General features: G+C 69.3%; 36 protein-coding genes, 5 pseudogenes and 1 riboswitch. Of the genes and pseudogenes, 12 read left to right on the top strand and 29 right to left on the bottom strand.

Features of this window, described 5'->3' with window-relative positions:
• The 3 genes from O3W51_RS37435 to O3W51_RS37425 form a co-directional block, all read right to left on the bottom strand.
• Nucleotides 1-847 (bottom strand): ABC transporter permease (locus tag O3W51_RS37435; protein ID WP_269288528.1); only part of this gene is annotated, 847 nt, incomplete at its 3' end.
• On the bottom strand, nucleotides 847-1,941 hold the full coding sequence (locus O3W51_RS37430; protein ID WP_269288527.1) for a quaternary amine ABC transporter ATP-binding protein: 1,095 nt from the start codon (nucleotides 1,939-1,941) through the stop codon (nucleotides 847-849). The genes O3W51_RS37430 and O3W51_RS37435, both read right to left, overlap by 1 nt.
• A gap of 66 nt (nucleotides 1,942-2,007) precedes the next feature.
• Complete coding sequence (locus O3W51_RS37425) at nucleotides 2,008-3,489, bottom strand: aldehyde dehydrogenase family protein (protein WP_269288526.1); 1,482 nt, start codon at nucleotides 3,487-3,489, stop codon at nucleotides 2,008-2,010.
• A gap of 196 nt (nucleotides 3,490-3,685) precedes the next feature.
• Between O3W51_RS37425 and purU the strand changes: the two genes are divergently transcribed.
• Nucleotides 3,686-4,558, top strand: a complete 873-nt coding sequence (purU, locus tag O3W51_RS37420; protein ID WP_138351832.1) for a formyltetrahydrofolate deformylase — start codon at nucleotides 3,686-3,688, stop codon at nucleotides 4,556-4,558.
• 52 nt (nucleotides 4,559-4,610) lie between these two features.
• On the opposite strand, the gene O3W51_RS37415 is transcribed toward purU, so the two are convergent.
• Together O3W51_RS37415 and betA are read right to left on the bottom strand one after the other, a co-directional pair.
• Nucleotides 4,611-5,432: a methylenetetrahydrofolate reductase gene (locus O3W51_RS37415; RefSeq protein ID WP_138351833.1), complete on the bottom strand. Its 822-nt coding sequence runs from the start codon at nucleotides 5,430-5,432 to the stop codon at nucleotides 4,611-4,613.
• Nucleotides 5,429-7,087 (bottom strand): choline dehydrogenase, encoded by a 1,659-nt coding sequence (gene betA, locus O3W51_RS37410; RefSeq protein WP_138351834.1) that lies wholly within the window; start codon nucleotides 7,085-7,087, stop codon nucleotides 5,429-5,431. The genes O3W51_RS37415 and betA overlap by 4 nt, the downstream gene beginning before the upstream one ends.
• A 151-nt stretch (nucleotides 7,088-7,238) precedes the next feature.
• Between betA and O3W51_RS37405 the strand changes: the two genes are divergently transcribed.
• Nucleotides 7,239-8,036, top strand: a complete 798-nt coding sequence (locus tag O3W51_RS37405; protein WP_138351835.1) for an IclR family transcriptional regulator — start codon at nucleotides 7,239-7,241, stop codon at nucleotides 8,034-8,036.
• On the opposite strand, the gene O3W51_RS37400 is transcribed toward O3W51_RS37405, so the two are convergent.
• From O3W51_RS37400 to O3W51_RS37375, 6 genes are all read right to left on the bottom strand, one after another.
• Entirely contained in the window at nucleotides 8,024-9,160 is a 1,137-nt protein-coding gene (locus O3W51_RS37400) for an aromatic ring-hydroxylating oxygenase subunit alpha (protein ID WP_138351836.1), read from the bottom strand. The two genes, O3W51_RS37405 and O3W51_RS37400, sit on opposite strands and share 13 nt — an antisense overlap.
• 91 nt (nucleotides 9,161-9,251) lie before the next feature.
• The gene (locus O3W51_RS37395) at nucleotides 9,252-10,463 is read right to left on the bottom strand and encodes an NAD(P)/FAD-dependent oxidoreductase (protein ID WP_138351837.1); all 1,212 of its coding nucleotides are present in this window, start codon (nucleotides 10,461-10,463) and stop codon (nucleotides 9,252-9,254) included.
• Nucleotides 10,460-10,822 carry a bifunctional 3-phenylpropionate/cinnamic acid dioxygenase ferredoxin subunit gene (locus O3W51_RS37390; protein ID WP_138351838.1) on the bottom strand — a complete coding sequence of 121 codons (363 nt, stop codon included), beginning with the start codon at nucleotides 10,820-10,822 and terminating at the stop codon, nucleotides 10,460-10,462. Before O3W51_RS37390 ends, O3W51_RS37395 begins: the two co-directional genes overlap by 4 nt.
• Nucleotides 10,823-10,961: 139 nt before the next feature.
• Nucleotides 10,962-11,603 (bottom strand): MBL fold metallo-hydrolase, encoded by a 642-nt coding sequence (locus O3W51_RS37385; protein ID WP_138351839.1) that lies wholly within the window; start codon nucleotides 11,601-11,603, stop codon nucleotides 10,962-10,964.
• Nucleotides 11,603-12,688, bottom strand: a complete 1,086-nt coding sequence (locus O3W51_RS37380) for an S-(hydroxymethyl)mycothiol dehydrogenase (RefSeq protein WP_269288525.1) — start codon at nucleotides 12,686-12,688, stop codon at nucleotides 11,603-11,605. The genes O3W51_RS37385 and O3W51_RS37380 overlap by 1 nt, the downstream gene beginning before the upstream one ends.
• Nucleotides 12,689-12,790: 102 nt before the next feature.
• Nucleotides 12,791-13,639: a helix-turn-helix transcriptional regulator gene (locus O3W51_RS37375; RefSeq protein ID WP_269288524.1), complete on the bottom strand. Its 849-nt coding sequence runs from the start codon at nucleotides 13,637-13,639 to the stop codon at nucleotides 12,791-12,793.
• A 149-nt stretch (nucleotides 13,640-13,788) separates the two neighbouring features.
• Here O3W51_RS37375 and O3W51_RS37370 point away from each other — a divergent pair, with 149 nt between their 5' ends.
• Nucleotides 13,789-14,568: an NAD(P)H-dependent oxidoreductase gene (locus tag O3W51_RS37370; RefSeq protein WP_138351842.1), complete on the top strand. Its 780-nt coding sequence runs from the start codon at nucleotides 13,789-13,791 to the stop codon at nucleotides 14,566-14,568.
• Between the two features lie 418 nt (nucleotides 14,569-14,986).
• Here the strand turns inward: O3W51_RS37370 and thpR are convergent, their stop codons facing one another.
• Nucleotides 14,987-15,652, bottom strand: coding sequence for an RNA 2',3'-cyclic phosphodiesterase (thpR, locus tag O3W51_RS37365; protein ID WP_269288523.1), 666 nt, complete (start codon nucleotides 15,650-15,652; stop codon nucleotides 14,987-14,989).
• Nucleotides 15,653-15,853: 201 nt separating this feature from the next.
• On the opposite strand from thpR, the gene O3W51_RS37360 reads away from it, so the two are divergent.
• Complete coding sequence (locus O3W51_RS37360; RefSeq protein WP_187144701.1) at nucleotides 15,854-16,288, top strand: VOC family protein; 435 nt, start codon at nucleotides 15,854-15,856, stop codon at nucleotides 16,286-16,288.
• 54 nt (nucleotides 16,289-16,342) lie between these two features.
• Here the strand turns inward: O3W51_RS37360 and O3W51_RS37355 are convergent, their stop codons facing one another.
• A complete protein-coding gene (locus tag O3W51_RS37355; protein WP_138351844.1) occupies nucleotides 16,343-16,963 on the bottom strand; it encodes a TetR/AcrR family transcriptional regulator in 621 nt (206 codons plus the stop codon).
• A gap of 71 nt (nucleotides 16,964-17,034) precedes the next feature.
• Here O3W51_RS37355 and O3W51_RS37350 point away from each other — a divergent pair, with 71 nt between their 5' ends.
• Nucleotides 17,035-18,639 (top strand): FAD-binding oxidoreductase, encoded by a 1,605-nt coding sequence (locus tag O3W51_RS37350; RefSeq protein ID WP_138351845.1) that lies wholly within the window; start codon nucleotides 17,035-17,037, stop codon nucleotides 18,637-18,639.
• A gap of 39 nt (nucleotides 18,640-18,678) precedes the next feature.
• Here O3W51_RS37350 and O3W51_RS37345 read toward each other — a convergent pair whose 3' ends face one another.
• From O3W51_RS37345 to O3W51_RS37335, 3 genes are all read right to left on the bottom strand, one after another.
• The gene (locus O3W51_RS37345; protein ID WP_138351846.1) at nucleotides 18,679-20,415 is read right to left on the bottom strand and encodes an FAD-dependent monooxygenase; all 1,737 of its coding nucleotides are present in this window, start codon (nucleotides 20,413-20,415) and stop codon (nucleotides 18,679-18,681) included.
• Nucleotides 20,416-20,609: 194 nt separating this feature from the next.
• Complete coding sequence (locus O3W51_RS37340; protein WP_138351847.1) at nucleotides 20,610-21,158, bottom strand: DUF1062 domain-containing protein; 549 nt, start codon at nucleotides 21,156-21,158, stop codon at nucleotides 20,610-20,612.
• A 217-nt stretch (nucleotides 21,159-21,375) separates the two neighbouring features.
• The gene (locus O3W51_RS37335; protein ID WP_138351848.1) at nucleotides 21,376-22,593 is read right to left on the bottom strand and encodes an erythromycin esterase family protein; all 1,218 of its coding nucleotides are present in this window, start codon (nucleotides 22,591-22,593) and stop codon (nucleotides 21,376-21,378) included.
• A gap of 58 nt (nucleotides 22,594-22,651) precedes the next feature.
• On the opposite strand from O3W51_RS37335, the gene O3W51_RS37330 reads away from it, so the two are divergent.
• The 3 genes and pseudogenes from O3W51_RS37330 to O3W51_RS37320 all read left to right on the top strand — a co-directional run.
• Nucleotides 22,652-23,434, top strand: coding sequence for a TioE family transcriptional regulator (locus O3W51_RS37330; RefSeq protein WP_269288522.1), 783 nt, complete (start codon nucleotides 22,652-22,654; stop codon nucleotides 23,432-23,434).
• 262 nt (nucleotides 23,435-23,696) lie between these two features.
• Nucleotides 23,697-23,924, top strand: a pseudogene (locus O3W51_RS37325) (PLP-dependent transferase); the annotation flags it as partial.
• A pseudogene (locus O3W51_RS37320) lies at nucleotides 23,909-24,124 on the top strand (homoserine O-acetyltransferase); the annotation flags it as partial. The pseudogenes O3W51_RS37325 and O3W51_RS37320, both read left to right, overlap by 16 nt.
• Before the next feature lie 24 nt (nucleotides 24,125-24,148).
• On the opposite strand, the gene O3W51_RS37315 reads toward O3W51_RS37320, so the two are convergent.
• From O3W51_RS37315 to O3W51_RS37285, 8 genes and pseudogenes are all read right to left on the bottom strand, one after another.
• A complete protein-coding gene (locus O3W51_RS37315) occupies nucleotides 24,149-24,619 on the bottom strand; it encodes a Clp protease N-terminal domain-containing protein (RefSeq protein ID WP_138351850.1) in 471 nt (156 codons plus the stop codon).
• Between the two features lie 7 nt (nucleotides 24,620-24,626).
• Nucleotides 24,627-24,830, bottom strand: a complete 204-nt coding sequence (locus O3W51_RS37310) for a helix-turn-helix domain-containing protein (RefSeq protein WP_138351851.1) — start codon at nucleotides 24,828-24,830, stop codon at nucleotides 24,627-24,629.
• A 119-nt stretch (nucleotides 24,831-24,949) separates the two neighbouring features.
• The gene (locus tag O3W51_RS37305; RefSeq protein WP_138351852.1) at nucleotides 24,950-26,095 is read right to left on the bottom strand and encodes an LLM class flavin-dependent oxidoreductase; all 1,146 of its coding nucleotides are present in this window, start codon (nucleotides 26,093-26,095) and stop codon (nucleotides 24,950-24,952) included.
• 14 nt (nucleotides 26,096-26,109) lie between these two features.
• Nucleotides 26,110-27,187: pseudogene (locus O3W51_RS37300) on the bottom strand (LLM class flavin-dependent oxidoreductase).
• Nucleotides 27,184-28,566, bottom strand: coding sequence for an NtaA/DmoA family FMN-dependent monooxygenase (locus O3W51_RS37295; protein WP_269288521.1), 1,383 nt, complete (start codon nucleotides 28,564-28,566; stop codon nucleotides 27,184-27,186). The pseudogene O3W51_RS37300 and the gene O3W51_RS37295 overlap by 4 nt, the downstream one beginning before the upstream one ends.
• A gap of 20 nt (nucleotides 28,567-28,586) precedes the next feature.
• A pseudogene (locus O3W51_RS37290) lies at nucleotides 28,587-29,797 on the bottom strand (LLM class flavin-dependent oxidoreductase).
• A 70-nt stretch (nucleotides 29,798-29,867) separates the two neighbouring features.
• Nucleotides 29,868-29,987: a putative leader peptide gene (locus tag O3W51_RS48585; protein WP_331284126.1), complete on the bottom strand. Its 120-nt coding sequence runs from the start codon at nucleotides 29,985-29,987 to the stop codon at nucleotides 29,868-29,870.
• Between the two features lie 137 nt (nucleotides 29,988-30,124).
• Nucleotides 30,125-30,640: pseudogene (locus O3W51_RS37285) on the bottom strand (ATP-binding cassette domain-containing protein); the annotation flags it as partial.
• Between the two features lie 99 nt (nucleotides 30,641-30,739).
• Nucleotides 30,740-30,853, top strand: a riboswitch (SAM riboswitch).
• 299 nt (nucleotides 30,854-31,152) lie between these two features.
• Here O3W51_RS37285 and O3W51_RS37280 point away from each other — a divergent pair.
• Nucleotides 31,153-32,085 (top strand): glutathione S-transferase C-terminal domain-containing protein, encoded by a 933-nt coding sequence (locus O3W51_RS37280; protein WP_138351855.1) that lies wholly within the window; start codon nucleotides 31,153-31,155, stop codon nucleotides 32,083-32,085.
• A 23-nt stretch (nucleotides 32,086-32,108) separates the two neighbouring features.
• On the opposite strand, the gene O3W51_RS37275 is transcribed toward O3W51_RS37280, so the two are convergent.
• From O3W51_RS37275 to O3W51_RS37255, 5 genes are all read right to left on the bottom strand, one after another.
• Nucleotides 32,109-32,741 carry a DUF6875 domain-containing protein gene (locus tag O3W51_RS37275; protein WP_331284125.1) on the bottom strand — a complete coding sequence of 211 codons (633 nt, stop codon included), beginning with the start codon at nucleotides 32,739-32,741 and terminating at the stop codon, nucleotides 32,109-32,111.
• On the bottom strand, nucleotides 32,738-33,301 hold the full coding sequence (locus O3W51_RS37270; protein WP_138351857.1) for a hypothetical protein: 564 nt from the start codon (nucleotides 33,299-33,301) through the stop codon (nucleotides 32,738-32,740). Before O3W51_RS37270 ends, O3W51_RS37275 begins: the two co-directional genes overlap by 4 nt.
• 9 nt (nucleotides 33,302-33,310) lie before the next feature.
• On the bottom strand, nucleotides 33,311-33,511 hold the full coding sequence (locus O3W51_RS37265) for an MbtH family protein (RefSeq protein ID WP_138351858.1): 201 nt from the start codon (nucleotides 33,509-33,511) through the stop codon (nucleotides 33,311-33,313).
• An 84-nt stretch (nucleotides 33,512-33,595) separates the two neighbouring features.
• A complete protein-coding gene (locus tag O3W51_RS37260; protein WP_138351859.1) occupies nucleotides 33,596-33,832 on the bottom strand; it encodes a hypothetical protein in 237 nt (78 codons plus the stop codon).
• On the bottom strand, nucleotides 33,829-35,436 hold the full coding sequence (locus O3W51_RS37255; protein ID WP_269288519.1) for a class I adenylate-forming enzyme family protein: 1,608 nt from the start codon (nucleotides 35,434-35,436) through the stop codon (nucleotides 33,829-33,831). Before O3W51_RS37255 ends, O3W51_RS37260 begins: the two co-directional genes overlap by 4 nt.
• A 372-nt stretch (nucleotides 35,437-35,808) precedes the next feature.
• Here O3W51_RS37255 and O3W51_RS37250 point away from each other — a divergent pair, with 372 nt between their 5' ends.
• From O3W51_RS37250 to O3W51_RS37240, 3 genes are all read left to right on the top strand, one after another.
• Nucleotides 35,809-42,312, top strand: coding sequence for a non-ribosomal peptide synthetase (locus tag O3W51_RS37250; protein WP_269288518.1), 6,504 nt, complete (start codon nucleotides 35,809-35,811; stop codon nucleotides 42,310-42,312).
• Nucleotides 42,287-43,657, top strand: coding sequence for a condensation domain-containing protein (locus O3W51_RS37245; protein WP_269288517.1), 1,371 nt, complete (start codon nucleotides 42,287-42,289; stop codon nucleotides 43,655-43,657). Before O3W51_RS37250 ends, O3W51_RS37245 begins: the two co-directional genes overlap by 26 nt.
• Nucleotides 43,654-45,163 (top strand): condensation domain-containing protein (locus O3W51_RS37240; RefSeq protein WP_138359569.1); only part of this gene is annotated, 1,510 nt, incomplete at its 3' end. The genes O3W51_RS37245 and O3W51_RS37240, both read left to right, overlap by 4 nt.

Raw genomic sequence — 45,163 nt, 5'->3', positions numbered from 1 at the left:
CCATGGCCAGGGCGGCCATGATGGTCTGGTTGATGCCCATCACCACGGTCCGCTTGGACATCGGCAGGAGCACCTTGGTGAGCGTCTGGCGCCGCGTCGAGCCCAGCGAATAGGCCGCCTCGACCGTCGTCGCCGGCACGGACCGAATGGCGTGCGCGGTGATACGGATCGCGGGAGGCGCCGCGTAGATCAGCGTGGCGATCGTGGCGGAGGCCGGCCCGATGAGGAAGAACAGCGTGAGCGGGGCGAGATAGACGAAGGTCGGCATCGTCTGCATGAAGTCCAGGAACGGCGTCATGATCCGGTTGGCCCGGTCGGACATCCCGGCCCACACGCCGAGCGGGATGCCGATGAGGAGCGAGACGAAGACCGCCGAGAGCGTCAGGGCCAGGGTGTCCATGCTCTCCTGCCACAGGCCTTGCAGCCCGAAGAAGGTGAAGCAGGCCATGGCGAGCAGCGCGACCCGCACGTTGCCCAGGGCCCAGGAGAGGTAGCCGACGATGCCGACGACACCGAGCCACCCGATCTGCGGGACTCCGCGGCCGCTCGAGGGCTGGGAGATCAGCGACTGGATGAAGGTCACCAGGTTGTCGATGACCAGCCGGATCTCGTTGAAGAAGTAGAGGAAGAGCGGATTGCTGTTGCGGTCGGCGCCGATCGAGTCGTTGACGTCGTTGAACCAGCGGTGCAGACCGGTCAGGTCGGCCGCCGCCAGCGCGAGCGTCTGGTGGCCGCGGAACACGGCGAAGATCAGCAGCCAGAGGGCCAGTATCCCGGCGACGACGAACCGGCGCGGGATGGCGCGGATCGCCCCCAGTCGCGTGGGCACCTGGGCGACGACGGCCATCACGCGCCGCCTTCCACGCCCGCGATCACCGCGAGGATCTCCTCGTCGCCGACGACACCCAGCAGCTTGCCGTTCTCGACGACCTTGACCGGCTTCACCGCCTCGAACACCGCCCTGGTGGCGTCCCGCACCACCACGTCCGGGCCGAACTCGGGTCCGCCGAGATCGTCGTCCGGCCCCGCCGGGCGCATGATCCAGCGCAGCGTCAGGACATCGGCACGCGGCACGTCCTTCACGAAGTCGCGGACGTAGTCGTCGGCGGGAGCGCCGACCAGTTCGTCGCCCGTACCGCACTGGACCGTCTTGCCGTCGCGCATGATCAGGATGCGGTCGCCCAGCTTGAGCGCCTCGGACAGGTCGTGGGTGACGAAGACCATGGTCTTGCCGACCTCGTGGTGCAGCCGGATGACCTCGTTCTGCATGTCCCGCCGGATCATCGGGTCCAGCGCCGAGAACGGCTCGTCGAAGAGCAGCACATCCGGATCGCCGGCCAGCGCCCGCGCGAGGCCGACGCGCTGCTGCATACCGCCGGAGAGCTGGTCGGGGTAGGAGTTCTCGTAGCCGGACAGGCCCACCAGCTCGACGACCTCCAGCGCGCGCTTGGTGCGCTGCGCCTTGCCCATGCCGCGGATCTCCAGGCCGTACGCGACGTTGTCCACCACGCACCGGTGCGGCAGCAGCCCGAAGTGCTGGAAGACCATGGAGAACTTGTGCCGGCGAAGCTCCCGCAGGCGCTTGGGGTCGGCGTCGCGGATGTCCTCGCCCTCGAAGACGACCTGGCCGGCGGTCGGTTCGATCAGCCGGGTCAGACATCGCACCAAGGTGGACTTGCCCGAGCCGGAGAGGCCCATGACCACGAAGACCTCGCCGGGCGACACGTCGAAGCTCACGTCCCGCACCGCCGCCGTGCATCCCGCACGGTCCATGAGCTCACGGCGCGACAGGCCGCACAACTCCTCGGACCGCGGCACCTTTTCGGCCTTCGGCCCGAACACCTTCCACAGCCCGCGCACGGAGATGACCGGGGTCCGGTCCTGATCCGGGTCCTGGGACCTGTCGCGCCGCCGCGACACCTCGGTCTGTGCTGGGATCACTGTCGACCTCTCTCCATGCTTCAGGTGTTCGGCCTTCCGGGCTTCAGGTCTCCGGCCCGGTGCGCTTCAGCTGCGGAACCAGCGCTGCGGCCGCGGTTGGATGTTCTGCCAGATGTGCTTGGGCTCGCGGTACTCGTCCAGGCCGGCAGGTCCCAGCTCCCGGCCCACGCCCGACTGCCCGAACCCACCCCACTCCGCCTGCGGCACATAGGGGTGGTAATCGTTGATCCATACGGTGCCGTGGCGCAGCCGGCGGGCGACTCGCTGCGCCTTGCCCGCGTCCTGTGTCCAGACGGCACCGGCCAGTCCGAAATCCGTGTCGTTGGCGATGCGTACGGCTTCGTCCTCGGCGTTCTCGCCGCCGCTGAAGCGTTCGACGGTCAGCACCGGGCCGAAGGACTCCTCGTGCACCACGCGCATGTCCTGGGTGCACTCGTCGAGAACGGTCGGCGGGTAGTAGAAGCCGTCCGCGAGCGCGGGGTCGTCCGGGCAGGCGCCGCCGCAGCGCAGGACGGCGCCTTCGGCGATGCCGGCGGCAACATAGGCCTCGACCTTGTCGCGGTGGGCGGCGGAGATCAGCGCGCCGGTCTCGGCCGCGGCGTCGAAGGGTCCGCCGAGGCGGATCTGCCGCGCGCGGCGTACGACCTCGTCGACGAAGGCGTCGTGCAGCGAGTCCTCGACGATCAGCCGGGCGCCGGCCGAGCAGACCTGGCCCGAATGCAGGAAGACGGCCGTGAGCGCGAAGTCCACGGCCGTCTCGAAGTCGGCATCGGCGAAGATGACGTTGGGGTTCTTGCCGCCCAGCTCCAGCGCGACCTTCTTCACCGTCGCGGCGGCCGTGGCCATGATCCGCTTTCCGGTCTCCAGCCCGCCGGTGAAGGACACCATGTCCACATCCGGGTGCTCGGACAGCGGCGCCCCCACCTCCGGCCCGGTGCCCAGGACGAGGTTGGCGGCCCCCGCGGGGAGCCCGGCCTCCTCCAGCGCCCGCATGAGCAGGATCGAGGTGGACGGGGTCAGCTCACTGGGCTTCAGGACAAAGGTGTTGCCCGCGGCGAGGGCCGGCGCGACCTTCCAGGAGGCCTGAAGAAGAGGGTAGTTCCAGGGGGTGATCAGGCCGCAGACACCGATCGGCTCGTGGACGACCCGGCTGATGGCGTCGTCGCGGCCCGTGTCGATGACCCGGCCCGCGCTGGTGCCCGCGACCCCGCCGTAGTAACGGAAACAGGAGACGACATCCGCGATGTCGTACTCGCTCTCCACCAGCCGCTTGCCCGTGTCGAGCGATTCGGCCCTGGCGAATTCCTTCGCGTCCCGTTCCAGGATGTCCGCCACGCGAAGGAGCAGCGCCCCGCGCTCGCGCTCCGGCGTGCCCGGCCACGGTCCCGAGTCGAAGGCACGGCGTGCTGCGAGGATCGCGGCCTCGGTGTCGGCCCGCATCCCCTCGCCCACGCTCGCGACGAGCGTGCCGTCGGCTGGGCAGCGAATCTCCCGGCGGCCGCCCGCAACCGGGTCGCGCCACTCACCGTCCAGATACAGGTCCGCCACGCGATGAGCCCTTCAGACGAATCCGTTGCGCATAGCGCATCGAATTGCTTGTGGTGGAACACCCTGGCCGAACGGGTGGCGCGCGTCAAGGGGTTGATACCTGCGGGCTTCACCTCTTGACCGCAGGCCTTACGGGACTGGACCATGTTGCGTATCACTCACTCTGTTGCTCATTACGCACCAGTGGAGGTCGCATATGTCCCCTCGCCCACAACCCGGCCACGAGTACGTCCTCACCCTCGCGTGCCCGGACCGGGCCGGCATCGTCCACGCGGTGAGCGGCTTCCTCGTACGCAACTCCGGCAACATCCTGCAGAGCCAGCAGTTCGACGAGCGGCTCAAGGGCCGGTACTTCATGAGGGTCCACTTCGACATCTCCGATCCGGACACAGGTCTGGAAACTCTGCGTTCCCGATTCGGCCCGGTCGCCGAGGCGTACGGGATCACGTGGACGCTGCGGGACGCGGCCACCCCGACGCGCACGCTGATCATGGTGTCCAAGTTCGGGCACTGCCTCAACGACCTGCTCTTCCGGCAGCGGACCGGCGCGCTCAACATCGAGATCCCGGCGATCGTCTCCAATCACCGGGAGTTCGAAGCACTCGCGGACACCTACGGCGTGCCGTTCCTGCACGTGCCGGTGACGCGGGAGACCAAGGCCGAGGCGGAGGCGCGGCTGCTGGAGCTGGTGCGTGAGCTGGACATCGAGCTGGTGGTGCTGGCCCGCTACATGCAGGTCCTCTCCGATGATCTGTGCAAGCAGCTGGAGGGGCGGGCGATCAACATCCACCACTCCTTCCTGCCGAGCTTCAAGGGCGCACGTCCCTACAACCAGGCGTACGACCGCGGGGTCAAGCTGGTCGGGGCGACCGCGCACTACGTCACCCCGGAGCTGGACGAAGGGCAGATCATCGAGCAGGACGTGGTCCGGGTCGACCACTCGCTCGACCCGGAGGAGCTGGTGACCGTGGGCCGCGATGTCGAGGCGCAGGTACTCGCGCACGCGGTGAAATGGCACAGCGAGAACCGCGTCATGATCGATGGAAACCGCACGGTGGTCTTCCGCTGACGCCACGTCGTGCGAGCGCGCCGGCACCCTCGCAGGGGTGGTGCGGAACGCATCAGTTGTCGGCGCGCTCGAGCATCGCGCGGCGCCAGCGCTCGGTCTCGGCGATCTGGTTGAACGTGAAGACGTGCAGCCCCGCCACCACCGCCGAGGGCGCCGTCAGCGCGGGCGCGGTGCGCGTGAGGAACCGCTCCGGCGAATAGCCGCCGGGCGCGGAGAGGCGGACGAACCACGAGGCGTGCCGGGTCAGGAAGCGCGTCGACTCACCGACGCCGATCTTGGTGGCCATGGCGAGCAGCTTCGTCCGCTCCACGGGCCCCGCCACCCCCACATGCACGGGCAGGGCCACGCCGCGGCGCCGGATGCGCCCGACCCACTCCCCCAGGACCTGCGGGTCGAAGCACAGGTTGCTGACGATGTACGTGGCGTGGACGCGCTTCTCCCACATGGCCTGAATGGTGATGTCGTCGTCGATCAGGGGATGCCGCTCGGGATAGCCGGTGATGCCGACATGGCGGAAGGGGCTGCCCAGCTCGCTCAACTGCCGCAGCACGGGCAAGGCCCCTTCGTACGCACCCGCCGAGGGGTTCGCGTCGCCGGCCGGCACGAAGACGTCCTCGACGCCGGAGGCCCGGAGCCGGTCGGCGATCTCCGCGACGTGCGCACCGTCGCGCAGGAGGCGCGCGGGCACATGCGGGACGACGCGGTAGCCATGGCCCGCGAGCCGGACGGTGAGGTCCAGGGTGGGGTCGAGGCCCTTGACCGGCGACGCGGTGACGGTGATCACCACGTCGCGCGGGACATGGGCGAGGACCTGGTCCTCGGTGGGGCCGGCCGGCAGGACCTCGTAGCGGACCCGCTGCAGAAGCGTCCTCACCGCGGGTCGCGGTGGCGGTAGTACGCCGACTTGGAGGGCGGCAGGGGGTCCTTGCCGAGGATGAGGTCGGCGGCCCGTTCGGCGATCATCATCGTGGGGGCGTAGATGTTGCCGTTGGTGACGTAGGGCATGACGGACGCGTCCACGACGCGCAGGCCCTGCACGCCGTGCACCCGCAGGCTGTCCGGGTCCACGACCGCCATCGCATCGGTCCCCATCTTGCAGGTGCAGGACGGATGCAGGGCCGTCTCGCCCTCCTTGGCGACCCAGTCCAGGATCTCCTCGTCCGTCGCGACCGACGGCCCGGGCGAGACCTCCCCGGCGTTGTACGGCTCCATGGCGGGCTGGTTGAGCAGCTTGCGGGCCACCCGGATCGCCTCGACCCACTCCCGCCGGTCCTGCTCGGTCGACAGGTAGTTGAAGCGGAGCGCCGGATGCTCGCGCGGATCCCTGCTCTTGATCTTCACCGAGCCGATGGCGTCGGAGTACATGGGCCCGACGTGCACCTGGTAGCCGTGCCCGCCCGCAGGCGAGGAACCGTCGTACCGGACCGCGATCGGCAGGAAGTGGAACATCAGGTTGGGGTAGTCGACGTCCTCGTTGCTGCGGGCGAAGCCTCCGGCCTCGAAGTGGTTGGTGGCGGCCGGACCCTTGCGGAACAGCCACTGCAGGCCGATGAAGGGATAGCGCCACTTCTTCATGTACGGCTGCATGGAGACCGGCTGCTTGCAGGCGTACTGCACGTAGACCTCAAGGTGGTCCTGCATGTTCTCGCCGACGCCCGGCAGATCGTGGACGACCTCGATGCCCAGATCCTGCAGCTCCTCCGCCTTGCCGACACCGGAGAGCTGCAGCAGCTGGGGTGAGTTGATGGCACCGCCACAGAGGATGACCTCGCCGGCCCGTACCCGCTGCGGCTTGCCGCGACCGCGCTGGTACTCCACGCCGACCGCGCGCTTGCCCTCGAAGAGGACGCGGGTGACGAGCGCCCGGGTCCTGACGGTGAGATTGGGCCGCTTCATGACGGGGTGCAGATAGGCCTTGGAGGCCGACAGCCGACGCCCGCGGTGGACGTTGCGGTCGAAGGCGGCGAAGCCCTCCTGGCGGTAGCCGTTGACGTCGTCCGTGAGCGGGTAGCCGGCTTCCTGGACGGACGCGAGGAACGCGGGAAAGAGCGGGCTGGACGCGGGTCCGCGTTCGAGGACGAGCGGGCCGTCGTGGCCACGGAACTCATCGTCCTGGTCGGCGGCAAGGCAGTTCTCCATGCGCTGGAAGTAGGGCAGGCAGTGGGAGTAGTCCCACTTCTCCATCCCCGGGTCCGCGGCCCAGCGCTCGTAGTCCAGCGGATTGCCGCGCTGGAAGATCATGCCGTTGATGCTGCTGGAGCCGCCGAGGACCTTGCCGCGTGCGTGGTAGACGCGGCGGCCGCCCATGTGGGGCTCGGGCTCGGACTCGTACTTCCAGTCGTAGAAGCGGCTGCCGATGGGGAACGTGAGGGCGGCGGGCATCTGGATGAAGATGTCCCACGGGTAGTCGGAGCGGCCGGCTTCGAGCACCAGCACGCGGTTGGCCGGTTCGGCGGAGAGCCGGTTGGCCAGCGCGCTGCCGGCCGAGCCGCCGCCGACGATGACGAAGTCGTACTGCAAGGGAGCCATGGCTGTCTCGTCTCGCTCGCGCCGTCGATACGCGAGGCATGCTAGTACGAGTAGCGCCATACGCACCAGGTTGCGTGCCACGCAACTTGGAGAGCCATCGCCTCCCTTTCACTTCCCCCGGCCTGTTGTTTACCGCGCGTATAGTTCCGCTATGAGCAACTTCAGCGCAGATAACGAAACTGCCGGGTCGCAGACCGGCGGCGTCCAGTCCGTCGACCGCGCGATCAGCGTCCTGGAGATCCTGGCTCAGCGCGGCGAGGCCGGGGTGAGCGAAGTGGCCACGGAGATCGACGTGCACAAGTCGACCGCTTTCCGGCTGCTGGGCGCCCTGGAAGCGCGCGGTTTGGTGGAGCAGGCCGCCGAGCGCGGCAAGTACCGGCTCGGCTTCGGGATCGTCCGGCTGGCCGGCGCCGTCACCGGACGGATCGACATCACCCAGCAGGGACGCCCGGTCTGCGAACGGCTGGCCGAGGAGCTCGAGGAGACCGTCAACATCGCGGTCATGGAGAAGCAGTTCGCGATCAACCTCTTCCAGGTGCGCGGCCCGGCCGCCGTCAGCGCGCACAACTGGGTCGGCCAGCTGACCCCGCTGCACGCCACGTCCAGCGGCAAGATCCTGCTGGCCCACCTGCCCGCCAGGGAGCGCGCCGAGCTGATCATGGACGCGGGCCTGGAGAAGCTCACCCCGCACACCCTGACCTCGAAGACGAAGCTGGAGAAGAACCTCGCCGAGGCCAGGGAGCGCGGTTACGCCTGGACCCTGGAGGAGCTGGAGGTCGGCCTGCACGCCATGGCCGCGCCCGTCCGCTCCCGCGACGGCGAGGTCATCGCGGCGGTCACCGTGTCCGGGCCGTCCTACCGCTTCACCGAGGAGCGGATGCACGAGCTGGCACCGACACTGATCAGGGGAGCGGCGGAGATCAGCCACCGGATGGGCTACCTCGGCTGAGGAGCCGTCCCCAGCCGCTCCTGGACCCACTCGTGGAAGGCGCCGATGTGGTGCTCGCTGGGGACCAGGACGCCACCCTTGGCGTACAGGCGGGAGCTCATGGCGGGCTGGCAGCGCTCGCAGGCGTCGAAGTCCTGCCGGTTGACGCGGTCGAAGAGCTCGACGGAGCGGCTGACGTCCCTGCCGCTGTCCACGACGTCCTTGAGGTAGAGCCAGTCGCACTCGACGATCGTGCGGTCGGCGGCGACCGGGTACATCCGGTGGAAGATGACATGGTCCGGCACGAGGTTGATGAAGACCTGCGGCTGGACGGTGATCGCGTAGTAGCGGCGGTCCTGGTCGGGGGACACACCGGGTATCCGGTCCAGGCCCTCGGTGCCGTCGACCGTGAAACCCTGGATGTCCGAACCGAACTCGGCGCCGTGGCCGACGTAGTACTGGGCGGCGTAGCCGTCGGCGAACTCCGGTAGCACCTCGGTGAGTTCGGGATGGATCGTCGCGCAGTGGTAGCACTCCATGAAGTTCTCGATGATGAGCTTCCAGTTCGCCTTGACGTCGTAGACGATCCGCTTGCCGACCGCGAGGTTGTCGATGTCGTAGTGCTCGATCGGCTCCACATCGCCCAGCCGCTCCACGACCGCGCCGATGACCTGCTCCTCGAAGCTGGGCGGCTCCTCGGCCAGGCAGACCCACACATAGCCGAGCCATTCGCGTACGTGCACACCCACCAGGCCGTACTCGGTACGGCCGACGTCCGGCATCTTGGTGAGGTTGGGAGCGGCGATCAGCTTGCCGGTGAGGTCGTACGTCCAGGCGTGGTAGGGACACTGGAAGGCCCGGCTGACCTCGCCGGACTCCTCGGTGCGGAGCTTGGCACCGCGGTGCCGGCAGACGTTGAAGAAGGCGCGGATCGCGTTGTCGCGGGAGCGGGCGACGAGGATGCTCTCGCGGCCCACCTCGACCGTCCGGAAGGCGCCGGGCCTGGCGAGTTCCGAGGCGCGCGCGACGCAGAACCACATCGTCTCGAAGATCCGTTCCTGCTCCTGGGCGAAGACCTCCGGATCGGTGTAGCAGGAGCCGGGGAGGGTGGCGATCAGGCTGTCCGGCAGGCTGGTCGATGTCACGTGGGCACTCCCCGGGGACGTTGTGTGATGTGCAACCTGACGTGGATGGCGCAACTTCTTGCGGGCAGAATGTGGCGCGCGGCCCCCGCTGTCAAGCCCCGGCGGCAGCCAGTTGCTTGCGCCAGCGGGTGAACAGCCGAGGCTGGTCCATCCCGAGCACCGCGACCGGAGCCCCGGCACGGCGGTAGACCGCGAGGAAGCTGCGGTCGTCCGCCGCTCCTTCCTCGACCGTGACACTGTCCGCCGCGGCCGCATGGCCCGTGAACTGGATCCGTACGCCGTACTGGTCCGACCAGAAGTACGGCGGCCTGACGGGTCCCGGCTCCCCGGCGCCACCGGACAGCAGGGTGGTGACGGCGACGGCGGGGCGTTCCTTGGCGCCGGTCCAGTGCTCGACGCGGCGGTGGATTCCGGCGGCGGGGTCGTACCAGTTGGCGCAGTCGCCGACCGCGACGACGGCGGTGAGGTTGGTGCGGCCGTCCGCACCGCACTTGACGCCGTTCTCCAGCTCGATGCCGGAGCTCTCCAGCCATTCCACATTCGGCCGGGCGCCCACCCCGACGACGACGATGTCGGCGGGCAGCCGGCGGCCGTCCTCCAGGAGGACCGCTGTCACCCTCCCCCGGCCGTCGGCCGTCGGGACTCCCGCCTCTCCTCGCTCGCCGCCGCTGAACCCCTTGACCCCGACGCCGCACAACAGCCGTACACCGTGGTCGGCGTGGAGCGATGACACGACACCGCCCATCGTCTCGCCGAGCGGTCGGGCCAGCGGAGTCGGCGCCACCACGACGACCGTCACGTCCAGCCCGAGGGCGTACGCCGTCGAGGCGACCTCGGCACCGATGAAGCCGCCGCCGATGACGACCAGGCGCCCGCCACGGGCCAGGTCGTCCCGCAGCGCACGGGCGTCGTCCAGGGTGCGCAGCGTGTGGACGCCGGCCAGCTTCCGCCCGCCCGCACGGGCCGGCAGTGTGCGGGCAGCGGCGCCGGTGGCGATGACGATGCCGTCGGCGCGGACGGCTGTGTCACCGGCGAGGCGTATCCGGCGCTCGGTACGGTCGAAGCCGGTGGCACGGGCGCCGAGCAGCCATTCGGCGGCCAGGTCCTCGCCGTCCGCTTCCAGGGCGAGGTCGGCCTCGGCGACGGCCCCGGTGAGGAACTCCTTGGACAGCGGGGGCCGGTCGTAGGGCCGGTGGGGTTCGTCGCCGATGATGACCAGCCGCCCGTCGTACCCCTGCCTGCGCAGGGAGCGGGCGGCCGACAGACCGGCGAGCGAGGCACCCACCACGGCCACGCTTCTCACGCGGAGCCTTGCGCGAGCCGGGCCCCGACGCAGGGCGGGAGGTTGGGCGCGGCCGGGGACAGCTCGACGTAGATCATGCCGTCCTCGACCAGGACCTGGTGTGTTCGGACGGGACGCTTGGCCGGCGATGTGTCGACCGCGCCGGTGCGCAGGTCGAACTTCGACGCGTGCAGCGGACATTCGACCTCGCACCCTTCCAGCCAGCCGTCAGCGAGTGAGGCGTCCTGGTGGGTGCATGTGTCGTCGATGGCGAAGACCTCTCCGTCGTCGGTGTGGAACACCGAGACAGGCGGGTCGATTTCGAGCCGGTAGGCCTCGCCTCGCGGCAGATCCGCGAGCCGGCACACGGGAATCTTCATGACACCTCGGTGCGTATAACGAAACTGATTGCGGGAAGCGCAACAACAGTTTGGAGGCGCCCCCAGCCGCTGTCAAGAGACACGAAAACCGCCCCACAGCATGGGGCGGTTGACGTACGAACGGGCAGCTCAGGGGCGGTCAGTGGCCTCGCTTGATCCACTCGTCGAGCTGCGGCGCCTCGGCTCCGACGGTCGTCCCGTCGCCGTGTCCGGTACGGACGACCGTGCCGGGCGGCAGCGTGAGCAACCGCTCCCGGATGGAGTCGATGATCGTCGGAAAGTCCGAGAAGGAGCGGCCCGTGGCCCCCGGACCGCCGGCGAACAGCGTGTCGCCGGTGAAGACGGTGCCCAGCTCGGGCGCGTACAGACACACCGCACCTGGCGCGTGGCCCGGGGTGTGCAGAACAGCCAGCTCGATCCCGGCCACCGACAGCTCCTGGCCGTCGGCGAGTTCGCCGTCGGGAGACCGCTCCGGGTGGGTCTGCTTCCACAGGAAGAGGTCATCCGGGTGGAGCAGGATCGGCGCACCGGTCAGTGCCGCCAGCGCGGGAGCCGCGTCGATGTGGTCGTTGTGGGCGTGTGTGCACACGATCGCGCGCAGCGTACGGTCCCCGACAGCGGACGCGATGGCGGCGGCGTCGTGCGCGGCGTCGATGACGATCGCCTCGCTGTCGTCGCCGATGATCCAGACGTTGTTGTCGACGTCCCAGGTACCGCCGTCGAGACTGAACGTCCCACTCGTGACGACATGGTCGATGCGGACGGCGGAAGCGGCGGCCATCAGAAGACCACCACCGAACGCAGCACGTCACCGTTGCGCATCCGGTCGAAGGCCTTCTCGACTTCGTCCAGGGCGATCGTCTCGGTGACGAAGGCGCCCAGGTCGAGGCGGCCCTGCAGATGGAGGTCGACCAGCATCGGGAAGTCCCGGGACGGCAGGCAGTCGCCGTACCAGGACGACTTGAGCGAGCCACCGCGCCCGAAGACGTCCAGCAGCGGCAACTCCAGCTTCATCTCGGGCGTGGGCACGCCCACCAGCACGACGGTCCCGGCCAGGTCGCGGGCGTAGAACGCCTGCCGGTAGGTCTCCGGCCTGCCGACCGCCTCGATGACGACGTCGGCGCCATTGCCGCCGGTCAGCCCGCGGATGGCCTCGACGGGGTCGGTGGCCTGGGAGTTCACGGTGTGGGTGGCGCCCATCCGCTGCGCGGTCTCGAGCTTGCGGTCGTCGATGTCGACCGCGATGATCGTCGCCGCCCCGGCCAGCCGGGCCCCCACGATGGCGGCGTTGCCGACGCCGCCACAGCCGATCACGGCGACGGAGTCGCCACGGCCGACGTTGCCGGTGTTGATCGCCGCGCCGATGCCGGCCATGACACCGCAGCCCAGCAGACCGGCGACCGCCGGGGAGACGGCGGGGTCGACCTTGGTGCACTGTCCGGCGTGGACGAGGGTCTTCTCGGCGAAGGCGCCGATGCCCAGCGCCGGGGACAGCTCGGTGCCGTCGAGCAGGGTCATCTTCTGCTCGGCATTGTGGGTGTCGAAGCAGTACCAGGGGCGGCCACGCCGACAGGCGCGGCACTGACCGCACACCGCACGCCAGTTGAGGATCACGAAGTCGCCGAGAGCCACATCGGTCACGCCCTCGCCGACGGACTCGACCACGCCCGCCGCCTCATGGCCGAGGAGGAAGGGGAAGTCGTCGTTGATGCCTCCCTCGCGGTAGTGCAGGTCGGTGTGACAGACCCCGCAGGCCTGGATCCTCACAAGGGCTTCGCCCGGCCCGGGGTCCGGCACGATGATCGTTTCCAGACTGACCGGGGAACCCTTCCCCCGGGCGACGACAGCACGAACCTGCTGGGCCATGACTACTCCTCGGCTGGTTTCTTATTGCGGTACGCAGCGCACGTATCGCAACGAAAGCATCCGCGAAGCGGATACGGCGGTCAAGGACCGGGCGTCGTCGAGCTACTCGCGGACCGGAGCGTTCACCGCGCGCTGCGCGTCACCGCTGTCCGCGCCCAGCCCCGCGAGCAGGCGCAGCCCGTCCTCGGCGGGACTGCCGGGAGCCGCGGACAGCACCAGCAGCTCCATACCTGTCTCGTCGGGTAGTGCGAAATTCTCCTGGTGCAGTTCCAGCAGTCCGACCAGCGGGTGCCGGTACTCCTTGCGTCCATGCGTGCGGGCGCGCACGTCCGCGCGGGCCCAGAGACGGCGGAAGCGTTCGCTGCCCATCGCCAGCTCGCCGATGAGCGAGGCCAGACGGGGGTCCTCGGGGTACTTGCCGGCGGCCAGGCGCAGGTGCCCGACCACGTCGAGGGTGCACTTCTCCCAGTCCGCGTAAAGGCCGCGCTCGGCCTCCTCGAGGAAGATGTGCCGTGCGGTGTTCAGGCCCGGCATCGGCCGGCCGAAGAGGAGCCCGGCGAGGCGGTTCCCGGCGAGCACGTCCAGCCGATGGTCCATGATCAGCGCAGGTGCGTCGGCGACCAGGTCGAGAACGCGCAGCAGCTCCGGCCGGACCCGCCCGCCCGGCGCCTTCGCGCGGCGGCGGCGCTGCCGGGCGAGCCGGTAGAGGTGCCCGCGCTCGGTCTCGTCCAGGCCGAGGACACCGGCGAGCGCGTCGAGGACCTGCTCGGAGGGCTGGGTCGCGCGGCCCTGCTCCAGGCGTACGTAGTAGTCGACGCTGACTCCGGACAGGTGCGCGACCTCTTCGCGGCGCAACCCTTCGACGCGGCGCCGGCTGTCGGTGGGGATGCCGACGGCCGCCGGGTCGACGCGGGAACGCCGGGTCCGCAGGAAGCTCGCAAGATCGTCCATGCCCTCAGTATGGCCTCGGTGGTTCCCGCGACGTGCCCGTGAAGGTGGTCCTGCCGATACCAGGAAGTCCCGTCCGATGGAAGAGGCGCCCCTGAACGGCGGGCGCCGCGGCGCCCAGGATCGAAGGCATCCGATCCGAAGGAGTTCCCATGAAGACGCTGATCGTCCACGCCCACCCGGAGCCGAAGTCGCTCAACAGCTCACTGAAGGACCTCGCGGTGTCCACACTGGAGACCGCCGGGCACGAGGTACGGGTGAGCGACCTGTACGCGATGAACTGGAAGGCGGTCGTGGACGCCGCGGACTACGGCCCCGACGCCTCGAGTCCGCTGAAGGTCGCCCTGGACTCGGGCCGGGCCTTCGACGCCGGGACGCTCACCGCGGACGTACGCGCCGAGCAGGAGAAGCTGCTGTGGGCCGACACGATCATCTTCCAGTTCCCGCTGTGGTGGTACTCGATGCCCGCGATCCTCAAAGGCTGGGTGGACCGGGTGTTCACCTACCACTTCGCGTACGGCGTCGGCGAGCACAGCGACACCAAGTACGGCGAGCGCTTCGGCGAAGGCACCCTCGCGGGCAGGAAGGCGCTGCTGTCGGTGACCACCGGCGGCCCGGAGTCCCATTACGCCGCTCGTGGGATCAACGGCCCCATCGACGATCTGCTGTTCCCGATCCACCACGGCATCCTCTACTACCCGGGCATCGAGGTGCTGCCGCCGTTCGTGCGGTACGGCACCGACCGGATGACCGACGAGGAGTACACCGACGTAGCCAAGGCCTGGGAACAGCGCCTGCTCACCCTGGAGTCGACCGAACCGATCGCGTTCCGGCGGCAGAACTTCGGTGACTACGAGATCCCCTCGCTGCACCTGAAGGAGGGACTGGAGCCCGCGGGCCACCGGGGTTTCGGGCTGCACGTGCGCGGCTGACCGCCGGCGATGGCCAGGACGGGCCGGCGCGCGAACCCGAGGCACTGCCCGGCCGTGGTGGCAATCGGTGCACCGTGATGCCACGGCCCTGCCCCGGAACCCCCGTGTGTTCCGGGACGGGGCCGTGGCACGGATGAGTGCCGTGAAGGTGGTGCCGTCGAGTTGGTTGCCGGCCGCCCCTCAGGGGCGGGGCCGCCGGATCCGGCGTAACACGCGTCGCGGTCGTCTCCACGGCTGACGTGTCTTCGTCATCAGTCGTCGTGCGTTCGGATCATGTGGTGAAGGAGACCCGGAGGAACTCGAGGATCTCCGCCCGAGCGGCCTCGGCCTGCGGTTCCACGCCCGGCATGCCGAGGAACGACGTCACCGCACTGATCGACATGGTTCTGCCGCAATTCGCCGACGGCCCCGACCCCGCTTAGCGCCGGGTCGGACCGGATGCGCCCTGTTGCCCGGGGCCGTTCGCGTTGCCGTTGCCGTTGCCGTTGCCGTTGCCGTTGCCGTTGCCGTTGCCGAGGGTCCACGCCTCGATGTCCCGGTAGTGGATCGGCCCGCGGCTACGGCCCACGTTGCTGCCGACCAGGTGCAGACGTTCGGCAGCCCATCGGCTGCCGGTGAATCCGACGAAGCCTGCGGCGATCTCTCCGACGGAGGATCGGTCGCCCCGGCGGGCCCGGGCCAACGTCAGATGGGGGCGCAGGGGCCGCTCCTCGAAGACGACACCGCAGTTCCTGACGGCGGTACGCACAGCGGCGGCGAGCAGGTGCAGTTCCTCGAGGTCTCCGTCGATTCCGCTCCACAGCACCCGGTCGTCGAAGTTTCCGCTGCCGCGCAGTGCCAGACACGGGGGCCGGTGGTCCGCCGCAAGGTCGGCGAGAGGCGGGCGCAGCAGCGGAACGGTCTCGGCCGGGAGCTCCCCGAGGAACGCCAGGGTGATGTGCCAGTCCTCAACACGGTTCCACCGCATGTCCGGGTGCGTGTCATAGGCGGGGCGCAACTCCCGGGACAGCTCTTCTTTCGCGTGGTCGGGCGGGGCGAGCGCGATGAACACACGTACGGTCGCGGGCTGAGCCTGTTCGTTCACACTGGACTTCGTACCACCCGGGCAGGCGATGCCCCGGCGCGGGTGCCGCGGAAGAGGCAACATGTCCAGGCCGTTTCTTTCGGATCGTCCTGCCCAGCGGATGAAGAGCCCGATGCGAATTCCGAAGTCCACCGATGAGTTCTGCAGGCGCGGCGGGTCTACCCCGTTGTACGTCATCGAACCTCGGACTGGAGACACACCATGACCGCTCCCGCACACGCCGGTCGCATGCTGTTCGTGAACATGCCCGTGGCGGACGCCGAGCGCAGCAAGGCGTTCTTCACGCGGCTCGGGTTCAGCTTCAACCCGATGTTCAGCGACGAGACCGCGGCCTGCATGCTGGTCGGCGAGCAAGCCTCCGTCATGCTGCTCAGCCACGAGAAGTTCGCGCAGTTCTCGAAGCTGCCGATGGCCGATCCCACCACGCACGCGCTGGCGCTCTACTGCTTCAGCGTGGCAACCCGCGATGAGGTCGACACGGTCGCTGAGGCTGCGTTTGCCGCGGGCGGCACCGAGGCGGATGGCCCGGAGGACCACGGCTTCATGTACTCACGCAGCTTCTTCGACCTTGACGGCCACGGCTGGCAGATCATGTGGATGGATCCGTCGAGTACCTCGGACAGCTCGACTTCCTAGACGGAGTCGTCGCGGTCGACTCCACACACGGTCGTCGACCTCCAGGACAGCACTTCAGTCGAAGGCTCTGCCGGTGGCGGCGAAGAGGCGGGCGCAGCGGTCCGCCATGGCGTCCGGGGATTGGTCCGGATGGTTGATCCACCAGCGGACCAGGGCGCTGACCAGGCCCCGCCAGGCGTATTTGAGCGCGTCCGCATCAAGTGGGTCGGGGGACCCGGTCGCGCGCAGCAGGTCGGCGGTGCCGGTTGAGGCGAGCTGGTCGATGGCGGTCCGGTAGCGCGCGGCGATTCGGGCGGGCTCGCTGTCGGCGGGCAGCGAGGCGTCGTAGAGCACGAACCACCCCTCACGTCGGCCGTCCAGTGCGGTGAAGATGGCGCGCAGCACCAGCAGTGGTGTGCGCGCTGCGGTGGCGTCGCCCTCCGCCATCGCGGCGCGCATGGCGTCCAGCAATTGGTCGCCGACCGGGTTCAGGCAGGCGAGGAAGAGGTCCTGCTTCGCGCCGAAGTACTGGTGCAGCAACGTCTTGGTGACGCCGACGCGTGCGGCGATGGCGGCCAGCGACGCGGAAGCGTAGCCGTGGCGCCCGAACTCTTCGGTGGCGGCGGCCAGGATCTGCTGCTCACGGCGAGCCCGTGGAACGCCCTTGGTGCCGGCCCTGCCTTGGGGGGTGGTCATGGGCTCGATGTTACCCTAACGTAATTTACCGGCAGGTACATTACCCTCAGTCATCATGGAGTATCGGACCCATGCCCGACCCCACGACCGCTCCCCGCACCTCCCGCGTCCGCTCCTGGTGGGGATGGGGATGGGCCGACGCTCACCCCGACGACGCCGAGTGCACCGCCCTGGGCGCCCTGCTCCCCGGCACTCTCCCCCACCCGCTGCCGGCCCCGCGGACAGCCGACCTGAACATCGGACGCCCCGGCGCCGAGCCCCCGCAAAGCCTCGCCCACCTGGTCACCGCCGACCCCGGACCGCGCGCCGCCCACGCCATGGGCAAGGCTTATCGCGACGTCATCCGTGCCCTGCGCGGGCAGCCCGGCCGGATCCCCGACCTGGTCGCCCATCCGACCCGCGACCAGGACGTGGCCGACCTTCTGGAGTGGGCCGGCCAACACCACGTCGCCGTGGTCCCCTTCGGCGGCGGCTCCTCCGTCACCGGAGGTGTGGAGTACCGCGGAGACACCCACCACGCCGTCATGTCCCTCGACCTGACCGCCATGGACCGGGTCCTGGAGATCGACGCCGACAGCCGCTCCGCTCGCATCCAGGCCGGCACCTTCGGCCCCGCGCTGGAGGACCAACTGCGACCCCATGGCCTGACCCTGCGCCACTTCCCGCAGAGCTTCGAGTTCTCCACCCTCGGCGGCTGGCTCGCCACCCGGGCAGGCGGCCACTACGCCACCGGCCGCACCCACATCGACGACTTCACCCAGTCCCTGCGCGTGGTGACCCCCGCCGGTACCAGCACGTCCTGGCGACTGCCCGCCTCAGGCGCCGGGCCCTCTCCCGACCGGCTCTTCCTCGGTTCCGAAGGCGCCCTCGGCGTCATCACCGAGGCATGGGTGCGCCTGCAGGAACGCCCCCGCCACAGTGCTTCCGCTTCCCTCGCCTTCACCGACTTCCACGCCGCGCTGAACGGGGTACGCGCCATCGCCCAGTCCGATCTCGCCCCCGCCAACTGCCGCCTGCTCGACTCCGGCGAGGCAGCACTCGCCGGCGCCTCCCGGGACGGCTCCGCGGTACTCGTCCTCGGCTTCGAGTCCGCCACCGCACCCGTCCACGCTCGCCTCGCCCAGGCCCTCGACCTCGCCCGCGCGCACGGCGGACGGGGCGGTGAGTCCGCCGCCGAGGCAGGCGCCCCGGCCGACGCGGCCGTCGGTGCCTGGCGCTCCATCTTTCTGCGCATGCCCTACCTGCGCGACGGTCTGGCCAGGATGGGAGCCGTCGTCGAGACCTTCGAGACGGCTACCACCTGGAACCAGCTGCCCGCCCTCATCGACGCCATCCGCACCGAGGTCGGGACCGCCGCACGCGACATCACCGGCCACCCCGCAACCATCAACTGCCGCCTCACACACGTCTACCCCGACGGCGCCGCCCCCTACTTCACGGTCCTCGCCGCCGGCCGCCCCGGCGACGAAGTCGCCATCTGGGACCACCTCAAGACCGTCGCAAGTGACGTCCTCCACCGCCACCGCGCCACCATCACCCATCACCACGCCGTCGGCCGCGACCACCGCCCTGGTTACGACCGCCAGCGCCCGGAACCCTTCGCACTCGCTCTGCGCGCCGCCAAGCACGCCCTCGACCCCCACGGCATCCTCAACCCCGGCGTACTCGTCGACTGAGCCGGAGTGCGGAACCGGTGATGCGGTCGGTCATGGTGTTCAGGCGGGTACGGACAGGGCCGCACCGTAGCTGGACAGAGCCGCCTTGGCGTCGGCGAGTGCGAAGCGGGCGCCAAGGTGCCCGTCCGGGCGGACGAGGAAGCCGGTCGGGCCCTCAGGTCGGTACAACCGGGCGAACTCCCCGGCGGTGTCACGGTATCCGGGGACGGCCAGGGCTCCGGGATCGGTCGGTGCGGCTTCCCGGGCGAGGACGGCGATGGTCTGCAGGCCGGCCCCGGCGTCCGGGCCGTCGGGGGTGTCAGGGCTGCTGCCGGTCATCCGCAGCACCCCGGCAGCATCGGCGGCTTCGGCCAGGTCGGCCGCCTCGGCCGCGTACAGGACCAGCACGTGGCCCGTGCGGTCGCGCAGGATGTCGAGCAGGCGCAGCGGATAGGTGGCGATGGGGGTGGTCAGGCCGGCGCAGTCCGGGGCCCGGTCGCCGGGTTGGGGTGCGTTGGTCGGCCCGTACGGGCTGTCGGCGAGTGGGCCGTCCCGGTAGCCGACGAGCAGTTGGGCTTCGCGGAGCATGATGGTCTTCGGGTCGTCCGGGTCGGCCTCGATGCCGCGGGTGGCGTGCCGGACCGTCCGGCCGACGACCTCCTCGCCGACCGGGCGACGTTCGGCGTCGTAGCTGGTGAGCAGGGCCGGCCCGGCCTCCCCGCTGATGACGAGCGCGAGCTTCCAGGCCAGATTGCAGGCGTCCTGGATGCCGGTGTTCATGCCCTGGGCGCCGGTCGGTGGGTGGATGTGGGCGGCGTCGCCCGCGACGAAGACCCGGCCGTCGGCGTAGCGGTCCACGATCCGGTGGCTGATGCGGAAGACGGAGGACCATCGCATGGTGGAGAGGGTGGCCGGCCTGGGGGCCAAGCGGTCGACGACAGCCTGGACATGGGACAGCTCCGGGACCCGGCCGCCCTCCAGGCCGTGCGCTACGCCGGCTGTCCGCCCGGGCGCCGGGTCTGTCGCCTGGGCGGAGAGTTCGGGCGGGACCAGCATCGACATGCGGTAGCGTCCGGCGCCGGGCAGCGGGATACAGACCAGCAGGTCATCGGTGGCGCCGTCGTCGGTGTGGTGGAGGGAGCGCACGCCGTATCCGGGCGGAAGGTCCCAGTCCGCCTCGACGTCGGCCAGCATGTACTCCTCGGCGAAGGCGCCTCCCTCGAAGCCGAGCCCCAGTCCTTTGCGAACGGTGCTGTGCGCGCCGTCGCAGCCGATCAGATAGCGCGTACGGACCTCCTCGGCACCGCCGGACGCGGTCATCAGGCGGGCGGTGACTCCGCCCGCGTCCTGGGTGAACGAAAGCAACTCGGTGGAGCGCTCGATTGCCGTGCCCAGGCCCCTGACGTATTCCTCCAGCAGGCGCTCGGTCTCGTACTGCGGGAGCGCGGCGAATCCGTAGGGCACCTCGGGCGGCAGCGCGAGCTCGATCCGCGCCTGCTCCCGGCCGTTGACGTAGATCAGCTGGCCGTGCATCGGAACGGCGGCTTCCAGGACGGCGCGGACCAGGCCCATCCGGTCCCAGATCTCCAGGGTGCGCGTCTGGATGCCGACAGCCTTGGCATACGGGAGGCGGGCCGGCAGCCGGTCGATGAGACGGCAGCGCACCCCTTGGCGGCGGAGCTCGGCAGCCGCGCTCAGTCCCACGGGGCCGGCGCCCGCGATCAGTACGTCGATGGACCGGGTGTGCGACACGGGCGCCTCCTCGGCTTGTCCCCCCGTATCGCCCCTCTGCTCCATGGTCCCCCTCCGGGGCACGGGCGGCGAGCCGAGGCCCAGTTCATCCCCTGACTCCTGATCTGCCGGCCGACTGAGCGCCTCATGCCCACCCCCACCACCCACCACGGGCAGCGGCGGCGGGCTGCGCCATAGGAGACCGGCGTCAGGGCCTGTCCGGCGCATCGTGCCGGACAGGCCCTGGTCCCGGGAAGGGCTCAGCGCTTCAGCGTGAAGGTGAAGTCGCCGGAGAGCTTGCCGCTCAGCCGGACCGCCGAAACGAGACTCCCTTCCATGATCAGTCTCTCGACCTCGGCCCGCGAAAGCCCGCAACCTTCAGCGATCAGCCGCACCGGCCGGACCGGAATCCGCGCCGCGAAACGGACCGAGATGTCGATCACCTCTTGGTCCAGGTGATCCGATCCGCCGGTGTCGAGGCGCCAGGCATTGTCCCAGCCGAGGGCGATGCGATTACGGCGCCGCACGACCGGATCCTGGAGCAGCTCAGCTGCCAGGCCAGGGTCGTTGTCATGCAGCCGGTCCAGCAGCTCAGGTCGGACGGAGCGCACATTCACCCGCTCCAGGACCGTGAGCTTCGCCGTTTCCCCGCAAGCGGTACAGAGCACGAGGAGCCAGGCGTCGATGAGCTTGTGGTGTGCGTTGACGCGAAATTTACCGCTTGCCCGGAAGCACCCGGACGCGCACGCGTGGCAACGGCGGAGAACGAGCGGAAGGCAGGTGGGCGTGACCACCCAGTTCTTGAGCACAGAGGTACACCAGTCCTGGTGAGAAGTCCGCAGCAAAAAGGAGCGCGGCGCACATGCGCGACGCGCGACGATTCAGCACTTGGGAGGTCTCACACGGTGTACAACGGCACGTCCTTGCCCAGACGACTCGGTCCGGCAGCACGGTAGTGGCGCACAACGGCGCCGCTCCACTGGTTTTCGCGTGCCGGCCCCCGGGCGCCAGGGCGGTCTCCGCCATTCAGCTCTGCTGGACGTCCTTGACGAACACGAGACCGTCGCTGTCGGCCAGGTGGGCCGGGTCGAGCGGGGCGTAGCCGAACCAGGGGGACACGCGGGTCTCGGGCCGTGTGGTGCCGAGGGCGGTGGCCAGCCGCGGGGCGTCGATGACGCAGCGGTCTTCCGGGAGCGCGTACAGGAGTCCTTCGACGGTGTCCGGCGGCGGTGTGTCCACTCCCTGGTGCCGGATCGTGCCAAGGGCTGCGGCCACGAAGGCGTACTCCTTGCCGAGTTGGGCGCTCACCAGCGCACCGGCGCTCCACCACTCCACCGGCCCCTGCCACATCTGCATCGTGCTCTTCTCCCGCTGGAGATGGGAGTTGTGGGCGTGGACGAGTACCGGGCCCCGTTCGGCGAGGGCGAGGAGGTTGTGGGCCATCATCAAGTCCCGCAGCGCGCACAGCCGGGTCATGCGGGCCGGTGAAGTGTCGGCCATCGAGTGGTGGTAGCGCAGCAGGCCGGTCGCGGTGCGCCCGTACAGGCGAGCCCGGTCCCAGTCGTCCCGCGAGTTCGCCGTGATCAGGTGCGGCGTCCGCGCGTCGAGCAGCGCCACCAGATCGTCGGTGAGCAGCCGCAGTTGACCGGCCTCGGCCGACTGCCCCGTGGATCGGGACGGGTCCATCATCGCGGCGGGATCGGTCCACCGGTCGTCGGCACCCAGCAGGCGGTCGAGGGTGTCCGCGGTACAGGGGAGCAGGTCCGCTTCCACCCGGGCCGCGAGGTAGCCGTGGAGTGCGGTGAGGGCCTGCCGGGGGCTCGCGGCATGGGTGATCTCCAGCGGGCCGTCGAACCCGGCGAAGCGGAGCCGCTCAAACGCGGGCCGGCCGTCGGTCTCGGCGCGGACGTTGTAGGAGCGCATCCAGCGCACGAGCTCGCGGTTGGCCGCGAAGGTGCCCCAGCCGTGGCTGACTCCCTGCTCCATGACCTCGTCGAGAGTGCCCGTGCCCGAGGTGACGTAGTCGTCCACGACCAGTCCCATCATGCAGTCGCTCTCGATCGTGATCGTCCGGTAGCCCTCCTGCTCGACCAGCTGCTGGAAGAGCTCGTTGCGCAGGTCGAGCAGAGCATCCTGGCCGTGGGTGGGCTCGCCCAGGGCGAGCAGCCGAGGCCGGTCCTGGAGCAGCCTCATGACGGCGGCAGCCTCGACGGCATGGACGGTGTCCTTGATGTCAGTAGCCATGCCTTCAACGGTATCGTTGAACCTTCGTTTGAAACTTTCCCGCGATATCGTCAGCTTCATGCGGAGAAACCTTCAAAGTGGTGATCGGCTCAGGCCGGTCGATCTGGCGCGCGGGCACGGTCTGTCCACGCAGGCGGTCAGGAACTACGAGGAGGCCGGCATCCTGCCGGCCGCCGTTCGCACACCCCACGGCTACCGCACCTACACCCCGCTGCACGCCGGGGCCCTGCGCGCGTTCCTCGCCCTGGTGCCCGGCCACGGCCACCGGACGGCGGCGGCGATCCTGCGGGCCGTGAACCAGGGTGCGGTCGACGAGGCGTTGCGCCTCATCGAGGAGAGCCACGCCCAACTGCTCGGCGACCGGCGGACGCTCCAGGCTGTGGAGAGCGCCCTCCGCGACCTGGAGCCCGGTTTGGGGTCCGAGCCCGGTGTCGGGTCCGAGCCCGGCGTGGAGTCCGAGCCGGCCGCGGTGTCCGGGCCCGGCGGCACCTTCATTGGGCCCACGTTCATCGGGCCGCTGGCGGACCAGCTCGGAATCCGGCCCGCGACGCTGCGCAAATGGGAGCGCGCCGAGCTGGTGCGCCCGCGCCGCGACCCACGGACCGGTTACCGCGTCTACGACGAGGCCGACGTTCGGGATGCCCGGCTGGCCCATCAGCTCAGGCGGGGCGGCTATCTGCTGGAGCAGATCGCCCCGCTGATCACCCAGGTGCGGGCGGCCGGCGGCCTGGAGCCGCTGGAGGCCGCACTGTGCGACTGGCACGGTCGACTCTCCGCCCGCGGACGGTCGATGCTGACCGGGGCGGCAGAGCTGGAGGCGTACCTCCGCGAGCGCGGATGAGACCTCGATCGCGAGCCGGCTTCGGCTGCCCGCGGCGGCCGGGCCGGCCGGGACCCAACTCGGTCTGCACGACGTGCTGGTGCGGATCTCATCACTGTGGGTTTTTTGCGGCATGACCCTGCTTGTGACCCGTCGCCACGTGGACTACGGGCGTGTCACCAGCACCGGTTGTCGCGCCGTGCGCTGACGCCACGCTCCCGGCGTCCGGCCGCCCTCTCCGGCCGCTGATCATCCCCCTTGTCTCCGCGCCTTCGGCGCGCTCTCCGCCTTCCTGCTGCTGCAGGGCGTGGAGACACTCAGCCTGCGCATCGAACGGCACTCGGCCAACGCCCAGGCGCTCGCCGAATGGCTGGAGCAGCGCGACGAGGTCGCCGCCGTCCACTACCCGGGCCTGCCGTCCAACCGGTGGTACGAGGCCGGGCAGCGCTATCTGCCGCGTGGTGCCGGCGCGGTCCTGGCCTTCGAGCTGCGTGACGGCGTCGAGGCGGGCAGCGCCGGGTCACCGCCAGGACGCTGGTCGCCGCAGTCGACTCCGACCGTCTCTACCCACCCGCCCAGCAGGCCGAGTTGGCAGCCGGTATTCCTTCGGCCGACCGGCTGCGAATGGTCCACTCCCCCTACGGTCACGACGGCTTTCTCATCGAAACCGAGCAGGTCGCCGCGCTCGTACGCGAACTCACCACCTCATGACGATCTCTGGGTGGACCGGGGATCTCAGGCGTCCGCCTGCCTGATGCGTTCACGGACGGCCGCACGGTCGATGCCCAGCTGCTCCATCAGCTCTGCCGCGGGATCAGGCCGCTCACAGTCAAGGATCGCGAGCAGCAGGTGCTCCGGCGTGATGCGCCGGCTGCCGGCCTTCTTCACCTCGACGAGGGCGCGCGGGAGCACCGAGCGGGCACCGGAGGTGAAGGGGGTGCGCTTGCGTGAGACGGGGACCGGCGGCCTCTCGACGCCCTGGACGTCGATGCCGATCGCGGCCAGTGCCGACCGGTCGAGGACGTCGAGGGCGGTACGTGCGGCCTCCAGGTCGGTACCGAGGGATCGGACCGCGAGCGAGCCGGGCTCGTGGAGTACTCCCAGGAGGAGGTGCTCGGTGCCGATGCGGCGATCGCCGCGCAGCCTGGCTTCTTCCAGAGCGGACGTGACCGCCGCGCGGGCACCTGTTGCGAACTGTTCGAACACTGTCGTCTCACTTCCCGTGTTTGGCGTGCGCCGATTGCCGTGACACGCCGAGGGCATCCCCGATCTGTTCCCAGGACCATCCCTGCTCCCTGGCGCGGACCACCGCTGCCGTTTCGATCTGCTCGGCCAGTCGGTGCAGGGCGCCCACCGCCCGTAGCCCGACGGCGGGGTCGTGCGACCTGAGGCGTTCTGCGAGATCTCCTGCTTCCATGACTGTCAGTCTGGGCTGACAGCCATCATGTTGTCAACCCAGACTGACAGTCCGCCGATGCGTTACGACCCATTGACCGCGGGCTGTCAGGCCCCCAGCGGCCCGTCATGGGAAGGACCTCAGCGGCGTTGCCACTCCTCGGCCAGGAGCCGGTAGGAACGCACCCGGTCGGCGTGGTCGTGCGTGATGGTCGTGATGACCAGCTCGTCGGCGCCGGTGGCCTCCTGAAGTCGTTCGAGCTGGTCGGCCACATGTCCTGCGGTGCCGACGAACTGGGTGTCGACGCGGTCGGCCACCAAAGCCCGGTCCTCGTGGGTCCACACATGGGCGCGGGCCTGCTCGGGGGTGGGGAAGGCGATGGCGCCCTCGGCGGTGCGGATGCTGCGGACCCACGGACCGTAGCCGGCGGCGAGTTCACGGGCCGTCGCGTCGTCCTGGGCGACGACGACGTCGGCCGAGACGCTGACGTACGGCTTGTCGAGATCGTCGGAGGGCTGGAACGCGGCGCGGTACCCCTCGGTCGCCTCCAGGACGGTGGCCGGGCTGACGTGGTAGTTGGAGGCGAAACGCAAACCGTTGCGGCCGGCGACGTCGGCGCTCTGCCCGCCGCTGCTGCCCAGGATCCACACCTGCACGGCGGCGCCCTCGCCGGGCACGGCGTGCGCCTCGACGCCGTCGGCCGAGCGGTAAGTGCCGCGCAGCAGGGCGAGGATGTCGTCGATCTGCTCGCCGTAATCCTGCGCCTCGGCGTTCGGTTGGCGCAGCAGGCGCTGCTGGAGGGCGAACCGGGGTGAGCCGAGCAGGTGCTCGAAGGAGAACCGGGGTGGGATCCGCAGCCCGTTGGGAGTGTGTCCGTCGATGACCGGGGTCGCGGTCACGAGGGGTCCCACGGCCGGAACGGAGTCCGCGCTCGGACTGGGGGGACGTCCCCCGGAGCGGCCGAGGCCCAGGTCGAGCCGCCCGGGGTGCAGGGCGTCGATGAGGCCGAACTCCTCGACGGTGGACAGGGCGGTGCGGTGGCCCAGCAGGACCGCCCCGGAACCGATCCTGATCGTGGAGGTCGCGGAGGCGGTCAGGGCCAGCACGACAGCGGGAGAGGTCCCGGCGACGCCCGGGTTGAGATGGTGCTCGGCGACCCAGTAGCGGGTGTAGCCGAACCGCTCGGCCTGGCGGGCGAGGTCGATGCTGTTGTGCAGCGCGTCGGCCGCGGTGGAGCCGGACGGAACCGGGACGAGGTCGAGAACCCCGAGAGGGATGCCGGACATGATCGGGGTGCTCCTCAGAAGTCGGCGGGTCGGGGCGCGGCGAGGACCGGGGTCCAGGGGAACGGTGGGTCGGGGATGTCGCGCCGCAGTACGGGCGCGATGTCGGACTGGAAGAGTTCCAGCGAGGCCCGGTGCCGGGCGTCGCCGAGCCCGCTCGCGTCCGCCTGCAGATGGAGCACGCTGTGGCCGAACTGCTCGTGGTAGCGGTGCACCTTGTCGATCACCTGTTGGGGGCTGCCGATCAGCGCCGAGCTGCGCTCCACGAAGTCCTCCAGGGTCGCGAACACCGGCTCCAGACCCAGCCGCTTCTGGAAGGCCAGCTGTCCCTCGAAGACCGGCCGGTAGGCGGCGATCGCCTCCTGCGAGGTGCGTGCCGCGTAGTACCCGGCGGTACCGGCGCCGACCACCGCGTGGGCGGCGTCGTGGCCGTAGTGGGCCCGGCGCTCCCGGTAGTGGCGGACGAGTTCGGCGTAGGGCTCGATGGGGTTGGTGACATTGGCCGAGAACAGCGGGTCGCCGTAGCGGGCGGCGAGGTCGACGGACTCCCGGCTGGTGGCGCTGCCGTGCCAGACCCGCACCGGCTGCTGGTACGGCCTGGGCCACACCTCGGCGGCGGTGAGCTCCGGGCGGAAGCGCGGTTCTGCGGTCACCTTGTCCTCCCGCCAGATCCGGCGGAACAGCTCATAGCTCTCGGCGTTGCGCTCCCACTGGTCATCGGGAGTGACCTGGAACAGCTCGCGCTGGGCGGTGCCGTTGCCCTTCCCGATGATCAGGTCCAGGCGGGTCGGACAAGTGGTCCAAGGTCGCGTAGTCCTCGTAGGCGCGTACCGGGTCGAGCAGGCTGAGGGTGGTGACGGCGGTGAACAGCCGGATCCTGGAGGTGAGCGCGGCGATGTGACTGAGCACGACCGGTGGCGACGAGGAGATGAACGGCCGCTCGTGGCGTTCGCCGACGCCGAAGCCGTCGAACCCGGTCTCCTCGGCGAACACCGCGTTGTCGATCACCTCGCGGAAACGGTCGTGGGTCGGCTTCAGCACCCCGGTCACCGGGTCGGGGGCGTGCACGATGAGGGTGATGGCCAGGAACTTCACGACGCCACCCGCCCGGTGCCCGGCTCGGCGGCGGCGTCGGGGTGGGCCAGTCCCAGGTGGTCGCGCAGCGTGGTGCCCTCGTACGCGGTGCGGAAGACACCGCGCTCCTGCAGCAGCGGTACGACGGTGTCGGCGAAGCCGTCCAGACCGGTGGGGGTGATGTGCGGGACCAGGATGAAGCCGTCGGCGGCATCGGCCTGGACGAGGGTGTTGATGGACTCGGCGACGGTGGCCGGGGAGCCGACGAAGTTCTGCCGGCTGCCGGTCTCGATGACGAGGTCGCGGATCGACCAGTTGTTGGCCGCCGCGAGCTCACGCCACTGGCGGGCGGTGGCCAGCGGGTCACGGTACATCCGCACCTGCGCGCGGCCGCGGGCGATGGTGTGCTCACCGAGGTCCGGGTCGATGTCGGGCAGCGGGCCGTCCGGGTCGTAGCCGGACAGGTCGCGGTTCCAGACGAACTCCAGGTGCTTGAGCGCGGTCGCTCCGCTGACCTGCTGCCGGCGCACCTCGCGGGCCAGCTCCTGGGCCTCGGCGTCGGTGTCGCCGAACACGAAGGTCGCGGCCGGCAGGATCAGCAGCTGCTCGGGGCGGCGCCCGTAGCGGGCGAGCCGGCGCTTGACGTCGGCGTGGAACTCCTGACCCTCCTTCAGGGTGCCGTACCGGCTGAAGATCGCGTCCGCGGTGGAGGCCGCGAACTCCCGGCCCTCCTCCGAGTCACCGGCCTGGAAGATCACCGGACGGCCCTGCGGACTGCGCGGGACATTGAACTGCCCGGCGATGTCGAAATGCTCTCCCTCATGGACGAAGGCCCCGGCGCGCGCGTCCTTCAGAAAGATGCCGGACTCCTGGTCGGCGACGATCTCCTCACCGTGCCAGGAGTCGAACAGCTCGATGGCGGTCGCGAGGAACTCCGTGGCGCGGGAGTACCGCTGGTCCTGCGGGAGGAAGCCGCCGCGGCGGAAGTTCTCGCCGGTGAACGCGTCCCAGGAGGTGACGACGTTCCAGGCGGCACGCCCGTCCGACAGATGATCGAGGCTGGCGAACTGGCGGGCCACCTCGTAGGGCTCGTTGAAGGTGGAGTTGATGGTGCCGGTCAGGCCCAGGCGCTCGGTCACCGCGGCCAGAGCGGACAGCACCGTGAAGGTGTCCGGCCGCCCGACCACGTCCAGGTCGTAGATCTGCCCGGCCTGTTCGCGCAGCCGCAGCCCTTCGGCGAGGAACAGGAAGTCGAACTTGGCGCGTTCGGCGGTCCGCGCGAAGTGCGCGAACGAGCTGAACTCGATGTGGCTGCCGGCCCGCGGGTCGCTCCACACGGTGGTGTTGTTGACACCGGGGAAGTGGGCCGCGAGATGGATCTGCTTCAGTGGCTTGCTCATGGTCGGACGGTCCTCCCGGCTCAGACGGTGGCGTAGCGGTTGGCGGGACGGGACAGCCCGAGCAGCCCGCGCAGGGTGTCGGCCTCGTACACCCGCCGGAAGGCGCCGCGGCGCTGGAGTTCGGGCACCAGGCCGCGGGTGATCGCCGGAAGGTCATGGCCGATGACGCCGGGACGCAACCGGAAGCCGGACAGTCCGTGGCCTGCTGCCACTGCAGGAGCAGGTCGGCGAGTTGCGCGGGGCTTCCCGTGAAGATCTTCGCGTCGCTGGTGTACGGGTAACCCGCCAGGTCGTCCAAGCGTGCCTTGCGGTCCGCCGCCGCTGCCGCGTCGTCGTCGAGAAAGACCACCAGGTCACCGAAGATGTGCAGGGGCTCGTCGGAGCGCCCTGCCGCGGCCTGGGCCGCGCGTATCTCGTCGGAGATGGCGCGGGCGTGGCCGGGGTCGTGCGGGGTGACGTAGCCGATGTCGGCGGAACGGCCCACCAGTTGGAAGGGGACGCTCTGGTGCGCCAGGGCGGTGACGACCGGCTGTCCCTGGGGCGGCCGGGGGGTGATCGAGGGTCCCTTGACGCTGAAGTGCCGGCCCTCGAAGTCGACATAGTGCAGTTTGTCGCGGTCGACGAAGCGCCCGGTGGAGGTGTCGCGGATCTCCGCGTCGTCCTCCCAGCTGTCCCACAGACGGCGGACGGCCTCGACGTGGTCGGCGGCCTCCTCGAAGAGCTCGGCGGTCAACTCCCGGACCTCCGGGGTGTCCAGGTCCTCGATGCGCAGAGGCGGGAACGTACGACGGCCGAAGTGGGCCGCCTCGCTCTGCCGTGCCGACACCTGGACCCGCAGGCCCGCACGGCCGGTGCTGACGTAGTCCAGGGTGGCGATCGCCTTGGAGATGTGGAACGGCTCGGTGTGGGTGGTGACGACGGTCGGCACCAGCCCGATGTGACGCGTCAGCGGTGCGACGCGGGCGGCGATGAGGACCGCGTCCAGCCGGCCGCGTACCTGATCGGTGCGATCGTCCGGCTCGGTGAAGCGCGACGACTGCAGCCCGAGGGCGTCCTCGAAGGTGACGAAGTCGAGCAGGCCGCGTTCCGCCTCGGTGACGAGGTCGGCCCAGTAGCCGGCGGTGAGCAGGTCGCGAGGCCTGGCCTGTGGTGCGCGCCAGGCGGCCGGGTGCCAGCCCGCGCCGTCCAGGGCTACGGCAAGATGCTGAGGTGAGGAAGGAAATGCGGGCACAACGATGTCTTCCTGATCGGCCGTACACGATCGCCGGGTCTGCTCGGCAGGGCCCGGCGCGGGGAACGCGTCAGGCGCAACAGAGCGCGCCGGCCACCCGCAGCAGGTCGATGTGGGACCGGGAGTACAGGTGCACGCAGCCACGCGGGACCAGGGGTTCGACGACGAACCGGCCGGATTCAGCCTGCATCGACGTCACCTCCACCCATCGTGTCCGCGGTCCACCAGAAAGTGCCGACCCGGGGGGCATGCCTGTACCCCCGTCGCCCACAACGCAGCCGCCACGCCACCTATTCCGCCCCATGCTCAGGCGTCCGTACGAGGTGGAATCACCCCCGGCCGCAGTGCGAGGGCACGGGCGATCGCCACCCGCTGCTGCTGGCCGCCGGACAACTGCCGCGGATGCGCACCGGTCTTGTCGGCCAGCCCCACCCGGTCGAGGAGGGTACGGGCCAGCGCCTGCGCCTCGGGCTTGCGCAGCAGGCCCGTCGCCACGGGCGCCGCTGCCACGTTGTCCAGCACGGTCAGGTGCGGGAAGAGGTTGAAGTTCTGGAAGACGAAGCCGATCCGGCTGCGCTGGGCGAGGATCGCGCGCTCGCTCAGCTCCTTGAGCCGTTCGCCCTGTCTGCGGACGCCGATCAGTTCGCCGTTGAGGCTGGCGTAGCCGACCTCCGGCTTCTCCAGGTGGTTGATCACCCGCAGCAGGGTGAACTCGCCGGAGCCGGACGGCCCGAGGATCACCGTGACCTCTCCTGGCCGCACCGTCAGGTCCACGCCGTCCAGCACCCGGTGGTCGCCACCGTCTGGTACGTGATCCTCACCAGCGTGGTGTCCGTCGTCCAGTACCGGTCCATGAGACGGAGCCTCGGCCTTCTTGACTCCGTCACAGGGCGCAACCACACTGTTGAGGACGGTAACGATAGTCAGCGCCCATCTCGCGGGGTTCCTGCCCCAGTGGGTCATCGGCCCCGGCCCGCTGACAGGCAACCCTTCTCCGCGACGGGGTGCCCTGGGTGATGACCGGGTCCTGCCGGGGTGGCGGGACAAGCGTGGTCTCGTGTCTCACGAGCCCCGATGATGGGACCGGTGGAGATGCCGCGCACTGGCAGTGGGACGGGGAAGGCGAGCGCCCGTCGGCCGCTCCTGACCCGACGTCTCCACATCGACCTGTTGCGGGTCTGCAGCGCGACCGGCAGCCCGGCGGTCTGACCGGGACAGCTCCTGAGGGGCTCCCGTAGGCGCACATCACCGGGCCAGGCGTCGTCCGCACACCCAGACACCGGGCTCTCCAGGCGTCCTGCCACCGACGCCGCTTCGGCACACCCAGGCTGCTTCCCTGCCCGCATTGGAGAGCCATGCCCGAGACAGCTCTGCCCAGCCCGCTCACCTCACGCCCGGCCACCGTCCGCGATCTCCGACCCGCCGTGTCCGACCCCCAGGTCACCCTGGCCGCCCGCGCGTCGCACTTCGGCAGCCGTATCGGCGTCGACCTCGCCGGCGGGTTCTATCCGGCGCCCCTCCGCTACAACGTGTACCTAGCGCCGGGCTGTCCGCGGTCCCTGCGGGTGTCGATCACCCTGGACCTGCTCGCCCTCACGGACTCGGTCACCATCACCCCCGTCCCCCGGTCGGCCGGCACCCCCGACCCGCTCGTGGCACTGCGCAGCGCCTACGAGGCCACCCGGCACCACTACGACGGTCCACTCACCGTGCCCGCGCTGTCCGACCGCTGGAGCGGACGCATCGTCAGCGATCAGACCCCCGACATCCTCCGCGACCTCGTCGACCTCGCCGACCACCTCACCGAGCACGGCCGGGACGGCCTGCCCCGCCTGCGCCCGCCGGCCCTCGTCGCGGACATCGAGACCATCCGGCAACTCCTTGACGAGGACATCGCCGAAGCCGCCCAACGGGCCGGTGCGGCCCCGGCATCGCACCGCCGAGGGGAGGCGCTGGAAACCCTGCTCGCGGCACTGGACCTTCTCGACCGCCAACTGGCCACCGGGCCCTATGCGCTGGGCGACGAACTGACCGCCGCGGACGTGGACCTCTGGGTGACCCTCGTACACCTCGACCTCGTCGGCCGTCTCCACCTGGACGCCGACGCGGTACACGCCATCGCCCGGCACGACCGCCTGTGGGCCTACGTGCGACGCCTGCACGGCCACCCGGCCTTCCGCGACAACCTCCGCACGGACCGGATGGCCCGTCTGCACCGCCGCACCTGCCGTGGCCCGGAATCATCAGGCGCCGCGATCGAGCTCCCCGGAGTCCTGCGGATCAGCTGAGCGTTGTCGGCGCAACGGCGAGGTCAGTCCCGGTACCCGTAGTCCCGTTCGGACTGCCGGTAGCGCTCCACCAGGATCGCGTCCATCGGCGCGGTCTGCGGTCCGAAGAACTTGCCGAACTTCTCACGGTACTTCTCGAACCATTGCGCCCGCTCGGACAGGAAGAAGATGTCGTGCAGGGCGATGGAGCGAATCGCGAGGACGGGTACGGGTGCCTTGCTCACAGCGAACCGCGGATTCCTTGCTGCCCTCACATCGCAGTTCTCGTGGAACTGACCGACCATGAGGCCCTGCGCCACGTAGTCGTCCTTGACGCGTTCCTGCGCCTTGTCGAGAAGCTCGGTGTCCTCGCTGTGGAGATCGGGAAGGACGACCACCATGGCGCGCAGCATGGGATTCCGTCCCTGCCAGGAGGTCAGCAGGTACTCGTGCAGGCTGCTCCGTACGATCTCCTCCACCAGGTCGGGGGTCGGCGAGTGCCCGACCAGGCGGATACGGATCTCCATGGTTCTGTTCTTGCGAGAGGGGGCCACGAAAGGGCAGATGGGGCCCATTCGGCCGATCTCCGGATGGTTCGTCGCAATGTAGTCGGTCAGCCATAAGTCGACCGATTCGAGCGCGGACTCGATATCGACGACGGATCCCGTGGAGTTCATGGTGTTCCCGTCAGATCCGACACGCGATCGACCGCGATGCGCGCGAGACGACGGATCTCGGACTCGTCCGGGACTCGGGTGTTCACCAGCGAAAGGATGTCGTCCTTCATCACGATGACCCAGGACGTCTCGATACGGAAGTGCTCGACGGTGGACAGCCATCGCACCATGAAGCTGCCGTCTCCGACGGAGATCGGTTCCTGGCCGACTTTCGTGATGTCCAGCTGGACGCCGTCGTTCAGTTCCATCCGGTAGTGCGTGCAGTCGCGTACTGCGGCGGAGATCTCCTCGAACACCTGCCGGCAGGCCTGGTTGCCGAACCGCGTGACGTTGTGGAATATCACCGAGCCCACGACGTTCGTGAACAGTGCGGAGGCATGCTGTGTCGCCTCCGGATGCGTGCCGTGCGTCAGCATGTTCGTCAGGTCGACAATGGCGCGCCCCGACTCGTCACCGGAAACGAAGCTGGGGTCGTAGGCGGCGCTCGGTTCCTCGCCGAAGAACGACTCTTCGAGGTCCTCTTCTCTCAGGAGCAGTGTCTGGAAGGCGGTGTCGTCCATCGCGTTCTCCTATCGGCGTACGAGGCTGAGGGGGCGTATGTCGGTCCAGTGCTCCTCGACGTAGTCGAGGCAGGACTGGCGGTCGGTCTCGGCGAGGGCGACCGTCCAGCCCGCGGGCACTTCGGCGAAGGCGGGCCACAGCGAGTGCTGGCCCTCGTTGTTGACGAGTACGAGGTAGCTGCCGTCAGGGTTCTCGAAGGGGTTGGCCATCGTTTCTCCCTACAGAAAGTGGTCAGATTCGGGTGGCTGCGCATGCTTCATGCCCGCGCCGGCATTGCCGGGCGGTGGGGTTCGTCATCTCTCTTCGACGACCCTCATCACGTACTTGTGAATCCCGTTGATCGAGGTGAACAGCTCCATGTCCTCGAACTGCGGGTCTATGACGACACCGTGCTTCTCCTCCAGCACATGTTGGAGGACGAGCAGGGTGAGCGAGTCGATCACCAGTTCGGCATCGTCGGGAAACTCGTCCGGGGGCCCGAGCCCGGCATTCTCGGACAGGATCACTCTGATGTCACTCTTTGAGATCATGCTGTGTCCCATGGCTTGGAAGACGCCTCCGACGTGACGTGCTCGTGCATCAGTGCGCGGTTGCGGGTCAACTTGCCCATCGAGTTCCGGGGCAGCTGCCGCGTGACGAAGAACCGCCTGGGGATTTTGGCCGCGCTCAACCGTTCCCGGCACCAGACGGTGAGTTCGTCCGCGGTGACCGCCTCATGGGCTCCGACGAACGCTTCGATGGCCTCCGCATGGGTCACCACGGCATCGGTCACCCGGGGATGGCTCAGCAGGGCCGCCTCCACTTCTGTGAGGTCGACCTTCAACCCGCCGACGATGACGAGCGAGTCGGTCCGGCCGAGCATGGTCAGCACCCCGGTCGTCGGGTCCTGGTGAAATCGGTCGAAGGTCCGCAGCCAGCCGTCCGTGAAGCGGTCGGCATACTCCCCGTAGAGGTACGGCGAGCGGTCCATCCGGACGTGGAGCTCCTCGTCGACGACTTTCACCTCGGCCCCCGGCACCGGTGGCCCCAGCTGTGGGGGCAGGCACGTCCCGGAGAGGTCACCAGCGATCAGCCCGATCTCGGTCAGGCCGTAGACCTGGCTGATCGGCAGGCCGAAGCGCTCACCGAACTGCTCGTAGGTCTCGTGCGGAACCCGCTCACCGCCCGAGACGGCCAGCCGCAGCGAGGGCAGGTCCAGCGGATCCCTTGTGCGCACCAGGAGTTCGTAGTGGGCGGGTGTCCCGTACACGGCGGAGATCTCGGCGGCTGACATCAGCCGCACCACCTCGGTGGGGCGGAGCGTCGGGGGGACGACCAGCGTCGCCCCGGACACCAGCGCATGCAGCACCCCACTGACCAGACCCATGTTGTGCATGACGGAGTTCAGCAGCAGAACCCGGTCGCCCTTGCCAGGAACCCCGGGGAGTGCGGCGTGCCGGTCGAGCTCGGCCAGCACGGAGTCGGCCGGGCGGCCGATGACCTTCGGCCTGCCCGTCGAACCCGAGCTGAACTGCACCAGGCGGATGTCGTCGTCGGCCGGCCGCCCGTTCGACAGCCGCCGGACCGAGAATGCGGACTCCTGACGGAATCCGGCCACCGGCCCATCAGCCCCGGCCGCCGCAACCAGGTACTGCGGACGCACCAGCTCCACCAGCGGCTCGTATTCGGCCGGTCTCAGCCGAAAATCGACCAGAATGACTTGCGCCCCGCGGCTCCACAGAGCCAGCAGTACCTGCAGATACGTGAAACTCGGCTTCATGCGCAGTAGAACGGAGCTGCCGTGGGCAATACCGTGCTCCCGGAAATCTCCTGCAAGGCCACCGACCGCTGCCCGGAGTTCGCCACGGGTGACGGGAGCACGGGAAACCGCCCACAGCTCGTCGTCGGCCCCTCGACCCAACAGGTGTTCTCCCCACCATGCATCCGCCATAAACGCATCCTTACGAGAAAACCGGCCCGTGCAATATTCGCTCCGGCATTTGATGACGGTGAAGTTAGCACCGCCGAGAAACGCCGAGCAAGCACGCCACCAACGCACCCGGACCGCCTCGGAAGGAGCCGGCATTCGACGCGATGCGCCGCTGGAGGACCCTGCGCGTGAGGTGACCGGCGTGGCAGTCGAAGCCGTTCGCACTCCTCTCACCAGCGAGTCCTCGGCAGCGCACACCTGCGGGGATCGTCGTTGGACCGCCCGCGAGGCTGTGCGCCCACAGGATTCCGTCGGCTGCGGCGTACGCCGGTTGTCCCGCCGGCGGGACACATACGAGACCTCCCACATTGATCTCCTTGACCACCCAGTGACCTCGGGTTAGGTTTCTAGGGATTTTGGTTCAGGGCAGTTGCGCCGGTTCCGGCGTACGAGGCGACCCACCGTTCCGATGGTCAGACGGTCGCGCATTCTCCGATGTCCGGTCGCGCTTTCTCATTGTCTTCGCGGCTGTCAGGATTTCTTTTACTTTTCTCCCCCAGGCAATGTCCGCGCGGGGGATATTCCGGAGGTGGGGACTTGTCCATCAGTGCTGGCGCCACACTGCCGCTCACGGCCGCGCAACGCGAGATATGGATGGCCGAACAGCGGTTGGCGGGAGCCAACCGGGTTTTCCGGGTGGGCGACTATCTGGAAATCCACGGACGAGTGGATCCGGTGCTCTTCGAGCAAGCCCTCCTGCGGGTTGTCTCCGAGACGGAGGCACTGCACGTCCGTTTTGTGGAAGAGCGCGGCGACGGCCGACAGGTCCTCCACGGACTCGGTGACTGGTCGCCCACGATGATCGACCTCAGCGCCGAACCCGACCCCGAACGAGCCGCCCACGCCTGGCTGGAGGCCGCGGTGGCCCGGCCGATGGACCTCGCCGGCGACCGGCTCTTCGAGTACGCGCTGCTCCGTCTGGGCCCCGACCGCTTCTACTGGTACCAGGGCTACCACCACGCCGTGATGGACGCCTTCGGAGCACTCCTGATCACCCGCCGGGTCGCCGAGGTCTACACCGCCCTTGTCCAGGACCACCCGGTGAAACCTAGCCCCTTCAGCCCGTTGCACGAGCTGCTGGCCGCCGATGAGAAGTACCGCGATTCCCAACAATTCTCCCTCGACCGGGAGTACTGGACCGAGCAATTCGCCGACCGCCCCGAACCGACCGGGTTCGTCGACCGGCCGTCGACCACCCCGGAGCACTACCTTCGGCGGACAGCCGGCCTGGGGGCCGTGGAGCTGAACGACTTACGCGCAGCGGCGCGGCACGCCCGGGCCCCTTGGTCACACCTGGTCATCGCGGCAACAGCCGTCTATCTCCATCGGATGACCGGCTCATCGTGCGTCGTGCTCGGCCTGCCGGTGACCGGGCGTCTGGACCAGCTCCAGCGCCGTACTCCCGGCATGGCCTCCAACGTCCTTCCGCTGCGGCTCTCGTTCCGACCGGATCTGTCGCTCGGTGACCTCCTCGGGCAGATCGCGGACCGAGTGGTCGAGCTGGGCAGGCACCAGCGGTACCGGGCCGAGGACCTGCAACGGGACCTGGACCTGCCGGGCAGTCTGGGAACGTGGTACGCACCGGTCGTCAACGTGATGTCGTTCGACTACGTGCTCGACTTCGCCGGTCTGCCGACCACCGCGCACAACCTTTCCTCGGGCCTGGTGGGCGACTTCACGGTCGCCGTGTGGGACCGGCGCGACGGGACCGGCCTCAAGGTCGATGTCAATGCCCACCCTGAGATCTGCTCGGACGGCGAGCTGGCCGCTCATCATCAGCGCCTGCTCACCGTGTTACGGGCCGTGACCACGGCCGATCCCACCCAACCCGTAGGCCGGATCGACCTGCTCACCGACGAGGACCGCACCGCCCTGCTGGGTATGGCCGCGGATGCTCCGCCAGTTGCAGAGACCACGCTGCCGGGGTTGTTCGAGGCGCAGGCCGAGTGTGCACCGGACGCGGTAGCCGTGACGTGCGACGACACCGCCCTGACCTACGCCGAACTCAACACCCGAGCCAATCGCTTGGCTCACCTCCTCATCACCCACGGCATCGGCCCCGAACACAACGTCGCCCTCGCCCTGCCCCGCTCCACCGACCTCGTCACCGCCATCCTCGCCGTCCTCAAAACCGGCGCCGCCTACCTCCCCCTCGACCCCCAATACCCCACCCCACGCCTCAACCACATGCTCACCGACGCCCAACCCACCCTCACCCTGACCACCACAACCCAGACCAACCTCCCCCACCACACCAACCACACCCTCCACCTCGACCACCCCACCCTCGCAACCGACCTCACCCACCAACCCACCCACAACCCCACCGACCACGACCGCACCACCCCCCTCACCCCCCACCACCCCGCCTACATCATCTACACCTCCGGCTCCACCGGCCGCCCCAAAGGCGTCGTCAACACTCACCGGAACGTGGTCAGGCTGTTCGACGCCACCCGCCAGTGGTTCGGCTTCGGCGCCGACGACGTCTGGACGCTGTTCCACTCGTACGCCTTCGACTTCTCCGTCTGGGAGCTCTGGGGGCCGCTGCTGCACGGCGGCCGACTGGTCGTGGTGCCCTTCGAGGTGAGCCGAACGCCGGGGGCGTTTCTGGACCTGCTCGCCGAGCAGGGTGTCACCGTTCTCAACCAGACACCGTCGGCCTTCTACCAGTTGGTGCAGGCCGATGCCGACACGTCCCGGCCGGCCCGGCAGCTCAGTTTGCGCGTTGTGGTGTTCGGCGGCGAGGCGCTGCAGCCCTCCCGCCTGGCCGACTGGTACCTGCGGCATCCCGACGATGCACCGGTGCTGGTCAACATGTATGGCATCACCGAGACCACGGTGCACGTGACCTATCAGCCGCTGACCCGTGATCGGGTGAGCAACGAGGCTGCGAGCGTGATCGGCGTCGGCATTCCCGACCTGCGCACCTATGTGCTGGACGGCGGTTTGCAGTTGGTGGCGCCCGGTGTGGTGGGTGAGCTGTACATCGCGGGCGCCGGCGTGGCCCGCGGCTACCTCGGCCGTTCCGCCCTGACAGCTGAGCGGTTCGTCGCCGACCCGTTCGGTCTGGAGCCCGGCGGACGGATGTATCGCACGGGCGACCTCGTGCGCTGGAACGGCGACGGTGAGCTGGAATTCATCGGCCGCGCCGACCACCAGGTCAAGATCCGCGGCTTCCGCATCGAACTCGGTGACGTCGAGGCGGCGTTGTCCGCTCATCCGTCGGTGGCTCAGACGACCGCGATCGTGTACGAGGAGCGGCCGGGTGACTCCCGTCTGGTGGCGTACGTGGTGGCACGGGATGCTCTTTTACCGCAGCAGGTACGGGATTTCGCGCAGGAGAACCTGCCGGAGCACATGGTCCCCTCGGCCGTGATCCTGCTCGATCGTCTGCCATTGACCACTAATGGCAAGCTCGACCGAGCCGCTCTGCCGGCGCCGGACTTCGCGTCGGTCGGGTCGGGCCGGGAGGCACGCACTCCGCAGGAGCAGATCGTCTGCGACCTGTTCGCGCAGGTACTGGGGCTGCCGCGGGCCGGGGTCGACGACAATTTCTTCGATCTGGGCGGGCACTCACTGCTCGCCACCCGCCTCATCGCGCAGATCCGATCGGTCTTCGGCGTCGAGGTCGGTCTACGAACGCTCTTCGAGGGCCCGACGCCGGCCGCGGTGGCGGCCCTGCTCGACACCGCTGCACCTGGACGACTGGCGCTCACCGTGCGGGAGCGACCTGAGGTCATGCCGCTGTCGTTCGCTCAGCGCAGGTTGTGGTTCCTCCACCAGATGGAGGGGCCCAGCGCCACCTACAACATTCCCCTCGTGCTGCGGTTCACCGGCCAGTTGGACCGGGATGCGCTGCGCGCCGCGCTCGGTGACCTCGTCGCACGGCACGAAAGCCTGCGCACGATCCTGCCCGAGGTCGACGGCACTCCGTATCAACGAGTGCTCGACATAGCGACCATGGAGCTGCCCATCACCGGAACCACTGAGTCCGAACTGGATGATGTGCTGCGCCGGGGAGCTCGGCATGCGTTCGACCTGACCGTGGAACCTCCGCTGCGAGCCGATCTCTTCGAGCTCTCCTCCCAGGAGCATATCCTGCTGCTGGTGGTCCACCACATCGCGGGCGACGGCTGGTCTCTCGGACCCCTCGCCTCCGACCTCACGCACGCCTACACCGCCCGCACCCAAGGAGAAGTCCCGAACTGGGTTCCACTGCCGGTGCAGTACGCGGACTACACCCTGTGGCAGAACGAACTCCTCGGCGACCAGAACGACCCCGACAGCCTCTTCGCCACCCAGATCGACTACTGGACGAACGCCCTGGCCGATCTTCCCGACCAGCTGAGCATCCCCACCGACCGGCCCCGTCCGGCCGTGATGACCTACCGCGGGGACTACGTCACCGTCGCCATCAACCCCGAACTCCACCAGCGTCTCGCCGACCTCGCCCGATCCACCGGGACCAGTCTGTTCATGGTCCTCCAAGCAGGCCTCGCCTCCCTGCTGACCCGCCTCGGCGCGGGCCACGACATCCCCCTCGGCAGCCCCATCGCCGGCCGCACCGACCAGAACCTCGACCACCTCATCGGATTCTTCGTCAACACCCTCGTCCTGCGCACCGACACCACCGGCGACCCCACCTTCACCCAACTCCTCAACCAGGTCCGCGAAACCTCACTCGCCGCCTACGCCCACCAAGACGTCCCCTTCGAATACCTCGTCGAAATCCTCAACCCCACCCGCACCCTCGCCCACCACCCCCTCTTCCAAATCATGCTCGCCCTCCAAAACGCACCCGTGAGTGCGTTGGAGCTTCCCGGAGTGCGTGCCGGTGTCGAGCTGGGTAGGACGGGGACGGCAAAGTTCGACTTGTTCTTCAGTCTTGCCGAGCAACGCGGTCCCAACGGCGAGCCTCAGGGCATCGACGGTGCCGTCGAGTACTCGAGCGATATCTACGACGCACCTACGGTCCATGATCTGTTCGACCGCTGGATCCAGCTCCTCGACGCTGCGACCATCCACCCCGATCAGCCGCTCAGCACCATCAACGTCCTCACCCCCACCGAACACCACCACCTCCACCACACCTGGCAGGACACCGCGCTGCCTCTGCCCGAGGCCTCCCTGGCTGACCTGTTCACCCGGCAAGTGACGAAAACCCCGGACGCCCCCGCCCTCATCACCGCCCACACCACGCTTTCGTACGCGGAGCTGAACACTCGCGCCAACCACCTCGCGCACCATCTCATCGCCCGCGGAGTCCGCCCCGGCGATGCCGTCGCCGTTCTCCTGCAACGCTCACCCGAGACCATCACGACGCTCCTGGCCCTGATGAAGACCGGCGCGGTCTACGTCCCGCTCGACGCCCGCTATCCGAGTGAGCGCATCCACCACATCCTCGAGCAGACCGACACCGCACTCGTCCTCACCGACACCACCTCACAAACCGCACTCCCTACCGCAACACCTCACCTCCTCATCACCGACACCGACGCGGCCCGGTTGGACGGCGACAGCCACCACGCACCCGATGTCACGGTCCAGCCGGACGCCGCCGCGTACGTGATGTACACCTCCGGCTCCACCGGCACCCCCAAAGGCGTCGTCGTCACCCACCGCAACGTCACCTCACTCGCCCTCGACCCCCGCTTCGATCCCCACGCGCACCAGCGGGTTCTGCACCACTCACCCTCCGCCTTCGACGCCTCCACCTACGAAATCTGGGTCCCACTCCTCAACGGCGGCGCCATCGTCATCGCCCCCGCCGGCGACCTCGACATCCCCCTACTGCAGAAAACCATCACCGAACACCACGTCACCGCAGCCTGGCTCACCAGCTCCCTGTTCAACGTCATGACCGAACACCACCCCGAAACCCTCACCGGGGTGCAGCAGATCTGGACCGGCGGCGAAGCCGTATCCGGTGCATCCGTCCAACGCCTCCAACAAGCCTGCCCCACCACCACCGTCACCGACGGCTACGGACCCACCGAAACCACCACCTTCGCCACCTGCTACCCCATCCCCAACCCCTACACGGGCAACGCCACCGTGCCCATCGGCCGCCCCATGGCCAACACCCGCATATACATCCTCGACAACCACCTCCAACCCGTCCCACCCGGCGTCACCGGCGAGCTCTACATCGCCGGCACCGGCCTCGCCCTCGGCTACCTCAACCAACCCGCACTCACCGCAGAACGCTTCACCGCAGACCCCCACAACCCACAACCCGGCACACGCATGTACCGCACCGGCGACCTCGCCCGCTGGAACGGCGACGGCAACCTCGAATACACCGGCCGCGCCGACCACCAAATCAAAATCCGCGGCTTCCGCATCGAACCCGGCGAAATCGAGAAAGTCCTCACCGACCACCCCGACATCACCCAAGCCGCCGTCATCACCCACGAAAACCAACAAGGCACGATCCGCCTCATCGCGTACGTCGCCGCCACCAACGCGCTGCCTGCGGAGAGCCTGCGTGAGTTCGCCCGCCGGCGGCTGCCGGACTACATGCTGCCGTCGGTGTTCGTCCAGCTGGACAGGTTGCCGCTGACTGCCAATGGCAAGCTCGACCACACCGCGCTGCCCGATCCTGACCCGGCTCCGCAGGCGGACGCCCCGGGACGCGAGCCGCGGACGGCGCGCGAACGGCTGCTCGGTGAGCTGTTCGCACGGGCCCTCGGTGTGAACCGGGTCGGCCTTGATGACGACTTCTTCGCACTCGGCGGGGACAGCATCATCTCGATCCGCCTGGTGAGCCTGGCGCGCACGGCAGGGGTCGGTTTCGCGGTCCGGGACATCTTCGAGCGGCGGACCGTGGCTGGGCTGGCGGACGTCGCCGAGGACTTGCCCCAGTCGGCTCCGGCAACCGATGGAGCGGGCATCGGTACGGTGGAGCCCACACCGATCATGCTCTGGTTCGACGAGCGCGGCGGCGCGATCGACCCGTTCTACCAGGCGATGCTGCTGCAGGTGCCGGCCGATCTGGGCGAGGACCGCCTCCGTGCAGGCGCTCGTGGACCACCATGACGCCCTGCGACTGACCCGGACCCCGAGCCGCGCAAGCCGCCGGCCGTGGTCGCTGGAAGTTCTTCCGGTCGGCGCCGTCCCGGCTGCCGACCTGGTGCACCGCGTCGACGTGGGCGCAGGCACGTTCGACGAGGCGCTGGTACGGGATCACCTGGACTCGGCGGCCGCCCGCCTGTCGACGGAGCGGGGGGTGCTGCTCCAAGCGGTCTGGTTCGATGCCGGGCCCAGTCGTGCCGGCCGTCTGCTGTTCCTGGTCAACCACCTGGTGGTGGACGGGGTGTCCTGGCGGCTGCTGCTTGCGGATCTGGTCGCCGGTTGGGAGGCGGTCGCGCGCGGCCGGGCCCCGGGGTTGGAGCCGGTGCACACCTCGTTGCAACGCTGGTCCCGGCTGCTGACGGCGGAGGCCCGCCATCCAGCTCGTGCCGCGGAAGTGCGGCTGTGGGCCGATCTGCTGACCGCTGCTGACCCACCGCTGACCGCTGACCGGCTGGATCCAGGACGGGACACCGTCGGCCGGGCCCGCGACCTCACGCTTTCCCTTCCACCCGACGTCACCACCTCACTCCTGACGACGGTGCCGGCCGCCTTCCACGCGGGGGTCAACGATGTACTGCTGACCGCGCTCGCCCTGGCGGTCGCCCAGTGGCGGCGCCGTCATGCCCGCGGGCGGCACACCGAGCTGTTGGTGGATGTCGAGGGCCACGGCCGCGAGGAGATCATCGAGGACACGGACCTGTCCCGCACCGTGGGCTGGTTCACCTCTCTGTATCCCGTCCGGATCGACCCGGGCGCGCTGGGCTGGGAAGAGGTCGCCGACGGCGGACCGGCCCTCGGGCAAGCCCTGAAAAGAGTCAAGGAGCAGTTGCGCTCCCTGCCCGACAAAGGCGTCGGCTTCGGTCTGCTGCGCCACCTCAATCCGTCGACCGGATCGGAGCTGCGTCGGCTCGCGGTGCCCCAGCTGGGCTTCAACTACCTCGGCCGGTTCGCTTCAGCCGGAACCCCCCTCGTTGCGGGCAACCCGGCGTGGGCCGTGGCATCGGAGGCGGGCTTGCTGAGCGGCGCTGATCCGGGCACCGCCCTGGCGCACGGACTGGAGGTCAACTCGATGGTCCGCGACACTCCGGACGGCCCCTGGTTGGAAGCCGTCTGGACGTGGGCCCCCGATCTCTGGCCCGAGCAGCACGTCCGCGACCTTGCCGAGGACTGGTTCCGCGCGATCCGCGGCCTGGTCCGGCACGGTGACCGGTCCGGCACCGGCGGCCACACGCCTTCGGACTTCCCCCTGACCACACTCAGCCAGCACGAGATCGAGCAACTCGAAGCCGCGTGGAGGATCCAGAAATGACGTCGTCGGGCCTGGAAGACATTCTGCCCCTGTCCCCGATGCAGGAGGGGCTGCTGTTCCACTCGCGCTATGAGCAGGACGGCGCGGACGTCTACGGGGTGCAGCACGTATTCGACATCGCGGGCGCCCTCGACAGTGAGAACCTGCGGGCGGCGGTCCGCGCCCTGGTCCAGCGGCACGCGAACCTGCGCGCCGGTTTCCGGCAGGTGGGGTCGGGTCAGACGGTGCAGACGATTTCCCGTCAGGTCGAGGTTCCCTGGGAGGAGTACGACCTCTCCTCGCTTCCCGGCGACGCAGCGGAGGCGGAGTTCGTCCGACTCGCCGCCAAGGAGCACGGCCGCCGGTTCGACCTGGCTGAGCCGCCGCTGCTGCGCTTCTCCCTGGTGCGGCTCGCCGGGGAGCACCACCGCCTCATCCTGACCACCCATCACATCCTGCTCGACGGTTGGTCCACTCCCATCCTCGTGCGCGAGCTGACCGCGCTGTACGACACTCACGGGGACACCGCTGCGCTCCCCCGGGTCACCCCCTACCGCCAGTTTCTGGGCTGGCTGGCCCAGCAGGACCAACCGGCGGCCGAGGCTGCCTGGCGCGAGGTCTGCTCCGACCTCGAACAGCCCACCCTGATCACACCGGTGGATCCCGGACGCGCCGCGCAGATGCCGGAACGAATCACTGTCGAACTGGACGAGGAGCGCACGGCCGCGCTCGCCGAGTGGGCGCGCGGCCAGGGCGTGACCCTGAACACCGTCCTGCAGGCCGGCTGGGGTCTGGTACTGAGCCGCCGTACGGGCCATGACGACGTGGTTTTCGGCGCCGTCGTGGCAGGTCGTGACCCGCAGCTGTCCGGTGTGGAGTCCATGGTGGGCCTGCTCATCGCCATGGTGCCCGTGAGGGTCAGGCTGGACCCGGCGCAGTCGCTGCTGGCCACAGTCGTCCGGCTGCAGGATGAGCAGTCGCGGCTGACCGCACACCACCATCTCGGGCTGGCCCGTATCCAGCAGCTCGCGGGATTGGGCGACCTCTTCGACACCTCCGTGGTGTTCGAGAACTATCCCTGGGATGACACCGCCGCCACGGTGGGTGCGGGACTACACATCGCCCCCGACCTTGGCCGGGGACGCGACGCGACGCACTACCCGCTCACTCTGATCGCGGCGCCGGGCCGCCGTCTCCACCTGCGTCTGGACTACCGCGACGACCTTTTCGACCGAGCTGCGGCCAACGGATTCCTCGATCGGCTGATCCAAGTGCTCGACCTGATGGTCGCCGACGCGGACCGGCCGGTCGGCCGGATCGACCTGCTCACCGACGAGGAGCGGCGGGAACTGCTGGTCACCCGCAATGACACCGCCACGGTGAATGACAGCGCAACACTACCGGGGTTGTTCGAGGCGCAGGCCGAGTGTGCACCGGACGCGGTAGCCGTGACGTGCGACGACACCGCCCTGACCTACGCCGAACTCAACACCCGAGCCAATCGCTTGGCTCACCTCCTCATCACCC

The sequence above is a fragment of the Streptomyces sp. H39-C1 genome (assembly GCF_027158125.1).
GTDB classification, from domain to species: Bacteria; Actinomycetota; Actinomycetes; order Streptomycetales; family Streptomycetaceae; genus Actinacidiphila; species Actinacidiphila fildesensis.
The sequence above is the reverse complement of the archived record's forward strand: the minus strand, read 5'-3'. Positions and strand labels throughout refer to the sequence as shown.

Bases quoted from the DNA above. Each gene is read 5' to 3' on its own strand.
- O3W51_RS37295 (WP_269288521.1), bottom strand. From the start codon at position 28,566: ATGAGCAAGCCACTGAAGCAGATCCATCTCGCGGCCCACTTCCCCGGT.
- O3W51_RS37385 (WP_138351839.1), bottom strand. From the start codon at position 11,603: ATGGCCGCCGCTTCCGCCGTCCGCATCGACCATGTCGTCACGAGTGGG.
- O3W51_RS37345 (WP_138351846.1), bottom strand. From the start codon at position 20,415: ATGGAGCAGAGGGGCGATACGGGGGGACAAGCCGAGGAGGCGCCCGTG.
- O3W51_RS37280 (WP_138351855.1), top strand. From the start codon at position 31,153: ATGCCCGAGACAGCTCTGCCCAGCCCGCTCACCTCACGCCCGGCCACC.
- purU (WP_138351832.1), top strand. From the start codon at position 3,686: ATGTCCCCTCGCCCACAACCCGGCCACGAGTACGTCCTCACCCTCGCG.
- O3W51_RS48585 (WP_331284126.1), bottom strand. From the start codon at position 29,987: ATGCAGGCTGAATCCGGCCGGTTCGTCGTCGAACCCCTGGTCCCGCGT.
- O3W51_RS37270 (WP_138351857.1), bottom strand. From the start codon at position 33,301: ATGGACGACACCGCCTTCCAGACACTGCTCCTGAGAGAAGAGGACCTC.
- O3W51_RS37380 (WP_269288525.1), bottom strand. From the start codon at position 12,688: ATGGCCCAGCAGGTTCGTGCTGTCGTCGCCCGGGGGAAGGGTTCCCCG.
- O3W51_RS37265 (WP_138351858.1), bottom strand. From the start codon at position 33,511: ATGGCCAACCCCTTCGAGAACCCTGACGGCAGCTACCTCGTACTCGTC.
- O3W51_RS37390 (WP_138351838.1), bottom strand. From the start codon at position 10,822: ATGAAGATTCCCGTGTGCCGGCTCGCGGATCTGCCGCGAGGCGAGGCC.
- O3W51_RS37360 (WP_187144701.1), top strand. From the start codon at position 15,854: ATGACCGCTCCCGCACACGCCGGTCGCATGCTGTTCGTGAACATGCCC.
- O3W51_RS37370 (WP_138351842.1), top strand. From the start codon at position 13,789: ATGAAGACGCTGATCGTCCACGCCCACCCGGAGCCGAAGTCGCTCAAC.
- O3W51_RS37355 (WP_138351844.1), bottom strand. From the start codon at position 16,963: ATGACCACCCCCCAAGGCAGGGCCGGCACCAAGGGCGTTCCACGGGCT.
- betA (WP_138351834.1), bottom strand. From the start codon at position 7,087: ATGGCTCCCTTGCAGTACGACTTCGTCATCGTCGGCGGCGGCTCGGCC.
- O3W51_RS37350 (WP_138351845.1), top strand. From the start codon at position 17,035: ATGCCCGACCCCACGACCGCTCCCCGCACCTCCCGCGTCCGCTCCTGG.
- O3W51_RS37330 (WP_269288522.1), top strand. From the start codon at position 22,652: ATGCGGAGAAACCTTCAAAGTGGTGATCGGCTCAGGCCGGTCGATCTG.
- O3W51_RS37310 (WP_138351851.1), bottom strand. From the start codon at position 24,830: ATGGAAGCAGGAGATCTCGCAGAACGCCTCAGGTCGCACGACCCCGCC.
- O3W51_RS37275 (WP_331284125.1), bottom strand. From the start codon at position 32,741: ATGAACTCCACGGGATCCGTCGTCGATATCGAGTCCGCGCTCGAATCG.
- O3W51_RS37305 (WP_138351852.1), bottom strand. From the start codon at position 26,095: ATGTCCGGCATCCCTCTCGGGGTTCTCGACCTCGTCCCGGTTCCGTCC.
- O3W51_RS37375 (WP_269288524.1), bottom strand. From the start codon at position 13,639: ATGGACGATCTTGCGAGCTTCCTGCGGACCCGGCGTTCCCGCGTCGAC.
- O3W51_RS37405 (WP_138351835.1), top strand. From the start codon at position 7,239: ATGAGCAACTTCAGCGCAGATAACGAAACTGCCGGGTCGCAGACCGGC.
- O3W51_RS37335 (WP_138351848.1), bottom strand. From the start codon at position 22,593: ATGGCTACTGACATCAAGGACACCGTCCATGCCGTCGAGGCTGCCGCC.
- O3W51_RS37260 (WP_138351859.1), bottom strand. From the start codon at position 33,832: ATGATCTCAAAGAGTGACATCAGAGTGATCCTGTCCGAGAATGCCGGG.